The organism is bacterium, from assembly GCA_004299235.1.
In the GTDB taxonomy this organism is placed as follows: Bacteria; Chloroflexota; Dormibacteria; order Dormibacterales; family Dormibacteraceae; genus SCQL01.
The window spans coordinates 226505-284175 of the sequence record SCQL01000028.1; the positions used below are offsets into that span (position 1 = coordinate 226505).

54 protein-coding genes (1 of these 54 cut by a window edge) are annotated in these 57671 nt (G+C 68.4%); 10 read left to right on the forward strand and 44 right to left on the reverse strand.

Features of this window, described 5'->3' with window-relative positions; all coding sequences use genetic code 11:
• The 7 genes from EPN29_09480 to EPN29_09510 all read right to left on the reverse strand — a co-directional run.
• Window positions 1-1479: the 5' portion of a long-chain-fatty-acid--CoA ligase gene (locus EPN29_09480; GenBank protein TAN32388.1), read on the reverse strand. Its footprint begins 99 nt before the window's first position; the window shows 1479 of its 1578 coding nt (coding positions 1-1479); it begins with the start codon at window positions 1477-1479; its stop codon lies beyond the left edge, outside the window.
• Window positions 1480-1495: 16 nt separating this feature from the next.
• Complete coding sequence (locus EPN29_09485) at window positions 1496-1825, reverse strand: hypothetical protein (GenBank protein ID TAN32389.1); 330 nt, start codon at window positions 1823-1825, stop codon at window positions 1496-1498.
• 83 nt (window positions 1826-1908) lie between these two features.
• Window positions 1909-3942, reverse strand: a complete 2034-nt coding sequence (locus tag EPN29_09490) for a sodium-translocating pyrophosphatase (protein TAN32390.1) — start codon at window positions 3940-3942, stop codon at window positions 1909-1911.
• An 80-nt stretch (window positions 3943-4022) separates the two neighbouring features.
• The gene (locus EPN29_09495) at window positions 4023-5387 is read right to left on the reverse strand and encodes a hypothetical protein (protein TAN32391.1); all 1365 of its coding nucleotides are present in this window, start codon (window positions 5385-5387) and stop codon (window positions 4023-4025) included.
• Window positions 5378-6154: a hypothetical protein gene (locus tag EPN29_09500; GenBank protein TAN32392.1), complete on the reverse strand. Its 777-nt coding sequence runs from the start codon at window positions 6152-6154 to the stop codon at window positions 5378-5380. Before EPN29_09500 ends, EPN29_09495 begins: the two co-directional genes overlap by 10 nt.
• Window positions 6151-7092, reverse strand: coding sequence for an ABC transporter ATP-binding protein (locus tag EPN29_09505; GenBank protein TAN32489.1), 942 nt, complete (start codon window positions 7090-7092; stop codon window positions 6151-6153). The genes EPN29_09500 and EPN29_09505 overlap by 4 nt, the downstream gene beginning before the upstream one ends.
• A 59-nt stretch (window positions 7093-7151) precedes the next feature.
• Window positions 7152-7430 (reverse strand): acylphosphatase, encoded by a 279-nt coding sequence (locus EPN29_09510; protein ID TAN32393.1) that lies wholly within the window; start codon window positions 7428-7430, stop codon window positions 7152-7154.
• A gap of 77 nt (window positions 7431-7507) precedes the next feature.
• Between EPN29_09510 and EPN29_09515 the strand changes: the two genes are divergently transcribed.
• On the forward strand, window positions 7508-8269 hold the full coding sequence (locus tag EPN29_09515) for a competence/damage-inducible protein A (protein ID TAN32394.1): 762 nt from the start codon (window positions 7508-7510) through the stop codon (window positions 8267-8269).
• Window position 8270: 1 nt separating this feature from the next.
• Here EPN29_09515 and EPN29_09520 read toward each other — a convergent pair whose 3' ends face one another.
• The 14 genes from EPN29_09520 to EPN29_09585 all read right to left on the reverse strand — a co-directional run bounded on the left by EPN29_09520 (window position 8271) and on the right by EPN29_09585 (window position 21619).
• Window positions 8271-9551, reverse strand: a complete 1281-nt coding sequence (locus tag EPN29_09520) for a sigma-70 family RNA polymerase sigma factor (protein ID TAN32395.1) — start codon at window positions 9549-9551, stop codon at window positions 8271-8273.
• Window positions 9494-9853, reverse strand: coding sequence for a hypothetical protein (locus EPN29_09525; protein ID TAN32396.1), 360 nt, complete (start codon window positions 9851-9853; stop codon window positions 9494-9496). The genes EPN29_09520 and EPN29_09525 overlap by 58 nt, the downstream gene beginning before the upstream one ends.
• An 85-nt stretch (window positions 9854-9938) precedes the next feature.
• Complete coding sequence (locus tag EPN29_09530) at window positions 9939-10739, reverse strand: enoyl-CoA hydratase/isomerase family protein (GenBank protein ID TAN32397.1); 801 nt, start codon at window positions 10737-10739, stop codon at window positions 9939-9941.
• Between the two features lie 4 nt (window positions 10740-10743).
• Window positions 10744-11577, reverse strand: a complete 834-nt coding sequence (locus EPN29_09535; protein ID TAN32398.1) for an SDR family oxidoreductase — start codon at window positions 11575-11577, stop codon at window positions 10744-10746.
• 8 nt (window positions 11578-11585) lie between these two features.
• Window positions 11586-12785, reverse strand: coding sequence for an acyl-CoA dehydrogenase (locus tag EPN29_09540; GenBank protein ID TAN32399.1), 1200 nt, complete (start codon window positions 12783-12785; stop codon window positions 11586-11588).
• Window positions 12782-13216 (reverse strand): dehydratase, encoded by a 435-nt coding sequence (locus EPN29_09545; GenBank protein TAN32400.1) that lies wholly within the window; start codon window positions 13214-13216, stop codon window positions 12782-12784. The genes EPN29_09540 and EPN29_09545 overlap by 4 nt, the downstream gene beginning before the upstream one ends.
• On the reverse strand, window positions 13132-13551 hold the full coding sequence (locus tag EPN29_09550; protein ID TAN32401.1) for a hypothetical protein: 420 nt from the start codon (window positions 13549-13551) through the stop codon (window positions 13132-13134). The genes EPN29_09545 and EPN29_09550 overlap by 85 nt, the downstream gene beginning before the upstream one ends.
• A gap of 10 nt (window positions 13552-13561) precedes the next feature.
• Window positions 13562-15928, reverse strand: a complete 2367-nt coding sequence (locus EPN29_09555; protein TAN32402.1) for a DUF4129 domain-containing protein — start codon at window positions 15926-15928, stop codon at window positions 13562-13564.
• Window positions 15909-17099, reverse strand: coding sequence for a DUF58 domain-containing protein (locus EPN29_09560; GenBank protein TAN32403.1), 1191 nt, complete (start codon window positions 17097-17099; stop codon window positions 15909-15911). The genes EPN29_09555 and EPN29_09560 overlap by 20 nt, the downstream gene beginning before the upstream one ends.
• Before the next feature lie 113 nt (window positions 17100-17212).
• On the reverse strand, window positions 17213-18130 hold the full coding sequence (locus EPN29_09565; GenBank protein ID TAN32490.1) for a MoxR family ATPase: 918 nt from the start codon (window positions 18128-18130) through the stop codon (window positions 17213-17215).
• Window positions 18131-18366: 236 nt separating this feature from the next.
• Window positions 18367-19302 carry an alpha/beta fold hydrolase gene (locus EPN29_09570; protein TAN32404.1) on the reverse strand — a complete coding sequence of 312 codons (936 nt, stop codon included), beginning with the start codon at window positions 19300-19302 and terminating at the stop codon, window positions 18367-18369.
• Window positions 19303-19314: 12 nt separating this feature from the next.
• Window positions 19315-19875 (reverse strand): cob(I)yrinic acid a,c-diamide adenosyltransferase, encoded by a 561-nt coding sequence (locus EPN29_09575; GenBank protein ID TAN32491.1) that lies wholly within the window; start codon window positions 19873-19875, stop codon window positions 19315-19317.
• Window positions 19876-19901: 26 nt separating this feature from the next.
• Window positions 19902-20936 carry a 6-phosphofructokinase gene (locus EPN29_09580; GenBank protein ID TAN32405.1) on the reverse strand — a complete coding sequence of 345 codons (1035 nt, stop codon included), beginning with the start codon at window positions 20934-20936 and terminating at the stop codon, window positions 19902-19904.
• 26 nt (window positions 20937-20962) lie between these two features.
• Entirely contained in the window at window positions 20963-21619 is a 657-nt protein-coding gene (locus EPN29_09585) for an HAD family hydrolase (protein TAN32492.1), read from the reverse strand.
• 88 nt (window positions 21620-21707) lie between these two features.
• Between EPN29_09585 and EPN29_09590 the strand changes: the two genes are divergently transcribed.
• Entirely contained in the window at window positions 21708-23375 is a 1668-nt protein-coding gene (locus EPN29_09590; protein ID TAN32406.1) for a DUF2254 domain-containing protein, read from the forward strand.
• Here the strand turns inward: EPN29_09590 and EPN29_09595 are convergent.
• From EPN29_09595 to EPN29_09610, 4 genes are all read right to left on the reverse strand, one after another.
• Window positions 23353-23739, reverse strand: coding sequence for a globin (locus EPN29_09595; GenBank protein ID TAN32407.1), 387 nt, complete (start codon window positions 23737-23739; stop codon window positions 23353-23355). The two genes, EPN29_09590 and EPN29_09595, sit on opposite strands and share 23 nt — an antisense overlap.
• Before the next feature lie 30 nt (window positions 23740-23769).
• Entirely contained in the window at window positions 23770-24981 is a 1212-nt protein-coding gene (locus tag EPN29_09600) for an MFS transporter (protein TAN32408.1), read from the reverse strand.
• A 106-nt stretch (window positions 24982-25087) separates the two neighbouring features.
• Window positions 25088-26827, reverse strand: a complete 1740-nt coding sequence (locus tag EPN29_09605; GenBank protein ID TAN32409.1) for a sodium:proton exchanger — start codon at window positions 26825-26827, stop codon at window positions 25088-25090.
• Between the two features lie 186 nt (window positions 26828-27013).
• Window positions 27014-27673 (reverse strand): hypothetical protein, encoded by a 660-nt coding sequence (locus EPN29_09610; protein TAN32410.1) that lies wholly within the window; start codon window positions 27671-27673, stop codon window positions 27014-27016.
• Between the two features lie 122 nt (window positions 27674-27795).
• Here EPN29_09610 and EPN29_09615 point away from each other — a divergent pair, with 122 nt between their 5' ends.
• The gene (locus EPN29_09615) at window positions 27796-28296 is read left to right on the forward strand and encodes a hypothetical protein (protein TAN32411.1); all 501 of its coding nucleotides are present in this window, start codon (window positions 27796-27798) and stop codon (window positions 28294-28296) included.
• A 46-nt stretch (window positions 28297-28342) separates the two neighbouring features.
• Here the strand turns inward: EPN29_09615 and EPN29_09620 are convergent, their stop codons facing one another.
• The 10 genes from EPN29_09620 to EPN29_09665 form a co-directional block, all read right to left on the reverse strand.
• Window positions 28343-29092, reverse strand: a complete 750-nt coding sequence (locus EPN29_09620; protein ID TAN32412.1) for a hypothetical protein — start codon at window positions 29090-29092, stop codon at window positions 28343-28345.
• Window positions 29085-29666, reverse strand: a complete 582-nt coding sequence (locus EPN29_09625) for a sigma-70 family RNA polymerase sigma factor (protein ID TAN32413.1) — start codon at window positions 29664-29666, stop codon at window positions 29085-29087. The genes EPN29_09620 and EPN29_09625 overlap by 8 nt, the downstream gene beginning before the upstream one ends.
• Before the next feature lie 660 nt (window positions 29667-30326).
• Entirely contained in the window at window positions 30327-31238 is a 912-nt protein-coding gene (locus EPN29_09630; protein TAN32414.1) for a proline dehydrogenase, read from the reverse strand.
• Window positions 31239-31250: 12 nt separating this feature from the next.
• Window positions 31251-32291: an ABC transporter ATP-binding protein gene (locus EPN29_09635; GenBank protein TAN32415.1), complete on the reverse strand. Its 1041-nt coding sequence runs from the start codon at window positions 32289-32291 to the stop codon at window positions 31251-31253.
• The gene (locus EPN29_09640) at window positions 32281-33282 is read right to left on the reverse strand and encodes an ABC transporter ATP-binding protein (protein ID TAN32416.1); all 1002 of its coding nucleotides are present in this window, start codon (window positions 33280-33282) and stop codon (window positions 32281-32283) included. The genes EPN29_09635 and EPN29_09640 overlap by 11 nt, the downstream gene beginning before the upstream one ends.
• A complete protein-coding gene (locus tag EPN29_09645; protein TAN32417.1) occupies window positions 33279-34199 on the reverse strand; it encodes an ABC transporter permease in 921 nt (306 codons plus the stop codon). The genes EPN29_09640 and EPN29_09645 overlap by 4 nt, the downstream gene beginning before the upstream one ends.
• 3 nt (window positions 34200-34202) lie before the next feature.
• A complete protein-coding gene (locus EPN29_09650) occupies window positions 34203-35186 on the reverse strand; it encodes an ABC transporter permease (protein TAN32418.1) in 984 nt (327 codons plus the stop codon).
• Between the two features lie 84 nt (window positions 35187-35270).
• Window positions 35271-36938 (reverse strand): ABC transporter substrate-binding protein, encoded by a 1668-nt coding sequence (locus EPN29_09655; protein TAN32419.1) that lies wholly within the window; start codon window positions 36936-36938, stop codon window positions 35271-35273.
• A gap of 73 nt (window positions 36939-37011) precedes the next feature.
• Window positions 37012-38274 (reverse strand): ROK family transcriptional regulator, encoded by a 1263-nt coding sequence (locus EPN29_09660; GenBank protein TAN32420.1) that lies wholly within the window; start codon window positions 38272-38274, stop codon window positions 37012-37014.
• 74 nt (window positions 38275-38348) lie between these two features.
• Window positions 38349-39629 carry a 6-phospho-beta-glucosidase gene (locus EPN29_09665; protein TAN32421.1) on the reverse strand — a complete coding sequence of 427 codons (1281 nt, stop codon included), beginning with the start codon at window positions 39627-39629 and terminating at the stop codon, window positions 38349-38351.
• An 8-nt stretch (window positions 39630-39637) separates the two neighbouring features.
• Here EPN29_09665 and EPN29_09670 point away from each other — a divergent pair, with 8 nt between their 5' ends.
• Complete coding sequence (locus EPN29_09670) at window positions 39638-40684, forward strand: ATPase (protein TAN32422.1); 1047 nt, start codon at window positions 39638-39640, stop codon at window positions 40682-40684.
• A 96-nt stretch (window positions 40685-40780) separates the two neighbouring features.
• Window positions 40781-41257, forward strand: coding sequence for a hypothetical protein (locus tag EPN29_09675; GenBank protein ID TAN32423.1), 477 nt, complete (start codon window positions 40781-40783; stop codon window positions 41255-41257).
• 25 nt (window positions 41258-41282) lie between these two features.
• Here EPN29_09675 and EPN29_09680 read toward each other — a convergent pair whose 3' ends face one another.
• Window positions 41283-41945 carry an ACT domain-containing protein gene (locus tag EPN29_09680; protein ID TAN32424.1) on the reverse strand — a complete coding sequence of 221 codons (663 nt, stop codon included), beginning with the start codon at window positions 41943-41945 and terminating at the stop codon, window positions 41283-41285.
• Window positions 41946-42176: 231 nt separating this feature from the next.
• Here EPN29_09680 and EPN29_09685 point away from each other — a divergent pair, with 231 nt between their 5' ends.
• On the forward strand, window positions 42177-43784 hold the full coding sequence (locus EPN29_09685; GenBank protein TAN32425.1) for a citramalate synthase: 1608 nt from the start codon (window positions 42177-42179) through the stop codon (window positions 43782-43784).
• A gap of 6 nt (window positions 43785-43790) precedes the next feature.
• On the opposite strand, the gene EPN29_09690 is transcribed toward EPN29_09685, so the two are convergent.
• The 7 genes from EPN29_09690 to EPN29_09720 form a co-directional block, all read right to left on the reverse strand.
• Window positions 43791-45053, reverse strand: a complete 1263-nt coding sequence (locus EPN29_09690; protein TAN32426.1) for a cyclic nucleotide-binding domain-containing protein — start codon at window positions 45051-45053, stop codon at window positions 43791-43793.
• Complete coding sequence (locus tag EPN29_09695; protein TAN32427.1) at window positions 45050-45442, reverse strand: response regulator; 393 nt, start codon at window positions 45440-45442, stop codon at window positions 45050-45052. Before EPN29_09695 ends, EPN29_09690 begins: the two co-directional genes overlap by 4 nt.
• A gap of 19 nt (window positions 45443-45461) precedes the next feature.
• Window positions 45462-45842: a response regulator gene (locus EPN29_09700; GenBank protein TAN32428.1), complete on the reverse strand. Its 381-nt coding sequence runs from the start codon at window positions 45840-45842 to the stop codon at window positions 45462-45464.
• Complete coding sequence (locus EPN29_09705) at window positions 45839-48703, reverse strand: response regulator (GenBank protein TAN32429.1); 2865 nt, start codon at window positions 48701-48703, stop codon at window positions 45839-45841. Before EPN29_09705 ends, EPN29_09700 begins: the two co-directional genes overlap by 4 nt.
• Window positions 48465-49424 (reverse strand): response regulator, encoded by a 960-nt coding sequence (locus tag EPN29_09710; protein ID TAN32430.1) that lies wholly within the window; start codon window positions 49422-49424, stop codon window positions 48465-48467. The genes EPN29_09705 and EPN29_09710 overlap by 239 nt, the downstream gene beginning before the upstream one ends.
• 141 nt (window positions 49425-49565) lie before the next feature.
• Window positions 49566-50969, reverse strand: coding sequence for a tetratricopeptide repeat protein (locus EPN29_09715; GenBank protein TAN32431.1), 1404 nt, complete (start codon window positions 50967-50969; stop codon window positions 49566-49568).
• A 232-nt stretch (window positions 50970-51201) separates the two neighbouring features.
• Window positions 51202-51534: a hypothetical protein gene (locus tag EPN29_09720; protein ID TAN32432.1), complete on the reverse strand. Its 333-nt coding sequence runs from the start codon at window positions 51532-51534 to the stop codon at window positions 51202-51204.
• Window positions 51535-51714: 180 nt separating this feature from the next.
• Here EPN29_09720 and EPN29_09725 point away from each other — a divergent pair, with 180 nt between their 5' ends.
• From EPN29_09725 to speB, 4 genes are all read left to right on the forward strand, one after another.
• A complete protein-coding gene (locus tag EPN29_09725) occupies window positions 51715-53844 on the forward strand; it encodes a PAS domain-containing sensor histidine kinase (protein ID TAN32433.1) in 2130 nt (709 codons plus the stop codon).
• 2 nt (window positions 53845-53846) lie between these two features.
• Complete coding sequence (locus EPN29_09730) at window positions 53847-54284, forward strand: response regulator (GenBank protein ID TAN32434.1); 438 nt, start codon at window positions 53847-53849, stop codon at window positions 54282-54284.
• Window positions 54285-54442: 158 nt separating this feature from the next.
• On the forward strand, window positions 54443-55816 hold the full coding sequence (locus EPN29_09735) for an aspartate aminotransferase family protein (protein TAN32435.1): 1374 nt from the start codon (window positions 54443-54445) through the stop codon (window positions 55814-55816).
• 34 nt (window positions 55817-55850) lie between these two features.
• Entirely contained in the window at window positions 55851-56837 is a 987-nt protein-coding gene (gene speB, locus EPN29_09740) for an agmatinase (protein TAN32493.1), read from the forward strand.
• Here the strand turns inward: speB and EPN29_09745 are convergent.
• Window positions 56834-57664 carry an LLM class F420-dependent oxidoreductase gene (locus EPN29_09745; GenBank protein TAN32436.1) on the reverse strand — a complete coding sequence of 277 codons (831 nt, stop codon included), beginning with the start codon at window positions 57662-57664 and terminating at the stop codon, window positions 56834-56836. The genes speB and EPN29_09745 overlap by 4 nt on opposite strands.
• Between the last annotated feature and the right edge of the window lie 7 nt (window positions 57665-57671).

Consider the following 57671-nt stretch of genomic DNA (forward strand, 5'->3'; position numbering starts at 1 on the left):
GGGGGCTTTGAAGTGGGCGAGCCGGTCGCGCGTGTAGGCGATCAGCTCAGGCTCCGTTGCGCTCGCGCCCGACTTCAGGACGACGAACGCATGCGGCGCCTCTCCCCACCTCTCGTGCGGCAGGCCGACGATCGCGGCTTCCTGCACCGCCGGGTGACGCAGCAGGACGCCCTCGACCTCCACGGATGAGATGTTCTCGCCGCCGCTGATGATCACGTCCTTGATGCGGTCTCGGATCTCCACGTAGCCATCCGGGTGCATGACCGCCGCATCTCCAGTGTGAAACCACCCGTCCCCCATCACCTTCTCGGTGGCTTCGGGGTCCCGGTAGTAACCCTCCATGATCACGTTGCCGCGGAACACGATCTCGCCGAGAGCCTGGCCGTCAGCCGGGACGTCGTTCGCGCTGCTGTCGACCACGCGCAGCTCCCCCGCGGTGATCAGCTCCACACCCTGGCGTGCCTTGATGACGGCGCGTTCCGAGGCCGGCTTGCTCCGATGCTCCGGGCGAGGCTCGCAGATGGTCAGGAACGGCGACGTCTCCGTGAGCCCGTAGACCTGCGTCACCTCCCAGCCGAACTCTCCTTCCAGCCGTTCGATGGTGGCGGCGGCGGGCGCTGCGCCCGCGGTCACCACCTCGACGCCGGGCGGCACGTCTCCCCGCACGTCCGCCGGTGCGTTGGCGAGCGCGATCAGGATCGTGGGCGCGGCGCACAGCCACCCGACGCGCTCCTTGCGGATCAACTCGAAGACTCGTGGCGGTTCCACTTTCGGCAGGCAGATGTGCGTCCCTCCCACCGCGGTCACGATCCACACGAACGTCCAGCCGTTGGCATGGAACATCGGCAGCGTCCACAGGTAGCGGTCGTCGACGCCCATACGCAGGTGCACCAGGGTGCCGACGACATTGGCCCATGCATTGCGATGCGTGATCATCACGCCCTTTGGCCTGGCCGTCGTGCCGCTCGTGTAGTTGAGCGACAGGAGGTCGCCCTCGTCGATCTCGGGTCGCTCGAATTCCGGCCCCGAGCCGGCGAGGAGGGCGTCGTACCCAAGCCAACCATTGCGCCCGCCCGCCTCGCCCAGGACGACGAACCGCTCCACTCCGCCGAGCTGGTCGCGGACGCCGTCGACCGCCGCCACGTAGTCCGGGTGGACGCAGAGCACCCTGGCGCCCGAGTGCGAGGTGATGTAGACGAAGTCCTCGGCCGTCAGCCGGTAGTTGATCGGGACGACCACCGCGCCGAGCTGCGGCACCGCATAGAAGGACTCGAGCTGCTCATGGGTGTTGGGGGCGATGTACGCGACGCGGTCACCCTTCTTCACCCCCATCCCCTGCAGCGCCGCGGACCACCTGTCGCACCGATCGAAGAACCGCTCGTACGTCAGGCGCAGGTCCCCGTCGACGACCGCCTCGCGATCCCCATAGAGCTTCCTCGAGCGACGCGCGAACTCAAGCGGCGTGAGCGGGGTCTCCATCTGCGCCCTCCCGTGTTCATGAGTTGAGCAGCAGCGCGAAATCCGTGGTCTTGATGCCGCCCACGAACGCGCTGTGCGCCTTGGGTTCCAACTCCACCGATCGCTCGTACACGAACGCGTAGACATTCTCGAGCGTCCAGTCGCCATAGCCCTGGATCCGCAGCCCGTACCTCAGGCCTTCGTCCTTCCACCCCCGCTGGAACAGATCCGTGACGCGAGTGTAGATCGCCTTGAGGATCTCGAGCTGCATCGACAGCTCGGCTATGGTCTTCGGGTCGCCTTCCGCCGCGACCAGATGGTCGACCTGGGCCTCGAGGTCGGCGATCTCCTTCTGGTAGTCGTCCACCCTCACGACGAGTCTACCCCCGGCCACAGGCCTGGCGAGAGCCCTCGACGACGACGTCGTCGAGGGCTTCCTGCCGGGTCTCTCTAATGAATCAGGTAGTGGGTGGCGACCGAGCCGGCGATCAGGATGGCGATGATGTTGACCACCTTGATCATCGGGTTGATGGCGGGCCCGGCCGTGTCCTTGTTGGGGTCGCCGACGGTGTCGCCGGTGACGGCGGCCTTGTGCGCCTCCGAACCCTTGCCCCCCAGATGCCCTTCCTCGATGTACTTCTTGGCGTTGTCCCAGGCCGCGCCGCCGCTCGTCATCTGAAGGGCCAGGAACAGGCCGGTCACGATCGCGCCGAGCAGCATGCCGCCGAGCGCTCGCGGGCCGAGGATGAAGCCGACGGCCAGGGGCGCGACCACCGGGATGATGCCGGGCAGCACCATCTCGCGCTGCGCGGCGGCGGTGACGATGCGCACCGCGGTGCCGTACTCCGGCTTCCCGGTGCCCTCCATGATGCCCTTGATCTCACGGAACTGCCGCCGCACCTCCTCCACCACCAGGCCGCCGGCACGCCCGACGGCGAGCATGGCGAGTGAGCCGAACAGGAACGGCAGGATGCCGCCAAGGAACAGGCCGACGATGACGCGCGGGTCCGACAGCTCGAACGTCTCGGCGTGCCCGGCGCGGGCGAGCTCCTGGGTGTACGAGGCGAACAGGACGAGGGCGGCCAGGCCGGCGGAGCCGATCGCGTAGCCCTTCGTCACCGCCTTGGTCGTGTTGCCGACCGCATCCAGCGGGTCGGTGATGCCGCGGACCTCCTCGGGCAGGTCCGCCATCTCGGCGATGCCGCCCGCGTTGTCGGTGATCGGGCCGTACGAGTCGATGGCGACGATGATCCCAGTCATCGAGAGCATGGCCGTGGCAGCGATCGCGATGCCGTAGAGGCCTCCCAGCTGGTAGCTGATCAGAATGCCGACGCCGATCACCGTCACCGGCAGCGCGGTCGCCATCATGCCGATCGCCTGGCCAGCGATGATGTTGGTCGCGTGCCCGGTCACCGACGCCTTGGCGATGAGGTGGACGGGCCAGTACGCGGTCTCGGTGAAGAACTCCGTGATGGCCACGATCAGGACGGTGATCACGACGCCGATCAGAGCGGCGAAGAACAGGTTGTTGGGGTCGCTCACGCCGCCGCCGGCATGCAGGTACCCGTTCACGCGCATGTACTGCGTCACGAAGTAAAAGCCGGCGATCGCGATCCCGACGGCGACCAGCAGGCCCGCGTACAGCGCACCCATGATCCATCGAGGGTTGTAGATGCGGACAAAGAAGGTGCCGACGATCGACCCGACCACGCTCACCGCGCCAAGCAGCAGCGGGTAGATCACCCACCCGATCTGGTCCTTGAACAGAAGCGAGCCCAGCAGCATGGCCGCGATCATCGTCACCGCGTAGGTCTCGAAGAGGTCGGCCGCCATGCCCGCGCAGTCGCCGACGTTGTCACCGACGTTGTCCGCGATCACAGCCGGGTTTCGCGGATCGTCCTCGGGTATTCCCGCCTCGACCTTGCCCACCAGGTCGGCGCCGACGTCGGCGGCCTTGGTGTAGATGCCACCGCCCAGCCGGGCGAAAACCGAGACCAGGCTCGCGCCGAACGCAAGCCCGACCAGGGCGTCCGGGTTCTTGAACACGAGGTACGCGACGGACACGCCGAGCAGTCCGAGACCGACGACCATGAACCCGGTCACCGCGCCGCCCCGAAACGCGACCTGCAGCGCCTTGTTCAGCCCATTGCGAGCCGCTTCGGCGGTGCGCAGGTTGGACCGCACGGAGATGTTCATGCCGACGTAGCCGGCCGCGGCGGACAGGGCCGCCCCGATCACGTACAGGGCCGCGGTCGTCCAGCCGATCGCGAGCCCGATGACGATGGCGATGACGACACCGATGATCGCGATCACGGTGTACTGGCGGTTGAGATACGCGGACGCGCCTTCCTGGATGGCGGCTGCGATCTCCTGCATGCGCGCGTTGCCCGGCGGCATACGCAGGACCGCGAAGATCAGGATGACGGCGAAGACAACGGCGGCGACGCCACCGGCCGCGGCGAATAGAACGATGTTGGGGTCCATCTAACTGCGCAACCTCTCCCTCTTCACGCGGTCCGAAAGTTTTTGCCGCGGAGCGATAGGTTACCCGAACCGGGGTTTTGCTAGCCGGCCACGCGCCGCCTCCACCACACCATCACGCCGCCCAGAGCCATCAATCCGGGCAGCAGGAGCACGGTGATGAAGATGATCGTGCTCTGGTCCTGCTGAGTCAGCGCAAGGGACAGGGCGCGTCCGGATTTTGGCGGCAGGGAGATGAGCGAATCCTGTCCCGCCAGCCACTGAAAGGAACCCAGCGCCAGCTCGAGATTGGCGTCACTGCTGTTCGGCGGCAGGACCCGATTCTCCGCAAACGCCGTCGTGCCGACGATCACGATTCGCGTCTTCCTGTCGCCGGACGGCCTCTCGAGAGCCTCCATGATGGTGAACGGCCCGGCGGCGTCGCCCGTCTGTTTCTGCAGGGCCTGGCGTGGAGCGGTGATCGCGTACGACCGGCTCGTCGTCGTCCCGATCGCGACCACCGCAGCGGCAGCATCAGGTGTCCCGACGATCGCCGTGGTCTGCGGAAAGAACGACACCACACCCTGGATGTCCCTGGTGATCGGAGAGGTCCCGTACGCGAATACGGCCGGCGTCAACGCGTCGAAGGCGCGTGACGCATCGGGTTCGACGACGAGCGCACCCGAGAAGGCGAGCCCGTAAGGCTTCAAGACATCGCTCAGGGATTGCGTTACCGCCGGCTGTGCCGCCCAGGGGTCGGCGGCGATCAGCAGGCCACCGCCCGCCTCGAGGTAGGCGTCGAGCGCCCCGACCGCCGGCGCCGGCAGCGCGACGGTGGAGCCGACGAGAGCGACCTCGTCGCATTCAGAGGGGATGGACGGCACCTCGGAGAGGAGCACTTCTTTGATCGCGAAGTTGTTCCTGGCCAGGATGTCGGCGACTCCGGAGTAGCCCGAGCTCTGGTTGGTCTCGGTGAGACTGCGGCCACCGGCGCCGATCGCCCAGCAGACCACGGGCACGTGGTTGGACTCGAGCTTGATCAACGCCGACGTGAAGTCCTGCTCCGTCTGCAACGCCGGCGAGAGCAGCTGCGTCCTGCCCCGCAGGTCGAGGACCAGGGTACCGGGCTCCTTGACCGCGTACTTCCTCACGTCGGCGACGTCGGTGTCGTAGTTCTCGGCGCGATAGACCACGTGAGCGCTCTGCGCCTGGTAGAGGCCGACCAGCGACTCCGCCTCGGTCTGGCCGTTGCCGGCGCCCGCTCGGTAAAGACCGATCACCTGGAGGTCCGCGCTCAGCCGCTTCGCGGAGAGCACCGATTGCGGCGAGAGCGTGTTGATCCCGCTGCGAGTCAGGTCCCAGGCCTGCGCCCCGCGTGAGGCGATCACGTTCAGAGCCACCAGCGCGCCCAGGACCGATGCCGTCACCAGCAAGCTCACGAAGCCGGAGCGGATGCGCTTCACCGCCAGCGCCTCGACTCGAGCAGCCGGGTGGTCAGGAACAGCGCGGCGGCGGCCAGGCTCAGGAAGTAGAGCGTGTCCTTCAGCGTCACCGTGCCCAGGCTGAACGACTGATAGCGGTTGTAGCCGCCGGCGTACTCGTACAGCCGGCTGGCCGGCGGTTGGGTGAACAGGCCGAGCAGGGCGCCCGCGTACCAGATCAGGAGCAGGATGCCGAGAGCGACGAAGAAGGCCACGATCTGATTGCGCGTGAGGCTCGAGGCGAGGACGCCGATGGCGATCGCGGCGGCGCCGACCAGCAGCAGCCCGACGTAGGTCGCCGCCATCAGGCCCAGGTCAAGAGCGCCGAGGTGGCCGGGAACGTAGACCGCGAGCACGCCCACGTACAGCAGCGTGGTCGCGATCAGCAGCACGTAGAAGCTGAAGGCGCCGAGCCACTTGCCGGCAGTCAGCTCCCAGTCGCGGACGGGTGAAGTGAGCATCAGCTCGAGGGTTCCCTGGCCGCGCTCCTCCGCGAACACCCGCATCGTGATCAGCGGGATGACGATCAGCATCAAGAAGCTGGTGATGACCCCGAAGACGCCGTCCATCGTCGCCTGCCGGCCGCCAAGCACCGGCGCGATGAAACCGAAGCCCGAGACCAGGAAGGTGAAGACAGCCGCCACCACCCAACCCACGGGCGAGACGAAAAGCGCCATCAGCTCCCGGCGTGCGATCGCGCCGACGTTGAGGATCCCGGTGCGCCACACCAACGCATGGACCGAGTCGGAGGTCATCGCGGCTCTTCGGTCGTGAGGCTGAGGAACACTTCTTCGAGGCTCAGCGTCCGCGCCTGCAGCTCGCGCAGGCCGAATCCGCCCTCCACCGCCGCCCGCGCGAGCTCGTCACGCAGGTCCGCCTTCGCGGCGGCGACCACCACGCGCCACAGGCCCTCTCCCGCCTGGGTGATGCTCAAGCCCTCCACGCCTGGCACGGCACGAAGCCGGATATCGATCTCCGGCCCATCGCCCTGCACCAGCATCTCGACCTCGTGGCCTTGGGCGCCGCCGATCCGTTCCGCCAGCCTGGCGGGCGTGTCATCCGCGACCAGTCGGCCCTGGTTGATGATCAGCACCCGCTCGCAGGTGGCCGCAACCTCGGGCAGGATGTGGCTCGAGAGGATCACCGTGTGCTGCCGGCCGAGCTCGGTGATGAGGTCGCGGGTTTCACGGGTCTGCGCCGGGTCGAGGCCCGCGGTCGGTTCGTCGAGGATCAGCACCTCGGGGTCGTGAACGATCGCCTGGGCCAGGCCGACCCGCTGGCGCAGCCCGCGTGACAGACGCCCGATGACCTCCCGGCGGCGGTCCGCAAGGCCGCAGACGTCCACCGCGTGGTCGACACGCTGCCTGCGCTTCGAGGGCGCCACTCCGCGCAGCCGGCACATCAGGTCGAGGAACCCCGTGACGCGCATCTCCTTGTAGAGAGGAGTCGTCTCCGGCAGGTATCCGATCCGCCGCCTGACCTCCAGCGAGTGGTCGAAGACGTCGAAGCCCGCGATGGTCGCGGTGCCCGAGCTGGCGCCCAGATAGCCGGTCAGGATCCGCATGGTCGTCGACTTGCCCGCCCCGTTCGGTCCGAGAAAGCCGAGGACCTGGCCGCGTGGGACCGAGAAGGTGACGTCCTGGATCGCGGGGCGTTCGGCGTAATACCTGGTCAGCCCCTGGACCTCGATCAAAGCCATTGGAATTGTAGGCACGCGACCGCCACACGCCTCGACGCCGCGGACGCGTCCCCTCAGCCGGTCAGGTCAAAGTCGTCGAGGCCGCCGGCGGCCGGCGACCAGTCGTCATCGACTCGCGCGACGCGCGCCATGGCCGGGCCGTGCTCGGCGGCGCGCCTGAGCTGCTCCAGCTCGGACCGCCGGCCCTCGGCGACGAACTCCACCGTGCCGTCGTCGCGGTTCCTCACCCAGCCGCGCAGGCCGAGCTGGGTGGCCTTGCGCATCAGGAACCAGCGGAAACCGACGCCCTGGACGTCGCCGTGCACGACGCCATGCAGCCGCTCCGCGTCCACCCGTCGAGCGTATTCCTTCGGCGAGACGGCAGGGTGCTCGGCTCAACCCGGCAGAGCGGTTGTTATATGGTCCCGCCATGAGCGTTTCTAGCATCGTTGCCGTCGGCGACGAGCTGGTCGGCGGCTTCACGCTCGACACCAACTCCCACTGGCTTGCCGAGCGCCTGCGCCTGCTGGGCTTCCCGGCCAAGCGGATCACCGCGATCCGCGACCGGCCGCCGGAGATCGTGCGGCAGGTGCGCCTCGAGCTGGACGACTCCGACGTGTCGCACATCTTCTGCTGCGGCGGGCTGGGCCCCACCCCGGACGACCGCACGTTCGCCTCGCTGGCCGAGGCCCTGGGTCGCGAACTCGTGATCTGGGAGGAGACCCGGGCGCGGATCGAGCGCCGGGTGCAGCGGATGCACGAGGCTGGGCTCCTGGATTCGCCGGAGCTGACGGAGGGCAACCTTCGCATGTCCCGCATCCCGGCCGGCCCGGCTTGGGTCTTCAAGAACCGGCGCGGGATGGCCCCGGGCGTCGTCTACGAATCGAACGGCAAACGCATCTTCGTCCTGCCCGGCGTGCCGTTGGAGCTGAAGGGCATCTTCACCGAGGAGCTGGAACCCCAGTTCCTGTCCGACGGGGCCGCGGCGACGGTGCGCGAGCTTCGTTTCAGCTTTGCCGTGGAAGCGCGCTTCTACCCGCTCATGCGGGAGCTCGAGGAGACCTTCCCGGACGTCTCCGTCGGCTCGTATCCCAATTTCGAGACCAAAGAGCTGGTCATCCGGTGCCTCGGCAGCGACGCCAAGCGGGTCGAGGAGGTCCTGGAGGTCGTGCGGCGCCGGGCTCCGAGATGAGTCAGCGCTGAGCCTGGCCGCCGAGCTTGCGCGCCAGCAGCGATCGCTCGGCCGGGTTCGAGCAGAGCTCGAGGGCGCGGCACCGAGCCGCTCGCGCCAGTGCAGGTTCGCCCAGCTGGTCGAGCAGCTCGGCCCGAGCCGAATGGAAGAGGTGGTATTCGCTCAGCGCGATGGCCAGGTCGTTGACCTCTCCGAGCGCGACCTCCGGTCCCGCGATTTGACTCAAGGCGATGGCCCGGTTCAGCCGGATCACCGGGCCGTCCGACGTCCGCAGCAGCGCGTCGTACAGGAGGATGATCTGGCGCCAGTCAGTCTGCTCCCAAGTCGCGGCTTCGGAGTGCAGCGCCGCGATTGCCGCCTGGAGCTGGTACGGGCCCGGTGAATGCATTGAGCCTGCTCGATCGAGGACCGCGATCCCATCCGCGATGGCCGCTTGGTCCCACAGCCGGCGATCCTGGTCCGGCAAGAGCACCAAGTCGCCGGCGGCATCGAAGCGCGCCCCGGCGCGCGCCAGGCTGAGCTGCATCAGGGCGAGCAGTCCGAGCACCTCAGCCTGGTCGGGCATGAGGGTCGCGACCAGGCGGGTGAGCCACAGGGCGTCCTCAGCGAGATCGCGGCGCATGGCCACCGAGGCGCCGCGGCTCAGGTGGCCCTCGTTGAACATCAGGTAGAGGACCGCAAGCACGGCTTCCAGCCGCGCGGCCAGCTCCTCGCCCTGCGGCACGCGGTATGGGATGTTAGCGGCCACGATCTTGCGCTTCGCCCGCACGATTCGCTGCGCCATCGTCACCTCCGAGACGAGAAAGGCGGCGGCGATCTCGGTGGTGGTGAACCCGACGACCGCACGCAGGGTCAGCGCCACCTGCGCCTCGGCCGACAGCGCAGGGTGGCAGCACGTGAAGATCAGGCGCAGGCGATCATCGGCTTCGGCAGGCTCAGCCGGCAAGGTGGAACGCTCCAGCAGGCGGACCTTCTCGGCGTAGCGCTGGTCGCGCCGCAGGATGTCGATGGCGCGCCGTTTCGCCGTGGTCATGAGCCAGGCTCCGGGTTTGGCCGGGATGCCTTGCTCCGGCCATTTCTCCAGCGCCGCCACCAGGCTGTCCTGCACGACCTCTTCGGCGAGGTCGAAATCGCCGATGAGACGCACCAGGGCACCGGTCAGCCGGCCCGCCTCCTCGCGGAAGACGGTCGCGACAGCCGCGGCTGTGCCGGTGGTCCTCGCCGTCAGTGCGCCGGGTGATCCACAACCGGCCGGACCTCGACCGTGCTCCCGCCAGGCCATGACTTGGCGAGAGCCAGGGCTTCGTCGAGATCCTTCACCTCCACGATGGCGAAGCCGCCGATGACCTCCTTGGCCTCGATGAAGGGCCCGTCCGTGACGACCGGTCGGCCGTTCTTGAAGCGCACCGTGGTCGCGGTGCCAGGTCCCTGGAGCTCCTCACCGCCGACGATCTTGCCGGCACGCCCGTGGTCTTCAAACCACTGGCCGACCTTCGCATAGGCGGCCCGCATCTCCTCTCGGGTCTGGCTGTCCCACTGCTCCTGCTCTTCCATCGTCCCGGTGAACATGAGGACGTACTTCATTGCCAACCTCCAACCAGAGCGGTCAATTGCGCCGCTTCACACATACGACGAGCAGCCTGGGCTGGAATCGACACTCTGCGATGTTTCAGGCGCCTGTGAACTCGGGCTCCTGCTTGCTGAGGAACGACATGATCCCGATGGCGGCGTCGGTGCTCAGGGCGGCGCGCGCAAAGTTGCGCGCCTCGATGTCGAGCGCCTCATCCAGCGGCAGGTCGTAGCCCCGATTCACCGCGTCCTTGATCATCGCGATCGCGAACGTCGCCATCCTGGCCAGCCTGGCGGCCAGCTCGTCGACGGCGGCATGGAAGTCGCCGGGCGAGACGGCTTGGTCGACCCACCCCACCGCCTCCGCCTCCCGGGCCGACAGGCGCGTCGACTCGATGAGGTAGGGCATCGCCCTCGCCTTGCCGATCAGGCGGGGCAGTCGCTGAGTCCCGCCCGCGCCGGGGATGATCCCGAGCGAGGACTCGGTCTGGCCGATCCGCGAGCGGCCGTCTTCGACCATGACCCTGTAGTCACAACACAGGGCGAGCTCGCTGCCGCCCCCCTGGGCGTGGCCGTTGATGGCGGCGATGACGGGCTTGGGGCAGCGCTCGATCGCGGCGTAGTGCTGGTTGATCCGCTTCATGAAGTTCGTGATCTGGTCGACCGCATCGGGCGCCGCCCTGTCGAACGTGGCGAGCGAGGTGAGGTCCGCGCCCACGCTGAAGTACCTGTCGTACTCGGAGGCGAGCACGACGACCCGGACCGCGGGATCCTCGCCGAGCTCGGCGAACGCGGCTCCCAGCTCCAGCATCAGGTCCTCGGCAATGGCGTTGATGCCCTTGCGGTGCATGACGACGCGAGCCGTCGCGCCCTCTCGCCTGACGTCGACGAGCTCACCCACGGTACTAGTAGACGAACAGCGGGATGCCGCCCGCGACCTCGATGGCGGTGCCCGTGATGTAGCCGGCTTCCTCGGTGCAGAGGAAGGCGATGGCGTGTGAGATGTCCACCGGCTCACCCGGCCGCTTGAAGATCGTCCGCGCCATCTCTCGCTCCTGGTACTTGGGGTCGAGGAACTGAAAGCCCTCGGTCTTGATGATCCCGGGGACGATCGCGTTCGACGTGATGTTGTGGCGGCCCCCCTCCAGTGCACAGCTCTTCGCCAACCCGATGCACCCGGCCTTGCTCGCCGAGTAGCTCGCCTGGCCGTAGACCCCCATGGTGCCGGCCACCGACGCCATGAAGATGACCCGGCCCCACCTCTGCTCGACCATGTACGGCCACGCTTCCTTGGTGCAGTTGAACGCGCCCGAGAGATTGACCGCGATGTCCCGGTCCCAGAGCCGGTAGTCCATGTTCTCGATCCGGGCCACGTTGTCGAGGGTGGCCGCGTTGTTGATCAGGATGTCGATGCGGCCGAACTCGTCCTTGACCTTTTTCATCACCTCGCGAATCTGCTCGCGGTTGGTCACATCCATCTTGATGGCGAGCGACTTGCGGCCCATCTTGCGAATCGCCTCGGCCGTCTGATTGGAGTGGACCCAGCCCTGCGACAGAGCGAGCTGCGCCAGCGGGCTGTTGGCCGCGTCGGCGGTCTGCTGGAGCTCCGGGTCGTCCTCGACCAGGATGTCGGTGATGACCACGTCCGCGCCGGCTTGCGCGAGCGTGAGGGCATCCTGGCGGCCGAGGCCGCGCGACGCGCCGGTGATGACGGCCACCTTGCCTGAGAGATCGAACACTTGTGCAACTACCCCCTGAATTTGATGGTGCCGCGCGAGCCCGAGATCGCTCGGGAGATGACCAGACGCTGGATCTCCGCGGTGCCCTCCCAGATCTGATAGATCTTGGCGTCTCTGAACCACTTCTCGACCGGATATTCCTTGATGTACCCGTAGCCGCCCAGGACCTGGATGGCGTCGGTGGTGACGTCCATCGCCACATCCGCGGCAAAGCACTTGGCCATCGAACCTTCGGCGCGCTCGAACGGCTTGCCCTGCGTCGCCATCCAACCCGCGCGCCAGATGAGCAACCGGGCGGCGTCGATCCGCATCGCCATGTCGGCGAGCTTGAATCCGATCGCCTCGTGCTGCCACAGCGGCTTGCCGAACTGCTTGCGGTCCTGCGCGTAATCGAGCGCGAACTCGTAAGCCGCCCGGGCGATTCCGAGGGCGCCGGCGGCCACGCCCGGCCGCGTCGCCTCCAGGGTCATCAGCGCGCCCAGCGCACCAGGGCCCGCGTTGGCCGCATCCGGCTCGCCGCCAAGCCGGTGATCGAATGGGAGGTGACAGTCCTCGAGGACGACCTGAGCGGTGTGACTCGCTCGCACCCCCAGCTTCTGTTCCTTGCGCCCCATGCGCAGGCCGGGAGTCCCTTTGGGGACGAGGAACGAGGCGATGCCCGCCGGTCCCTTCGATGGGTCGGTGTTGGCGTAGATGACGTGGTAGTCGGCGATGCCCCCGTTGGTGCAGAACTGCTTGGTGCCGTTGAGGACGTAGCCGTCGCTGACCCGGGTCGCCCGGGTCTTCATGGCGAGCGCGTCCGAGCCCGAGTCGGGCTCGGTCAGGCCGAGGCCGCCCAGGACCAGCCGGTCCGGGTTGGTGAACTCGGGCAGCCAGCGCTGCTTCTGCTCTTCGGTGCCGCTGGCTCTGATGCCCGCCATGGCGAGAGCCATCGACTGGATGCAGACGGCGATGCCGGCGCAGCCCCAGTGCAGCTCCTCGTTGAGGATCAGCTCGGTGAGGAAGTCCAGGTTCTGGCCTCCATACTCCTCCGGCAGAAACGCCGCCGGCGTCAGGCCCAGCTTGTGCGCCTTTTTGACGACCTCGTACGGAAATTCCTCGGTTTCGTCGTGATGGGCGGCGACGGGGCGGATTTCGTTGACGGCGAATTCGTGCGCGAGGTCGCGTATGGCCTCCTGTTCGGGGGTCAACGAGAAATCCAGCGTCATCGACCGAACTCCGCCGAGGCCTTGGTGAGGACCGGCTCGCCGCGCTGGTTGACCGCGCGCAGATCGAGCCTGCCCGGCCCGGATGGCCCGGCGCTGAAGCTCACGCGGTCGCCCGGTTCGACCATGCCGGCGAACCGGCAGAGGAGCCGGCGAAGGTTGGCCGGGCCGCCGGCCGCCTCGGCCGCGACCACTCCCATGATGCCCATCTGGAGCATGCCGTGGGCGATGATGCCCGGAAGTCCGACCGACCGCGCGAAGTCCCCGTCCAGATGGATGGGGTTGCGGTCGCCGGAAGCCTCCGCGTAGGCGGCGATCTGTTCTCTGGTGAAGGTGACGGAGAGCTCACTCACGACCGGATCACGAACAGAGCGCGCGAGCGGCAGATGCGGGCGCCCTGCGCGTCGACGGTTTCGGTCTCGAAGGTGACGAATCTCATCCCCCGGCGGCTGAGGTCGGAGGCCACCCGGCCGGTGGAGGTGACCGTCTCGCCCGGCTGCGGGTGCCGCTCCCAGGCAAACTCCTGCTCCGCGTGGAGCAGTTGGGCGAAATCGATGGCCGCGTCAGCGTCGCCGAAGAGCTGCGGCGCGGTCACGCCGAGCGAATAGACGGCGGCAAAGGTGGGCGGCACGCCGGCGGCCGGGTCCGCCCCGATGGCCCGCGCGAAAGCCTCGACGCGCGCGCGCACGATCTCCACCGAGACCGGGGGGTACGTCCGCCCAGCGACCCCAGCCGACACGCTGGCGCCCACCTCGCCGCCCCCTGACACGCGCTACAGGTTAGTGCCTGTAGGGGCGGATGCGCGCGAAGATCCGGCGTAAGAGCAACGGCCGGAGCGCGCCCCACGCCTCCATCACCGACGACCGGGCGGAAGCGGCCACGTCCGGCGGGGCATAGGCCGCGACGACAAAGCCTGCCGTGAGCGAACCGACGGGCTCCGCGGCTTCCGGAAACCTTTGCTGCAAGCGCCGGCTGAGCTCCAGCGGAGTCTCACCCGGCCGGCGTTCAGCGCCGGCCAGCCTGGTCAGGGCCAGGGTGCGCGCCCAGACCGCCATCACGGTGCGCGGCCGCAGGTATCGCGCGGCGGCGGCGAAAAGAATGAGCAGGACCGCGAGCGCCAGCCCGACGATGCGGGTCAGCGTGCCGGCGTCGGGCGCCCGCAAGACAAAGCCTGCGCCGCCGCCTGGCAAGCTGCCCGGGTCGACGTTGCCACCGCTCCGGCCGGTCGACGGCGGCAAGCCGACCCCACCGGGGGTGGCGGAACCGGGCAGGTCGCAGTTGAGGTCGCGAAGGCACAGGTTCTGGCCCTGAGCACCGCGGGGCAGGGGAAAGTAGACGCCGTCAGGAGTCGGCTCGAAGCCGATCCATCCATAACCCGGGAAGTAGGACTCGACCCAGGTGTGCGCGTCCTCGCCGCGCACCACGTAGCTGCTGATCGCGGTGTCGTACTGGCCCGGACCGAAGCCGTTGACCAGGCGCGTCGGAATCCCAAGCGAGCGCAGCATGTCCCCCATCGCCGTGGCGAAGAACTCGCAGTAGCCCTGCTTCGATTCGAAGAGGAAGTAATCGAGAGGATCCTCGCCCACGGGGGTCGGCGGCGGCGTGAGGGTGTAGGTGTAGTTGTTGCGAAGGTACGTCTCGATCGCCGTCGCCTGGTCGTATGGGGTCACCGCGTTGGCGGCGGTCACGATCCGCAGGGCCAGCTGATGGACCCGGTTGATCACGTCCGGGCTGCGGTAGCCGGCCTCCGGTAGCGCCATGGCAGGCTGCAGCCACTTCGGATAATCCGTGCCCGCCGCCTGCAGCTCAGCTTCGGTGGCGGTGGAGTATTCGACCGTGACCTTGTAGGCCCCAGCGGAAGTCGCCGGCTGCAGGCTCGAGAGGCGATCGATGGCGGTCAGAAGGCCGCGGTCGAGGCTGGGCGGCAGCGCGACCTGCGCGGCCAAGCTCACTCGATCGATGCGATACAGCTGCCCTGGGTAGAACAGGATGTCCGCGTTCCCGATCGGAGGACGGAGCATCTTGACCAGGACGCCGGCCACCGCCAGCAGCTGGTAGTCCTCGCCATAGAACGGGACCTGGTTCTTTGGAATCGTTTGTCGAAGACCGTTGGTGGTGCTTGGATACCTCCACTCCCCGTTGGCGGTCTGCGTCTCATCGACGCCGCGGAAGTAACGCGCGCCCGCGTAATCGCCGACGACGGTGTAGGTGAACACGATGTCGCGGGTGCGCTGCAGGGCACCGCCCAGCGGGACGTCGGTCGAAAAGCCGGTCGTCCCGCTCCCGCCAGACCCGAACCCGAACACCCCGGGATGGCTGAGCCGCTGCTGGAGCTGGGCCCACCTCGAAAATGCGGTCGACTCGATGTCCACCGTGCGGTCCACGGTGGAGAGCGGGGGCAGCATGATCGCCAGCACGATCAGGGCCGCCATCGCGACCAGGCCGCTCTCCCAGAAATCCCATCGGGCGTCGCCGCTCAGCTTGACTCGCGCCCGCGTCGCGCTGGCGATCGACCCGATGTAGTTCGTCCACAACAATAGAGCCAGCGTGAGCGTCAACACGGCAAGCGTGTAGCCGTTCTGATCGGTCGGGAAGTTGAGCAGGTTGGTCGCGAACGCTGCCGCTCCCGGGACCAGCCCGAGCAGCGGCCGGCGCCAGCGCAGCACGCACCAGCTCAGCCACCCGCCCGTGACCCACATCAGCCAGCAGATGAGGAAGAGGTAGAAAGAGGCGTCGGAAGCGGCCGAGCCGTCCGTGACTCGCGTCCACCAGACGGTCAGCGGCCGCAGCGAGATCCCGTCCCCGGTGACCCACGATGGGTCGAGAGGATGGGCCGCGTGGAGCGCCGGCGCGGACGCGATCGCGGCCACCGCGAGGCCCAGGATCATGCCCGCCGCCAGGCCGATCGGCCAGGGCACCGGGAGCACCGCGAGCAGGGCCAGGACGATGGCGGCGGCGAGCGCGATCGCGGTGATGACGTCGATGCCGCTCACCCAGTTCGCGGTGGCGGTCGAGCGGGCAATGCTGTAGGTGAGCAGCAGGACCATGAGCGCCGACCACTGGACCCCCCCGCCCATCGACTCGCGCGTGCGTTCCCAGATGCGGCCGGGGGCGAGCAGCCGCGGGCTAGGCGATGCGGATTGCATCCCTCGTCCTCACCAGCCGCGCGAAGTCGTCACCGCGGCGAACCACGTACAGGTCGACGTCCTGACCGAGGTCGAAGCTTGGGTTCCGGTCGGGGCCGCCGAAGCTCGCCGCGTCGAGGTAGAAAACGATCATCGTCGAGCGGCGCCCCCGCACGGCCTTCAGCAAGCGCACCCATGCCGGGTCGGCGCTGGGGGTGACGACCGCGATCGCGCGGCGCGGCAGCCTCCGAATGCGGTCCCAGGCCAGCGTCTGTGTCAGCGGCGTCCGGCCGTCGGCCTGCGCGACCGCGAGGTAGTCGAGGATGAGCCGGTCCTGCCGCACCGCGCGGTGCGGCTCGAGGATGGTGCCTCGGGCATCGTTGGCGATCAGGCCCACCTGGCGCCCGCGGCTGTGGACCTGTGACGCCATGGAAGCCGCCAGGCTGACGGCGTACTCGACCGTGGAATCCTCCCCCTCTCCGAAGTGCACGTTCCGGTCGAGGTCCAGAAGGATCCAGAGGTCCGTCGTCAGGGGCTGCTCGAAGGTCTTGGACATCAGCCGGCCGTGCCTGGTCGACAACGGCCAGTGGATGCGGCCGAAGCTGTCGCCGGTGGTGTAGTCGCGCACCCCGCCGGTCTCGGGCGGGTAGTCGGCCCACGCGCCGAAGCTCGGCGAGTTGCCGACCTGCTGAGCGCTTGGCGCGAGCAGGTCGGGGATCGGCCGGACACGCGGATAGACCAGCACGGACGTGCGCTCGCTCAGCTTCAGCTCGCGATCGAACAGGCCGAAAGGCTCGCGCACACGCAGCGAGGTCGGCCCGAAGGCCATCCAACCGCGCCGCCGGTAGACGCCACGCGCCCTCCACCTGACCCCCTCGCCGCCGACCGAGACCACCCGGCCCGGCTGGTAGTCGGGGATCTGGCTGAGGTCGCGGACCTCAACCCACGGCGCCGGCACCCAGCCGCGGCGGCGCACCTCGATCGCCTCTTCGTAAGCCTCGCCGACGGCGGGAGTGCCGGGGTCGAGGCGCCGCGAGACGCTCATGCCGCGGATCGCCAGGCGCGGCCAGGCCCAGGTGACCAGGAACAGGAGGCAGAGCGCGTACGCAAACGCGTAGGCCGGCCGGATGGCCGTGAGGTAGGTGAAGAACAGGAGCAGGCCGAGCGCCGCGGCGAGGGCGACCTTACCCATGAGAGGGTCCGCATCGCCGGTGGGCCGGTTGCGCCGGCCGCCCCCCGCGCTCCACCTCCCAGCGCCGCCATGCGTCGCCACGAGCGCCCCTGGGAGGCTCTACGAACCCAGGCTCATCCGTCGTAAGCCATCTGCGGCACATGCTCCCGCTCCAACAACCCGGCGACGAGCTTGCCGGCGCTCTGGCCCTGCATCTCCGCGTTGGGCCGCAGGATGATCCGGTGGGCGAGCACCGGCTCCGCCAGCGCCTTGATGTCGTCAGGCAGGACGTAGCTGCGACCCTGCACCGCGGCTAGCGCCTGGCTCGCGTGGAACAGGTTGAGCGTGCCGCGCGTGCTGGCCCCCAAGGCCACCTCCGGGTTGCCGCGGGTGCGCCCGACCAGACGGGCGATGTACTCGCGCAGCTCGGGCTTGACGAACACTTCGCGCACGGCGCTCTGGGCCGCCTTGAGCTCGTTGGGTGAGACCACCGGCTGCAGCTCGACCATGGGCGACTCGACCTTGTGCTGGCCGAGCAGGCGAGCCTCTTCCTTCTCTGAGAGGTAGCCGAGCCTGACCTTCATCAGGAAGCGGTCGAGCTGGGCCTCGGGCAGCGGAAACGTGCCCGAGTATTCGACCGGATTCTGCGTCGCCATGACCATGAAGGGCTTGGGCAGCGGGTGCGTCTCGCCGTCGATCGTGACCTGGCGCTCCTCCATGGCCTCGAGCAGGGCCGCCTGGGTCTTCGGACTCGCCCGGTTGATCTCGTCGGCGAGTAGGATCTGCGCGAAGACCGGCCCGGGCCGGAACTCGAAGTCGCTGAGCTTCTGGTTGAAGGCCCGGACGCCGGTGACGTCCGAGGGCAAGAGGTCGGGTGTGAACTGGATGCGTCGGAACGTGCAGTCGAGGGAGCGCGCCAGCGACTTGGCGAGCATCGTCTTGCCGACGCCGGGAACGTCCTCGATCAGGAGGTGCCCTTCGCAGAGGAGCGTCACCAGGCAGAGCCGAATCTCCTCTTCTTTGTCGACGATCGCGCGACCGACGTTGGACATGAAGGCGTCGGCGACGTGGTTGACCACCTGGGTTGCCCCCACTGCCGCGATTATAGGTTCGCCATCCCGCCCTTCCCCGGGCAAGTGCGCACTCCGCGCGCCCGGCTCCATCGCAGTTCAATACGTTGATCGGGTGCGTTTGGTTCCGGTGCCCGCCGGCAGGTCAAAGAGCGGGCCGCCGGCCAAGGTGACGGTCTCGAGCGCCATCGCCAGGCACGCGCACCGCGCGCTGCCGGCTACGAGACCTCCTCTTCTTCGACCAGGCGCAGGTGGCTGCTGACGTCGAGGCCGAGGTGGCGGGCGAAGAAGCCCGCCACCCGCTCCACATAGAGGGGACGGTCGGCGAAGTAGCCGCCGGTGTGCGGGGCGCCCTGCACGATCCAGATCTCGCGCGGGCCGCGATACGCGTCATAGAGGCGGCGGCTGTGGTTGACGGAGGTGACCTCGTCCGCGCCGCCGTGGATGAAGAAGAGCGGCCTCGGTTCCAGCGAGCTGAGGACCTCCTGGGGGCTGCATTCCGACAGCCGGCAGCGCGTGCGGAGCCACAGCATCAGGCCCGCGAGCCAGACCAAGGGCCTGCCGGGCAGCTTGGAGGCCCGGCGGACGTTCTCGATCAAAAGCGTGCGCAGGTCGCTGAATGGGCTGTCAAGGACGAGCGCCTGGACGCCGGGCTCACCCGCCGCGCCCAGCAGCGACACCACCGCGCCCATCGAGTAGCCGAGGAGGCCGATCCTGGCGTTGGCGATCCGTTTGCGCGCGAAGGCGACGACGGCCTGGAGCTCGAGCACCTCCTTGATGCCGAACGTGATGGGCGCGCGGTCGCTGCCCGGCATGCCGCGATACGAATAGAGGATGACGTTGAAGCCCTTGCGCCACAGCGCCGCCGCGATCCCGAGCGAGCCCTGGCGCTGTCCCTTGTGGCCGCCGGAAACGATCACCGTCTGCGGAGATCCGGGTTGGCGGAAGTGCCACGCGCCAAAGCTGATGCCGTCCGCGGTCACCAGTTCGACCTCCTCGTAGTCGGCCTGGAACTCGAATGGCGTGAACGAGAAGTCGTCGAGGAAAACCGGTTTGTTGGGCACGAACGCGCTGCGGTACACGCGGTAGGACAGCGCGATGTAGAGCAGCAGGAGAACGGCGCCCAACAGAACGAAGTCGGCCATCGGAGCCACCTGGTTCGAAGCTTAGCCGGAACGCACTCGCCCCGGCTTGGCGGGTTTAGCGCTCCGGCCGGCGAGGTCCTCCTCGTACCGGCCGAGGACGAAAAGGAGCAGGCTGAGGCGGTTCAGCCACCGCCTCACCTGCTGGTTTTCGAAGCCACCCGTACGCTCGAAGGCCAGGCAGCGGCGCTCGGCCCGGCGCGTGACGGCCCGGGCGAGGTCGAGCGCTCCCGAGGCCGGCGTCGAGCCGGGCAGGATGAAGCCGTCAGGCATCGTGACCGCCTTCTCGAGCTCCGTCATGAGCTCCTCGAGCCGATCGACGTCGGCCGCCGTCGTGGTCGCGAACGATGTCTTGGACCGTGGGTTGGTCGCCAGCTCGGCGCCGACCGAGTAGAGGCCGCGCTGCAGCTCCTCACAGATGGCGCGCACCCGTGCGTGAGGCGTGAGCGATTTGGCGAGTCCCAGCGCGCTCGAGGCTTCGTCCACGGTCCCATACGCCTCGATCCGCGGATCGTCCTTGCCCAGCCGCCCGCCGCCGAGCAGCCCGGTCGAGCCGTCGTCGCCCGTGCCCGCGAGCTCGAGCATCTTGCGCTTGCGGGCCATCGGGCGGGCTAGCCGAAGACCCGGTTCAGGTCGTAGAGCTCCTTCGGCACGCGCCGGGTCTCCTTGACCACCTCGGCCAGCGTGACCACCTCGACGTCGCCGTTGCGCCGGATCGGAATCACGCCGCTCCTGCCGGCGGCGACCAGCTCCACCGCCACGACACCGAGACGGGTCGCCCAGATCCTGTCCGTCGGCGACGGTGAGCCCCCGCGCTGCAGGTGGCCCAGCACCGTGACCCGAGTCTCGAACCCCGTGTCGCGCTCCACCCTCCCGGCCAGGACGTCACCGATGCCGCGCTTGGCGAGGCGCACGTGACCGAAGGCGTCCTTCTCGGCCTGGCCGCCGGCCTCGATCTCCAGCTCCGGAATGCGAGCGCCCTCCGCGACGACGATGATGCTGAACAGCTTGCCCTCGCCGCGGCGCCGGTAAAGGTGGGCGACCACGTCGGCAAGGCTCTGCTCGAACTCGGGGATGATGATCAGGTCCGCGCCGCCGGCCACGCCGCCGATGAGCGCCACCCAGCCGGTGTCGCGGCCCATCACCTCGACGACCATGACACGGTGATGCGCCGACGCCGTGGTGTGCAGGCGGTCCAGGGCCTCGGTCACGACTCCGACCGCGGTGTCAAAGCCGATGCAGAACTCGGTCACCGACAGGTCGTTGTCGATCGTCTTCGGCACGCCGACGGTGGGAAAGCCGGCTTCGTGGAGGGCCGCCGCGACGCTCAACGTGTCGTCGCCACCGATGGGCACCAGGCCGTCGATGCCGTTGTGCCGCAGCGCTCGAACCACGCGGGCGATGCCGTCCTGCTCCTTGAGCGGGTTGGTGCGCGACGTGCCGAGGATCGTTCCTCCCATCGGCAGGATGCCCCGGACATCGGCCGGGGTGAGCTCGGCGATCATGCCCTCCTCCAGGCAGCCCGCCCACCCGTTTTGCACCCCGCTGATCTGGTGGCCCAGCTGGAACCCACGCCTGGCCACAGCCCTGATCGCAGCGTTCAGGCCGGGCGCGTCGCCGCCGCCGGTCAAGACTCCAATCCGCACGTCGATAGGTTAGAACGTCGCCCGGCTCAGGCCGGCTCGAGCTTCTCCAGCAGCTCGTCCAGGCTCACCTCGGCCAGCGAGCCCAGCACGAGGTCGGCGTGGCTGAGGTCCAGGCGAGCCGTGATCGAGTTCGGGATGGCGACGCAGAGCAGGCCGGCACGCTTGGCGGCGGTGACGCCGTGGGGCGAGTCCTCGATCGCGATCGCCTCGGCTGGTCCGACGCCCAGGCATTCGAGCACCGCGAGGTAGAGATCCGGCTCGGGCTTGGCGCGGGCGACGTCGTCCCTGGTGCGAATGCAATCGAACCGATCCAGGATGGCCAGCCGCGCCAGGTGACCGCTCACCCAACCCCCCGTCGAGCTCGAAGCCACCCCGAGCTTCAGCCCGAGGGCGCGAGCCTCATCGACTCGCTGGGCGATCCCCGGCCGGAGCTGCTGGGCGAGGATCATCTCCGTCCGGCGCCCGATGCGCCGCTCGATGATCTCCGGCGGCAGGGGACGGCCCAGGCGTTCTTCGAGGTGGTGCTGCGGATGGAAGACGGCGTTGGTCGAGCCGACGATCTGCACCCACCGTTCGAACGGCAGCTCCTCGCCGTGGGCCTCGTAGACCTCGAGCCACGAGCGGTAGATGGGCTCCTCGGTGTCGAGAATCAGCCCGTCGAAGTCGAAGACGAGGGCACGGATCACGGCCACAAGCTAACCACGGCGTGCCAATCGCTTAGGATCGCCGTGGCCGTGTGCTGGGTTTCGTTCGGTGGCTGACGGAGCGGGGATGCCGCGCTCGCGTCAGGCGGACCAGAGCCGCGCCCGCGGCTGGCTCAGGGCCGCTCTGCCCGGCCTTGCGCTCGTCGCCTTCGCCGTCATGCTCGTCGTCCTTTTCGGCTTCCTGGACGCCATCCATTACCACTCGATCAAGGACTTCTTCTACCCGGATCCCACGGCCGCGGCCGGAACGCTCGGACTGGTCGGCAGCGCCGAGGGTGTGACCCTCTCCATCGTCATCGTCTCGGTCGTCTTCGGCATCCAGACCACCTCCTCGCGGTATTCGCCGCGCATCATCGGCATCTTCATCCGCAACCCGCTGAACGCCCTGGTGCTCAGCTTCGCGCTGGCCTCGATCCTCTACACGTTCCTCGTTCGCTCAGAGGTCAAGGTCGACTACGTGCCCCTGTGGAGCGTCGCCGCCGCCGAGGTCTTCGCCCTCGTCAACTTCGCCATCCTGCTGCCCTACGTCGGCTACGTCTTCGAGGTGATGCGCGCCGAGACCCTGGTGAGCAGCATCATGAGGCGCGCCCGTCGCAAGCTGCGAGGTTCGGTCAACAGCCCGCACAGCCGCCGTCGCCGCACCGAGCTGATGACGTCCATCGCCCAGGTGACGGACATCGCCTTCGGCTCGATCCAGCTCGGTGACATGCCGGTCTGCGTGCTGAGCATCGAGGTGCTCGGCAAGTTCCTCGCCGAGGACTACCTCACCGTCAAGAAGGACTTTCCGGCGGACTGGTTCCAGGTGGGCCATGCGGAGCTGCCCGGATCGTCCGACCAGATCCTGGCCGAGGTGAACCGCGCCGGGACCTGGTTCGCCTACACGGTGATGTCCAGCTTCGTCGACATGGTCGGGCTGACACCCGTGCATCGCAAGGAGGCCGTGCACGCCATCGCCGTCGCCACCCGCAGCGCCGGCCTGGCCGCCATTCGGGCCGGCGATGCAGAAACGGCGGAGCTCTGCATGCGCTTCTTCAACACCTACCTGCGCGCGGCGATCAACCAGTCGGCGCCCCGGTTCGCCTCGACGATCATGAACGAGTACCGCAGGTTCGCCATCGGCGCGCTCGAAGCGCGCCCGGACCTGGCCGTCGAAGCCGCGGCCCATCTGCTCCGCTACGGCCGGCACTTCGACGAGGCTGGGATGCCGGCCACGTTCGGAGCCGCGGCCGAGGATGTCGCCGACCTGGCCATCGAGGCCAGGGCGCGCGACCCCGAGGTCTCTCATCGCCTGGCCCTCCTGCTCGTCAGGAATCTCCTGGAGCTGATCCCAAACGCGCGCCCGATCGGCCTCAACGGGCTGTTCAAGGGTGTCGCCAAGCTCACCTTCTGGGCCATGGCCGCCGAGCAAAAGGACATCGCGCGCATCCTGATCGAGGGCATCGCGGCCGCACCGCCCGACTTCGTCGACGCGGCGTTGGACCGCATGGAGTCGATGCGGAACGGGCTCTTCTGGGAGGTCAACGAGCGCGTGATCTCATTCGACTGGGTGGAGGAGCCGCTTCGCGTCGAGATCCCCCGGCTGCGTGCGGCGCTGCGCCGGGCCAAGGCTTCCGGGCACGGCCTGGCGATCGAGCTGGAGGCGGAGCCCGCGGTTCCCCAGGACCTGGTCAAGCCGGGGCCGCGCGGCGTCCCGACGCCCACCGCGGCGCCGGCTAGCGCCGAGCCGGCTGGTTGATCATCGCCGTCGAAGCCTTCTCGAAGTAGTCGACCAACGCCTTGCGCAACGCGGGCGCCAGGTCCATTGACTCGACCGCCGCCACCATGTGACCGAGCCAAGCATCACGCTCCGCACGGCCGATGATGAAGGGCTGGTGCCGCAGCCGCAGACGCGGATGGCCGCGACGCTCCTCGTAGGTGCGCGGCCCTCCCCAGAACTGAATCAGGAAAAGAGCCAGACGCTCGGTCGCCCCCGCGAGGTCCTCCTCGGGGTACATCGGCCGCAGCAGCGGATCGCTCGCGACGCGGGCGTAGAACCGCTCCACGAGCAGCCAGAAGGCCGGCTCGCCGCCCGCGAGCTCATAGAGGCTGCGGTTCAGCATGGTTGCCGCCAGGGAACGCTCACGTGCGGATCACCGGCTCGCGGGCCTGGCGGCCAGGCCGACCTGCCCCTCCTGTTGCACCGCGTGGCGCTCCATCTCCGCTTCGGTCGGCAGGAACCAGGCGATCGCGATGGTGGCAATGACCAGGATGACGTGCGTCATCAGCGACCTCTGCAGCCCGATCGCGTCGGCGATCGCGCCGTTGATCGGTACGCCGATCGCCCCGGTCACGAAACCCAGACCCATCACCAGTCCTGAGGCGAGTCCGGCGCGCGCCACCATGAGCTGCTGCGCCATCAGGAGCATCAGCGGCGCGGTGGATGCGGCCAGCACCCCGATGAGGATCGCACTCGCGAACGCCCACGGTCCCGGATACGCGGTGTAGAGGAGGATCGCGGGCACGCTCAGCACCAGGGTGACCAGGATCACGGTGCGACGGCCGTAGCGATCGGCGAGAGTGCCGCAGCCGACGGTGCCGATCGCGCTCGCCAGCACCAGCGTCGTCGCGAGTGGACCGTAGAACTCCGGGCCGTATCCGAGCTGCTTGTACCAGGTGGGGGTGAAGGCCTGGAAGACGAAGACGGTCCAGCTGCGCGACATCATCACGCCGATCACCATGGCCAGGGCGAAGACGGGCACCGCCCGCGCCGAGGCCGCCTCCAATTTCACCGTGTTGGCGGCGGCATGCACATGACCGCGCATGCGCCACAGGAGATAGCCGCCGGTGGCGATGCCGGGGATGACCAGCAGGCCCGTGCCGCGCATGCCGAGGGCGCCAAAGGCGAGGATGCCGATCAGCGGGCCGACGGCCACACCAACCGTCCCGGCCGTGACGTACACGGACATGCCGAAGCTGCGCCGCCAAGCCGGCAGGAGGTCGCGGACGTCGAGCGCGCCGAGCGGGTGAAAGGCGCCGGACCCCAGACCCGAGGCCATCGCCAGAGCGACCAGAAGAGGGAAGCTCGTGACGAATCCGACGGTCGCGAATGTGAGCGCGGTCCAGATCAGCGCGAGCCCGGTCAGGCGAGTCCCGAAGCGATCGGCAAGCACGCCGAAAAGCGGCTGGGAGATCGCGGCCATCCCGCTGTAGGCGAGGCTGACCAGCCCGACGGTCGCGAGGCTCAGATTGAACCTCCCGATCAGCACCGGGTAGAGCACGGGGATGACGCCCACGTAGGTGTCCACCGTCAGGTGGCCGAGCATCAATGTCAGCAGCCTGCCGTGACGCAGAAAGTCCCTCACCGCGCGCCCCCCATCTCCCTGCTAAGGGTAGTGGCGCGCCCGGCGAGGCTTCGACTGTTCGGGAGCGGAGGCGAAGGCGAAGGGCCGGCGTGTCTGCGTACCGCCGTCAGGCGAGGACCTCGCGCCTGGCCGACAGGCGCTCGATCTCCTCGGCACGGTCGCGGTCGAAGCCTTCGTCCAGGCCGAGCCTCAGGAGGCGCGCGATCTGGAGCGCGGAATGCAGCCGCGGGACGTAAACGAAATCCGCACCAGCCTCGTAGAACTGCAGGGCCTGCGGTATGTGCTCGGTCGTGAGCATGACCCGCGCCTTCGGACAGTTGGCGCGAATGTTGCGCAGCAACCTCAAGTTGCTGGTGCCGCGGAGGATGTCGTCGGTGATGCTCGAGACGACCAGCCGCGCCTCTTCGATGCCGGCGTGGCGCAGGGTGTCGGCGTGGGCCACATCGCCATAGATGCAGCTGATTCCACGCTGGCGAAGCTCACGCATCACCTTCGGATTGAAGTCGACGACCAGGACCTTGCTGAGGAATTCAGCGGCCGCGCCCGGCTCGCCGTCGTGCTCGAACTCGTGCAGGATCGAGCTTGCATCGCGGAAGAAGCCGAGGAATACGACCGTCTCGTGCCGTGCCTCGCTCTTTTCGGGGGCGGTGGCGGCCGCGTCGAGGTCCTTGACGCGCAGCAGCTTCAACAAGCGGCTCACCGTCCTCTGCACGGTGTGGCTCGCATTGATCATGTAGGTCGAGGCGACGGAGGTGATGGCGAACGTGATGATCACGATGGTCACCACATCGGGGCCGATCTGGTGCCGGGCGAGGCCCAGCGATGCGATCACGATCGAGAACTCACTGACCTGGGCGAGGTTGATCGCCGGGAGCAGGCTCGTCCTGTGACCGAGGCGCAGGGCGTAGAGGATGGGGACGACCGCAAGGCGGCTGACGATCACGAAGCCGGAGGCGGCCAGGGCGATGGCCACGACCTCCAGGCTCGGCACCGTGATCTGCATGCCCAGCGCGACGAAGAACAGCGTGACGAAGAAGTCCCTGATGCTGACGGCCTTGGCCATGACATCGAGGTTGTAGGGGAACGTCGAGAGGCTGATGCCGGCGATCAGAGCGCCCATCTCACGCGACAGGCCGATGAAGCTCGCGACGCCGGCGAGGAAGAAGCACCACGCCAGGGCGCTGACGAGCACCAGCTCCGGCGCTTTCGCGACCGCGCGGAAGAGGTGCGGCAGCACGTATTTCGAGAGGGCCAATCCCCCGACGACGAGCAGGGCGCCTTTCCACAACGAGAACGCCAGCGGCAGCAGGTTGGGGTTCTCGATGTTCGGCTGCACGGCGATCATGGCGACCGCCCACAGGTCCTGGATGACGAGGACCCCCAGGGTGATCCGGCCGGGCAGCGTGTCCAGCTCGAACTTGTCGTACAGCAGCTTGACCACGACCAGCGTGCTGGACAGGCTCATGCACGCCGCCAGGTACAGCAGGGCATAGTTCCCCTGCGTGACGCGCTCGCCGAGAACGGCGAAGAAACCCAGCCCCAGCGCGATGCAGATCGGGACCTGCAGGGCGCCCGTCAGCAGGACGGCCGGACCGGCGGAGGCGAGCTTCTTGAGGTCGATCTCCAGGCCGATGATGAAGAGCAGCAAGATCAGTCCGATCTCGGCCACGGTGGCGATGCTGGCCTGGTTGGTGACGAAGTTCAGGCCGACCGGGCCGATGACCACTCCCGTCAGGAGATAGGCGAGGATCAGCGGCTGGCGCAGCCGCCAGCCGACGAGGGCCAGCAGCGCGGCAGCGCCGACGCAGATCCCGATGCTCGACAGCAGGTCGGTCGGCGCTGTCAACGTCTTGGCGAGGCCGCGCCGGACTGGGTCAACCCGTGGGCGACGGCTCGGCCGATTCCGCCGCCGCCGACGACAACCGCCACCCTTCGCGTAAAGGCGCCGCACGGGGGTTGCTCGATAGCGGCGCTCATGGTGGACACCGGCCGCATTCTATTCATCGGGACCGCCGGCTGAGGCGGCGAGGGTTCAGCTGCCGGGGGCTGCGATGGACGGCCGCCCGCCGGATGTGACCTCGAGGTCCGCCCACATCCCGCTCGCTTCACTGCCGCCGACCAGCGACGCGATGCGGTAGCTGCCCCTGGAGGGCTCGAACACGAAGCTCGCCGACTGTCCGGGATCAAGGCCCCGCGTGGGATCGGGCGTCGACCAGGACGGCTGGAGCGGTTTGAGGTCGTGCTCGCCGGCGACGACCGCGCAGGAGTTGGGAACGGTGCCGCGATTCTCGCACTGGACGGTGAGCTGCCAGCCGGCCGGGATGGTGATCACCAGGCCGCCATAGCTGTAGCCGTTGTAGTTGAACTGCGAGTCGGTGGCCGGGTGGCCCGCGATCAGCGTGACGATGGCCGTGCGCGCCGCCGGGTCGGACTGAAAGTACTTGGCCGGGTCGGGCGGGGTGCCCGGACCGGTTCCCAACACCGGGTCGCAGGCGGCGATGCCTAGGAGGATGGCTCCGAGCGCCACGATGCATGCCGCGCGGCGCCGGATATGATCCCGGGAGATGCCACCTGGCGGCGACCCGACGTCCGAACGGCGCCCACCTCGGTTGGTGACCTGGTGGGAAAGCCTGGAGACGTGGCTGCAGCTCTCAATCTCGTTCCCGGTCTTTGCCGTGCTCACATTCCTCATCAACGTCGGACCCTTCAACCAACCGATTCTCCGCTCGATCCTCTACGGGCTCTTCGAGGGAGCCGTGCTCAGCGGATTGATGGCGGTCGCCACGGCGACCGAGCGCGCCCGCCGTAAGTAGATTGCGCTCGATCCGAGTCTGGCTGCAGGCCCCGATCGCGCTCGTCCCGGCGGTGGTGGCGCTGGGCGCGAGCTGCGCCTTCGGGACGCCGGCGACTTTCAGCCTGAGCAATGTCTCGGTTGACTCCACCTACGCCTGCCCGCCCGGGGCGAACAACGCCGCCTACGACCTTCACGCCACGATCGATGCCCACAACGGAACGTCCAACCTGGTGACGATCGAGTCGGTGGGCGCGGTCATGATCCTGGCCGCGGTCAAGGGCGCATGGCTAGAGCACGTCGGAGACAGGTACGACGCCGGCCGTGTCGCGTTCACGCCGAGCACGGTCGGCGCCGGCACGGACGGCCAACTGAAAGTGACGGTGCCGAGCGCGTGCACCAACCAGGCGCGGGCCACGCGGGCGTCCGATTACGGCGAATACTCCGTCGAGTTCACCGTGACGACGTCCGCCGGCAAGTTCATGGTCCAGAGCCGGAACCGCCACCGCATCGCCGCCGCCTGAGCCCCAGCCGTCATCGAGGCGGGTCCTGCAGCCAGGCCTGTCGATTTCAGGCCAGGTTTCCGTACAGCTGAGGTTGCTGCGTCGGCGCCGTCGAGCCGTCCGGACCCGCCTCGCTGGTGATCGCCATCTCCGTGTAGCCCGCGAGCGCGCGATTGACCACGACCACCTTCGCGCCATTGGCGTCAGGCACGAACACGGCCGCGGCCTCCGCTCGTCCGCCCGCCGCGATCAGCCACACCTCATAGACGCGGCCGGCGGGCAGCGCGGGCAGGCCGCTGAAATCGACCAGCGCGATCCCGTCGCTCTTCAGGTCGATGACCGTGGCCCTGGCGCCCGCCAGCCCCTGGTGTCCGACCAGGGTGAAGCGCGCCACCTGGTTGGCGGCCGGCGGGGGCGAGCCGCGGCCGGCCAGCTCGCCCCCGACCAGGCCGGCCAGGAGCGCGATCAGAACCGCGGCCGCGGCCGCATACGCCGGCACCCGATCGCGGATGCGCATCTCCAACGGCCGCGACGGCCGCGACACCGGCCGGACCTTGCTCCACGTTCGGCTCGGTGCGGTGGTCGCCCCACGCGAAGCCGCCGCGGCGGCCAGCACCCGCTCGCGCAGGCGGTCCGGCGGAGCGACCTCCTCGACGACCAGCGGCAGAGCGCCCACCGTCCGCCGCAGGCGGCCGGCGGTCTCGCGGCAGCTCGAGCACCCCTCGAGGTGAATCCGCACGTCCTCGGCGTCCGGCTGTTCGAGGGCGCCGAGCACCCACGCCGCGACCGAGCTTTCGAGCGCTTCGTGTTCAGACATCGACCAGGCCCCTACCCTTCAGGTACGAGCTCAGCTTCTCGAGCCCCAGTCGCATGCGGCCCTTGACCGTGCCGAGCGGCACCCGCGTCATCTCCGCGATCTCGCGCTGGGAGTAACCGCCGAAGTACGCCAGCTCGACCGCCTGCCGCTGCTCGGACGGAAGGTTGGCGAGCGCCTCACGAACGGCGCTGCGCTCGAGCGCCAGGGAAACCTCACGCCATGGGTCCGAGCGCGCACCCGCGGCGGCCATGGCCGGCTGCAGCTCCAGCTCCCGGCGCTCGTGCGCGCCGCGCCCGCGCAGGTAGTCGATCGAGCGGTTTCGCACCGCGGTGAGCAGCCATGCGCGCAGGGAGCCACGTTGAGGGTCGAAGCTCCCGGCACCGTTCCAGACGTTCAAGAACGCCTCTTGCACCGCATCCTCGGCCCGGCCCGGGTCGCCAAGGATCCGCATCGCGATCCCATAGGCGAGGCGCGAATACCGGTCGTACAGGGCCGCCAGCGCGTCCTGGCTCCCCGCCGCCAGTGCGGTGATGAGCTCGTGGTCAGCCACTCCATCGGCGGGCCCGGTTCCCATCTACCCGGTGCGTCGAGGGGGCGCCGCCATGCGATCACCCGCCCTGGAGGACATGGGAAGCACCCTGCGGGTCTAAAAGCTCCTCCTCGCCCTGCTCGTCGTCGAAGAGGTACATCGCCAGCGCGTCGACCTCCTCCTGCGTCTTCACACCCTTGCCGACGGGGACCCACGCGCGCTCGAGCACCCAGCGATCGACCCGTTGGGCTTTCTCGTTGCCGGTGAGCCACTCCTTGGCCGAGTTGTAGTAAAAAGCGTAATGACGGCGTTCGTCTTTGATGATCCGGCCAGCAGGTCCTTCAACACCGGGTGGCCGGACTTGCGGGTCAGGGCTGCATACCGGGTGTCCAGCTTCCTGGACTCCTCCTTGTAGAACTGGAGGCTGAAGCTCATCTCTCCCTCCTTCTTCCCGCCGCGGTTGCGGTCTTCAGCTCATACGGAAGGCCCGGCGCACCGGATCATTCTGCCCCCCGATCCCGGCAGGTTCACAGCCTCCTCACGCGCCCCGCTGAGGCTTGGGCGGCAGCGTCGTGGCCACGCTCGAGACGGGCGAATCCAATCGCGGAGGAGACGAGATGAACGGTGCACGGAGGCCGGAAGCGGCCGGGCTCGATGTTGGTGAGAGGGGTCGCCGGCGCCTGCCGCGCTGCCCCCGCCGCGGGCTCATCCGAAAAGCTGCCTCGCCACGAACAGCACGTTCGCGGGTCGCTCCGCGAGCCTGCGCAGGTACCACGCATACCAGGTCTCGCCGTACGCGATGAGGTCTTTGACCGTGTAGCCCTCAGAACCCAGCCGCAAGAGCTCGCTGGTGCGGATGCCATAGAGCATGTTGACCTCGATCTGGGCGCGCTCGAGGCCGAGGGCGTCGCCGAACCGCGTCACTCGGCCGACCAGCTCCACGTCGTGCGTGCCGAGCACGAGTCGCAACCGGTCGTGCTTGACCTCCGGCAGCATGAGCGAGCAGAGGGCCAGGTAGTTGGCGTCGACGTCGCGCTTGGCCGCAAACGCCCGGTCGGGCGGCTCGGCATATGCCCCCTTGACGAGCCTGATCGCCGGCTTCAGCGGTAGCAGCCTCGCCACGTCCGCCGCGGTGCGGTACAGGTAGGCCTGCAGGCAGATGCCGGTTCGGGGATGGTCGCGGCGCAGGCGGGCGTAGAGATCGACGGTCGGGCCGGTGTAGGCGCTCCCCTCCATGTCGATCCACAGGAAGCTCTTCGCCCTCTCGGCCGCTCTCGCCAACCGCTGCAGGTTGGCGAGGGCCGCGGCGGCGTCGATGTCCAGGCCCAGCTGGGTCGGCTTGACGGAGATCTCGGCCGCGACGCCGGCGGAGGCGGCGAGGACGGTCTCGTAGTGCTCGACCACCGCCGCCGCCTCCTCCAGGCCGCGCACGTTCTCACCCAGACGGGTGAAGAGCGAGCCGATCCCCAGGGCCTTGAACTCGATCGCCGCCCGCAACGCGCTGTCGAAACCCTCACCGGGCATGAAGCGCCTGACCGCTCGGCGCGCGAATCCCCAGCGAGGGACGTGCGACGACAGCCATGGGTTCTGGGCGCACCACAAGAGAAAGCGCCTCATCGACCGGGACGGCTACTCGCCGGCTGCTTTGATGCGGACCGGTCGCTCACCTGCCGCCACCATCCCGTGAAGGTCGGCGGCGGCAACGTGACAGGCGGCGGTGTGCTCCGGGCGCAGCAGCCGCAGTTGTGGCGTGACGAGACGGCACTCTTCGATGGCGTAGGGGCAACGCGATCGGAAACGGCATCCTTCACCTGGGTCCACCACGCGCGGTGGCTCCGCGACGTCCGACGACGCCGGCAATGATATGGGGGCGCGCGGATCGGGGACCGCCGAGAGCAGCAGCTGCGTGTAGGGATGCTTGGGGTGGGCGAGCACGTCCTCGACCGGGCCGCTCTCGGCGATCTGGCCCGCGTACATGACGATGAGGCGATCGGCCACGTACCTCGCGCTGGCGATGTCGTGGGTGATGTAGAGGAACGAGATGCCCTCCGTCCGCCGGAGCGAGGACATCAGGTTGAGCACCCCGATGCGCACGGAAACGTCGAGCATCGAGACGGGCTCGTCGGCGAGGATCAGCTCGGGACGGCAGGCCAACGCCTGCGCGAAGCCGACCCGCTGGCGCTGCCCGCCGCTCAGCTCGTAGGGGTACTTGCTCAGGAACTCCGAGCCGGGCGCGAGACCGACCGATTCGAACAGGCGCGCGGCCACCTCCTCTCGAGCGGCCTTCCCCAGGTCAGGACGGTGCAGCAGCAGAGCACGCATCAGCCCGTGCGACACGCGGTACACGGGACTCAGTGACCCGTACGGGTCCTGAAACACCATCGGGACGCGCCCGCGGTAGGCGAGGACCTCCGAGCGCGAGCGCAGCTCGCTCAGGCGGCGGCCGTGGAAGTAGACGTCGCCTCGCGTCGGCCTGTAGACGCGAGCCAGGAGCCGGGCGACCGTGCTCTTGCCGCTGCCGCTCTCGCCCACGAGGGCGACGATCTCGTTGGCGCCGACGGTCAGGTTGATGTCATCGACACCATGGAGGAACCGGCGCGAGAACATCCCACCCAGCCGGAAGTGCTTGGTGAGGCCGGCCGTCTCCAGGAGCGGTGTGTCAGGGGTCATCGGCGTACAGGTGGCAGCGGACAAGGTCGTGCTCACGGACGTAGAAGGGCGGCTCGTCGGAGAGGCATCGGGGCATCACCGATGGGCATCGCGTGTGGAAGCGGCAACCTGAAGGCGGATGTGAGAGCTCCGGCGGGCTGCCGGCGATGCCCACCAGCCGCTGCTTCGGCCCGCTGATCGAGGGAAAGGATTGCATCAGGCCTTGCGTGTACGGATGCTTCGGGTCGGCGAAAACGGCCCGAGTGTCCCCGATCTCGACGACCTGGCCGGCGTACATGACGGCGAGCCGATCGGAGAAATGGCTCACCAGCGACATGTCGTGGGTGACGAACACCGCCGCAAACCCGATCCGTCGCTGCAGGTCTTTGATCTGCAGCATCAGCGATCGCTGCGCGACGACGTCGAGCGCCGAGGTCGGCTCGTCCATGATCACGAGCTCGGGCGTGAAGACCAGGGCCATCGCGATCATGGCTCTCTGGCGCATGCCGCCGCTGAGCTGGTGCGGATAGCTGCCCAGGTGCATGGGATCGATCCCCACGAGCCGCATCACCTGCTCAGATCGCTCGCTGATCGTCTTCGCGGGCAACCGTTCGTGCGCTTCGATGGCGTCCCGCAGCTGCGCCCCGATCGTCATCACGGGGTTGAGGGCGTTCATCGCGCTCTGCATCACGACGGAGTAGTCGCGCCAGCGGAGGTGTCGCAGCTCGGATTCACTGAGCGAGACCATGTCCCGGCCGGCAAACCGGACGGTTCCCGCGGTGATCATCGCCGGCGGGCTCAACAGGCGCGCGATGGCGAACAGCAGGGTTGATTTGCCGCATCCCGACTCACCGACGATGCCCAGGAACTCGCCCCGATCGAGGTCGAGGGACACGCTGTCCACGGCGCGAACCGGGCCCTTGTCACTGAGGTAGTCGACGCTCAGGTCCCGGACCTCGAGCACGGTGGTGGACGGGGCGCCTCGCGCTCGCCCGGCTGCCGTCGCGATCATCGCCTCCTCCTGACCGGCCGCAGCGCTGGGTTGCTGATCTCGTCAAACGCGTAGTTGAGGAGCGCGAACGCCGCCCCGAGGCAGGCGATGCAGACGCCCGGCGCCAGCACCCACAGCGGAGAGCCCGCCAGGAGCGCGCCGTTGTTCTCCGCCCAGTGCAGCATGGTGCCCCAGCTGAGGTCGTAGGTGTCGCCGAGGCCGATGAACTGGAGCCCGGCGGCCGCCAGCACCGCGTAGAGGGCGGCGCCCAGGAAGATCGCGACGATCAGCGAAGTCATCGTCGGCAGGACTTCGAAGACGATGATGTAGAGACTGCGCTCACCTCGGACCCGCGCCGCCTCCAGGAATTCGCGATTGCGTAGAGACAACGCCTGCGACCTCAGCTGCCGCGCGCCGTACGACCAGCCGGTGACGACGATCACCGCGATCAGCACCGCCACCCCGCCGCTTTTCGCATAGGCGGCGACCACGATCATCAAGGGCAGCGTCGGGATGACCAGGAAGACGTCGGTGAACAGGTTCAGCGCGTGGTCCCACAGCCCGCCCAGGTAAGCGGCCGACACACCGACGAGGACTGAGATCAAAGTCGCCATGACGCCCGCGGCGACGGCAAGGAAGAGCGACTGCCTGGTTCCCCAGACGAGCTGCGAGAAGATGTCCTCACCGTTACCCGTGGTGCCGAGCAGGTGCTCGCGCGAGGGACCGAGTATCTGCCCGAAAGCAAGGGAGTGCGGGTCATATGGGGCGATGGAGCCGGCGAAGATCGCCACCAGCGCGAAGCCCGCGAGCAGGATCGCGCCGGTCATCGCCTTGCGGTTCGACAGCAGCGCGCGGGCCAGGCCGGCCAGAACCCGGGAGCGGCTCGGGCCGATCGGCGATCGGGCCGGGGTCTGGCCGGCGATCATGCGGACGCTCATCGGCTACGCCGCCTCGCGGGTCCGCGGGTCGAGCCAGGCGGTCAGCATGTCAGCGGCGAGCACGGCCACGAGCACGGCCACGGTGATGAGCAGGAACAGGGCCTGCATCAGCGCGAAGTCCTCGTTGTTGACCGCCTGGAGGAGCATGAAGCCCAGGCCGGGATAGTTGAAGACGATCTCGACCAGGATGGCGCCGCTGATGACGAAGCCCAGCGACATGGCGAAGCCTGTCAGGTTGGGCAGGATGGCGTTCCGCCCGGCGTACATCAGCATGATGCGAATCGGCGACAGCCCCTTCGCCCGCGCCATCTTCACGTAGTCCTCGGCGAGCGTCGTGATCATCGTGTTGCGCATGGTCAGGATCCAACCCCCGATGGAGGTGACCACGATCGTCAGCGCGGGCAGGAAGGCGTGCCAGATGACGTCGCCGGCGAATGCCCACGACAGGTTGATCGACGAGTCCACCTGGTAGCCGAAGCCCAGGGGGAACCACGGCCACGTGATGGAGAAGAGCAGCAGGCAGAGCATGCCGATCCAGAAATAGGGAAAGGCGGAGATGACGATGAAAACCGGCGGGAGGATGGCGTCGAGAAAACCGCCCCGCCGCCAGGCGCTGAGCATGCCGACGAGGGTCCCGAGGACGAAAGCGATGACCGTCGCCGTGCCGACCAGGCCGACGGTCCAGGGCAGGCCCAGCATGATCACCTTGCCCACCGACGACGGGAAGAACGTGAGCGAGGTGCCGAAGTTGCCCTGGAGCGTGTTGCCGAGGTACTGCAGGTACTGCTGCAAAGCGTTCTGATCGGTGTGGATGCCGAATGCGATCTCCATGGTCTTGACCGCCTGAGGGTTCGCACGGCCGTGGAATCGGACCAGCATCGCCTCGGCTGGGTTGCCGGGCATGAATCGCGGGAGGAGGAAGTTGATCGTGAGCGCGGCCCACAGCGTGATGACGAAAAACTCGAGCCGCCGCACGAGGTAGCTCATGCTCGGACCCAGCCTACCGGCTGGGCAAGGACGGCGGACCTCCGGCGCGCGCCGAACGTCTCGCCGCCCTTGCCATGGCTCTGCCTAGCTCGTCTTGTAGAGATGGAGGAGGACGACCTCCCAGTCAGGTAGGTTCCACGGCGCCGGAGCCGCGTACTGGTCCGACGGGGTGGGCCACCCCGCGAAACCCTTGGTCGTCCATTCGTACCAGGCCACGCCCTCGGTGACCGGGATGACCGGCACGTCTTCGAGCATGATCCCTTCGACCTGGTTCATCAGCTTGTGCTGCTGCGCCGGATCGGTGGTCGCCCCGAACTGGTCGAGGAGCGAGTCGAGGGCGGGATTCTTGTACCGCCCGTAGTCACCCGCCGCGGTCTGGCCGATGTCCGCCGTGGTCGCGCTGTGCAATGTGTTGCGGAGCTCGTAGTAGGGCGACGGCCCCGGCGGGGTCGCCAGCGAACCGTAAGCGAGCTGGAAATTGCCGTTGAACAGGTTGTTGAAGTAATCGTTGCTGGACTGATCCACGACCTTGAGGTCAATCCCCACCTGCTTGAAGTTGGACTTGACCACCTCCAGCGACGCATCCCAGTCGGTGTAGCCGGCGATGCTGATGACCGTGAAGGACAGCGCCTTCCCCGAGCTGTCGGCGAAGATCCCGGAGCTGTTCTTGGCGTAGCCCGCCCCCTGGAGGAGGGACGCCGCCTTGGTGGGATCGAACTTGTAGCTGTATTTCGAGAGCTGGCCGCTGTCGAGCCAGCTGGTGAAGGTCGGGGTCAGAACCCCGGTCTGGTTGCCGGCCGGCTCGTACCCGTACTCGCCCTTCTGCGAAACGCTGCCCCGGTCGATGCTGAAGGCCAGCGCCTGCCGGACCGCCTTGTTGTTCAGCGGCGGCGCCGTCTGGTTCAGCCACAGATCGATGTTGTCGATGGGCGGGAACCAGTAGTGGTTGTGCGCCTTGTCCTTGGCGACGTAGTAGGTGTCGATGTTGGGGATGAACTGGCCGCCCCACTGCGCCTGGCCGGCGGCCAGGAACTGGTTCGCGGGATCGTTGTCGGTGAACGCGGGGTAGTTGACCGTCTGGAGGTACGGCAGCCCTTTCTGCCAGTAGGTGGGGTTGCGGCTGTAGCTGATGTTCTGCGGCGTGCACTGGCCGACCGTGAACGGGCCGGTGCCGATCGGGCTGGGATCGTTCTCTCCGACGGGGTCCTTGATGGTCGACCAGATGTGCTGCGGCACGATGGGGACCTGGTCGGCGATCTGGTAGAGGTACGGCACCGCGGACTGGGCGAAGGTCATGAGGACCTTGTCGGACCCCTCCTGCGTCACGCTCGAGAGCACCGACCACACCGACTGCAGGTCGAGGGCGGAGTTCTGCTTGATGAGGTTGAAGGTGTAGACGACGTCGGCCGCGGAGAACGGCTGGCCGTCACTCCACTGGACGCCAGACCGGATCGTGAACGTCAGCGACTTGCTGTCCGAGCTCCACTGGTAGGCGCTGGCGAGCATGGGTGTCTTCTTGTCGCTGAGCAGGTTGTCGTAGACGAGCGGCTCGTAGACGATGCCGAAGCTGAGTCCGTTAACCGAAGCGTTGAACGGGTTGAAGCCGCAGGCCCAGAGCCCACCGCTTTCGTTGTCGATCGTGAGCACGCCGCCGGTCGCCGGCTTGACGCCGCCTGAGCTCCCGGAGCCGCCGCACGCGGCGACGATCAGGCACGCCAGCAACCCAAAGACCAGATACCGATGCTTTGTCATCCCCGATACCTCCTCAGGCTCGTGTTGCCCGTGACGCGACCTGGTCCGAGTCGAAGCTGCGGAGCCGGTCGGCTCATCCCGCGACCTCCTGCACCTGCCGCCCTGGGGCACGTGAAAAAACCCTCTCCCGGGCCACCTCCAGGGCGATCGCCACCGCCCCGCGGAGGACGGCGTCCTCGCCCAGAGCAGACACCGCCACCCGCGGCCGGAACGGGAGCAGCTGGCGGAGCTCGCGCTCGATCGGCTCGAGCAGCAGGTCTCCATTGCGGCCGATCCCGCCTCCCAGGATCACCAGCTCCGGGTCGAGCACGGGCGCCACGGTCGCGATGGCCAGCGCCAGCCGCGACGCCTCGGCCTCCACCACCCGTGACGCGACCGCGTGCCCACGGCGGGCAGCGGTGAAGATGCGTTCGGGACTGAGCGGCATTCGCATGCCGTACTGGCGGGCGATGCGCACCACCCCCGCCGCCGCCGCCGCCTCCTCGAAGGCGCCTCGGCGCCGGTTGGCGGGGTCGCGAGGGTCGCCCATCCCCAACGGCATGTACGCGACCTCCCCGGCCGCGCCGTGCGCACCGCGATAGAGCTGGCCGTCGATCACCAGCGCCATGCCGATACCGGTGCCGACGGACAGGAGCACGAAGTTGTCGACGTTGCGACCGTGGCCGTGAGCTCGCTCGGCCAGGGCCGCGAGGTTGACGTCGTTCTCGAAGTTGACGTTGGTGCCGAGCTCTTCGCGCACGGCCTCGACCAGGCCGTGACGGCCCCAACCGGGGAGGTTTGGGGCCATCGCGACGTGGCCGTGCGTGGGATCGAAGACCCCCGGGCTGCCGAGCACCGCGTGAGTCACCTGCGACCATTGCACGCCGGCCTCGCCCGCCAGTCGCCGCGCGATCCCGCCAACCTGTCCGATGAGGGCCTTGGCGCTGCCGACCTTCGCTCGCTCATCGCGGCGGGCCACGATGTTGCCGGCGATGTCTGCGATCGCCGCTCGCACCCAGACGCGCCCGACGTCGAGGCCGACCACCCAGCCCGCGGCGGGGTTCAGCTCGTACAGCAGGGCGCTCGGGCCGCGCTCGCCTCGCGAGCGGCCGACCTCCCGCACGAGCCCGGCATCCAGCAGGCCCGTCAAGGCCAGCGACACGGTGGGCTTGGAAAGGCCGCACACGCGTGCCACCTGGGCCCGTGAGAGCGGGCCCTGCCGGTGGATCACGTCGAGGACGGTGCGCTCATTGATCGCCCGCAACAGGCTCGGCGTGCCGACCGTGATGCTCCGGTCTCGAAGCAGGCGACCCTCCTGAAGCGTCTCGTTGTTGCGGACCCTTGACAGCAGATCCATAGTTAGGAAGAATTCCTTACGGAACCGTAGACCAACCGGGCGCGGCCGTCAAGAGTCTTGTTGGCCGGCGACCACTAACTTCTGGGGAAGAAACGGGCCAGATGTCCCCGGTTCGCCTCGAGCAGAGCATCCAGCAGGGCGGTCGCCACGCTGTAGCGGCCGACGAGCGGGTTCGCGAGCAGCGCCTTGAGGGCGGCCTGGCGATCGCCGTTGATGGCGGCTTGAACAGTCAACCTTTCGTACGCCTTCACCTGCTGGACCAGCCCGAGCATCTCCGGCGGAAGGGGATCGAGCCGGCGCGGGTGCGCGCCGTCGGCCTCGATGCGCGCCGGGATCTCGACGACGGCATCGGCGGGCAGGTCCGGGAGGGCTCCCTCGTTGCGGATGTCGACCACCTGTTGGTCTCCCGTTCCGGCCTGGAGGGAGGCGATGAGCTGCGCCGCCGCCTCGCTGTAGTACGCCCCCCCACGCTGCTCCAGAAGCTTGGGCTTTGCCGTGAGCGCGGGATCGCGGTACAGCTCCAGCAGCCGCCGCTCGATCGCCATGACCTCCTCCGCCCTCGACCGCTTCGAGCCCGAGAGCTGCTCTTTCAGGACCTCATCGGTCGAGTAGTAGTACTTCAGGTAGTAAGAGGGGATCGCCCGCAGCAGCTGGACCATGCCGGCGGGGATCCCGATCTCGCGGGCGATGGCGTCGGCCGACCGGTCGATCAGCTCGGGCAGGCGGTCGACGCCGTCGACCAGGGCCGCCCGCTCCCAGGTCAGATGATTGAGGCCGACATGCTCGAGCAGCACGCGTTCCGGCGTCACGTCCAGGAAACGGGCGATCTGGCGCTGGAAGCCCATGGCGGAGTTGCACAGGCCGATCGCGCGGTGTCCCTGGTCGAGTAGCGCCTGCATGACGATGCCCACCGGGTTGGTGAAATCGACGAGCCACGCGTCCTTGGCACCGCGCCGAGCGGTCTCCTCCGCGATCTCGAGGACGACCGGGACCGTGCGGAGCGCTTTCGCGAAGCCCCCCGGCCCCGTGGTCTCCTGTCCGACGCAGCCGAATTCCAGGGGGAGCGTTTCGTCGAGCAATCGCGCCGCCTGGCCTCCGACCCGGAGCTGAACGATGACGAAGCTGGCTCCATCGAGCGCGCGAACGCGGTCAGGGGTCAGGACGAGGCGGCCCGGCCATTCATGCTTGTCGAGGATGCGCTGGGCGAGCCCGCCGACGACGGACAGACGTTCCGCGTCTATGTCGAAGAGGACGAGCTCGTCGACGGGCAGACGCTCACGATGAGAGTGGAAGCCTTCGATGAGCTCCGGCGTGTACGTGCTGCCGCCACCGACGACGGCGATCTTTACGCCCACGACCGCGCATGGTACGCGAAAATAGGTCGGAATTGTTAAGGAAGTTGCCTGATAGCAGCCTGATCCTCGCCGTCGACGGAGGGGCCTCGAAGACCGACGTGGCGCTGATCGACGCCGGGGGCAACATCGTCGGCGCGGCGCGCCGCGCGGGTTCGACCAACTTCGGCCTCGGCAGCAACGGTTCACTCGAGGCGCTCGAGAAGGCCGTGGCCGTGGCGAGCCGGAACGGCGGCCTCGACGCCTCCCGAAAGCCCATCGCCGGCATCGGCGTTTACTGCCTGGCCGGCGCCGACATCCCGGCCGACTACCGCCGGATCGCGGCGGAGCTAGAGGGCCGGGGTTGGACGCGGAAGACACTCGTTCGCAACGACACCCTCGCCGTGCTCCGGGCAGGCACCGACCGCGGATGGGGTGTCGCCGTCGTCTTCGGGACGGGCATGAACTGCGCCGGCATCGGCCCTGGCGGCAGGTCCGTGCGGTTCCCCGCCTTCGGCGAACTTTCCGGCGACAGGGCTCACGGCGGCGGCTGGCTGGGCCGCGCCGCGTTGGGGTCGGCCATCCGCGCCCGCGACGGACGCGGCCCGCGCACGATGCTGGAGCGCCTGGTGCCCGAGCACTTCAGCATGTCGCGCCCCACGACGGTGATGGAGGCGGTGTACGTCGGCCGCCTCGATGCCGGGCGGCTGAGCGAGCTTTCGCCGGTCGTGTTCAGCGCTGCGGCTCAGGGCGATCAGGTCTCGCAAAGGCTGATCGATGAGATGGCCGATGAGGTCGTGGCCACCGCGGGTGCGGCGATCCGCCGCCTCCATGTCGCCTCGCGCGACGTCCATGTGGTGCTCGGCGGAGGCGTCTTTCGGAGCCGGGACAAGCGGTTGCTGACGCGTGTCCGGACCGGGATCGAAGCGATCGCCCCGAAGGCGGACCTCCGCCTGCTCGAGGCTCCACCCGTTCTGGGCGCGGCCCTGATCGGCCTGGACGAGGTCGGGGCCGGGCCGCTCGCACGAGAGCGCCTCCGGGTGGTGCTGACCCACAAACGCCTGCTGGCGAAGGGCTGAGACCGCCCGGAAGTGAGAATGGCGCCCGCTCGCGCGGGCGCCTTGGAGTCTCGCTGGTCTCCTGAAGCCATAAGGCCTATCCTGTCCGGACCATTGGTGATCCGCAGCCACCTGGCCGCCTTCTCGAGCGGTGAAGCGCGCCGAGCGCTGGAGGGCCTGCCCCGCGCCGGCGACTACGAGGTCGAGATCAGGCCGCTGCGGTATCGATGGGCACCGCACCTGGCCGCCCGCTGCGAATTCGAGGAGCGGCGCATCGTGCTGCAGGTGCCGATTCCGTTCCGGCCGTTCAAGGAGCCGGTGGTGTTCGCCGCCCGGCGCAAGCGGGGCCAAGGGCTGCGGTTTGCCTGGGCATCGGAGACGGTCCTGTTTCGTGGGCGCCGGGACGTGCTTCGGTTTCTGTACTGCCACGAGTGGATGCACTGGTACCTGCGCGAGGTCCTGGGCAGGCGCTCGGCCGCCGAGACCGCGTGCGACCGGTTCGCATTGCGGAACTTCAGGCGGCGCGCCGTGTCGACTGAAGACGCGGACGCCGCGATCAAGCGGCCGCGCTCGAAGGCGCACGCGTCGGGCTGAGGACCGCCGTCCTCACCCCCGCCGGCTAGAAGCGGCGACCGCGGACGTGCTCGATCGAAAAGCTCGCCGTGTCGGCGATCAGCATCACCGCCATGACCCCCGCCTCGACCGGGTCGGTGACGACGAGATCGGCAGCGTCTGGCACCGAGCCGGCCATGTTGGTGCAGACGACGATGATCCCCGCCTCCCTGATCTCACGCACCGCGTTGCTGATGTCGCCACCCATCAGCGCGCCGGCGAGCACCAGAGCGCGAGCGCGGTGCAGCCGGGCCACCGCCCGGACGGCGTCGGCCAGCTGCTCCTCCCCCACCAAGGGGATGGTGTCGACTGAGATGCGCTCCCCGCGGATGTTGTGGCGGTCGGCCTCGGACACGGCGCCCTGCGCCACCATTCCGACCTGCGCCCCGCCGCCGATCACGATCACGCGCTTGCCGTAAATGGTCTGGAACGTCGGCACGATGCCGACCTTCGTAACGCCTTCGACGGCCTCGAGGTCAGCCACGAGTCGAGCGCCGTCCGGAGCGCCCGTGACCTCCAGGTGGAGCTCCGCCACCGCCTCTTTATGCGCGCCGCCTGCCACGTAGGTGATATTCGCCCCATGCCGGAAGATCGTCTCGGCCACGCGGTAGAGAACGCCGGGCTGGTCGCGAGATTCGACGAGAAGACCCAGGATCTCGGGCGCGGCCATATGGGGAGGATACCCGCTCGCGAAGAGGCTCTGTCTGCACGCCACTAACCCGCGCGCTGCTTTTTGGCATCGGCATCCATACCCGCCGCCGGCCTGATGCCCTAGGCTTTTTCCGTAATGCCCAACAGGCGCTCAATCGCGATCGAGATTAGCTGGGGAGGTCCCCCGACTTAGCGCACGCCGCTGATGTCGTCGGACCTCCCGGCCAGGAAAGGGTCGGGAGGTTTTTTTATGTCCAGCCAAGCCACAGCCAGAAGAAGCTCGGAAGCAAGACGGCGGATCGTCGTGTACGACACGACCCTGCGCGACGGTGCGCAGGGTCCGGCCGTGTCTTTCTCAGCCGGCGACAAGTTGCGGATCGCCCGCACGCTCGACCAGCTCGGGTTCGACTACGTCGAGGGCGGCTTCCCCGGCTCCAACCCTAAGGATGAGGAGCTGTTCGCCGGCCTGGCGGCCCGTCCCCTGAAGCGCGCCCGCCTGGCCGCCTTCGGCGCCACCCGGCGGGCCGGCGGCCGCTGCGAGGACGACGCCAATCTCGGCGCGCTCGTCCGCAGCGGCGCCCCGGTCTGGACGCTCGTCGGCAAGAGCGATGCCTGGCAGGTGAGCACCGTGCTCCAGACGACGACGAGCGAGAACCTGGCGATGGTCGAGGAGTCGGTGGCCTATGGGGCCGGCCTCGGCCGTGAGCTGATCTTTGACGCCGAGCACTTCTTCGACGGATTCGCCCGGGACGCCGAGTACGCCATCGAGGTCTGCCTGGCGGCCGCCCGCGCCGGCGCGGCGTGGGTGGTCCTCTGCGATACCAACGGCGGCAGCCTGCCGGCCGAGATCGGGCGTGGCGTCGAGGCGGTGGTCGATGCCCTTCGCCGGCTCGACCGGCCCGTGCGGGTGGGCATCCACTGCCACAACGACTGCGAGCTCGCGGTCGCCAACACGCTGGAGGGTGTCAAGGCCGGAGCGGACATGGTCCAGGGCACGATCAACGGCTACGGTGAACGCTGCGGCAACGCCAACCTGGTTTCCGTGGTCGCCAACCTCGTCCTCAAGCTCGGGCTGGAGGCCCTGCCGCCGCAGTCGCTGAGCAAGTTCAGCGACCTGTCCCGGACGGTGGCGGAGATAGCCAACCTTGCGCTGCCACTCCAGCAGCCCTTCGTCGGGCACGGCGCTTTCGCCCACAAGGGAGGGCAGCACGTGGCGGCGGTGCTGCGCCATCAGGACTCCTACCAGCACATCGCACCGGGCGCGGTGGGCAACGAGCCGCGAGTCCTGGTGTCCGAGCTGTCCGGTCGGGGCAACGTCCTCGCCAAGGCACGCGAGTTCGGGTTGGAGCTCGACCGCGACGACCCCCAGACCCGGTCGCTCGTCCAGCATCTGAAGGAGCTGGAGCACCGCGGTTACTCGTACGAGGCGGCGGATGCATCGTTTGAGATGCTCGTGCGGCGACTGCAGCCTGGCTACACGGCGCCCTGGACCGTGGCCGACTTCACGACGCAGGTGCGCAAGAACGGCGGGTCCGTGAATGCCGAGGCGACGGTCAAGGTGGAGGTCGACGGCACGGTTTACCACACGGCCGCGTCCGGCAACGGTCCGGTCAACGCGCTGGACGCCGCCCTCCGAAAGGCTCTCAGCCCGCGGTTTCCAGGCCTGCGCGCGGTGAGCCTGCATGACTACAAGGTCCGCATCCTCGACGGCGACACGGGGACGGCGGCGACGACGCGAGTGCTGGTCGAGTCAGGCAAAGGGCTCAAGCGCTGGACCACGGTCGGGTGTTCGAGCAACATCATCGAGGCTTCGCTGCTCGCCCTGATCGACTCGCTGGAGTATGCGCAGTACGCCTGAACGGGCTCAGCCCGCTTTCGCGTGCGCCTTGTATTCCTGGGCGACGTGGCCTGCCAGCCGCTGCAGCGCTTTCGCGGGCGGGCTCGAGGGAGCGCCGGCGACCAGGACCTCGCCCGTGACCGCGGCTCGATCAAACCGGGCGCCGTCGTGGACGATCTCATGCTCCATCGGCCGCCCGATCACCCGCTCCGCGTCGGCACGCGTGACCACGGGCCGCGGGCGGGGGTGATTGAGAACGAGGCTCACGTTGCCGGCCGAGATCTTCAGCACCTTCTCGAACACCTCGAGCAGCTCGGTGGTGTCCTTCAGGGCGGGCAGCTCAGGCGTCACCACCAGCAGGACACGGCTGGCCCGTTCAAGGACGCCGAGCGTCACCTCAGTGAGCGCGACGCCGAGGTCGACGACGACGTAGGAGAACGTTTTCTCGAGCACGTCCAGGGTCCGCTGCACCACCTCGGGCGTGACGAGCTCGGACTGCTCGACCTTGAGCGTGCCGGGCAGGACCACCGCGCCGGACGGATGGTGGAGGCAGGCGCTGAGGAGTGATTCTTCGAAGCGATCCCCCTCCCCCGTTCTCTGACTGAGCGCCACGCAGCCTGTCGGAACGAGGTTGGCGACCAGCGCCGCATGGTTGTACGGCAATCCCAGATCCAGGAGGACGCACTCACCGCGGTGCTTCATGCCGAGCGACACGGCCAGGTTCACGGCAATGCTCGTCTTGCCGGAGCCGCCCTTGACCGAGTAGATCGCCACCACCATCCCATGGTGCTCAGGCGAGACGGCCTGCGCCCGCGCCACCAGCTGCGAGATACCCTGCCGCCGCTGTTCGACCAGGCGCACGAGCTCCAACCGCGCCGGAGAGCCGGCGGCCAGCACGGCATCGACCGCGGCGCGATCAAGCTCGAGCAGCTCGCAATCCTCTGTGGCCGTGACCGAGGCTGCCTGGGCCAGGGCCTGGTCCGTGGTCAACGCGCTGACGCCAAAGAAATCGCCGCTCGACAGCATCGCGACGGTCACGCTGTGACCGGGCGCCCACTGCGCGCGGACTTCGCACCGACCGCTCTGGAGGATGAAGATGCGGTTGGAGAGCTCACCCTGACGCAGGATCAGCGTGCGCGCTCCGGCTCGCCGCGGACGCAGCTTGCGCGCCAGGCGGCGCAGGTCGGCGTCGGGCAGAGTGAAGAAGATCGAGATGCCCTGGAGGAGCTGGAGCCGCTGTTCGACGACCGTGCCTTCGCTGGCCGGCTCGGAGCGCTCGTCGGTCTTCACTTTCCGGCCCGCCCCGGTCGCCGGATCCGCTTCCGGACCTCGGCGCGCAGCACGGCGGGACTGACAGGTTTGGCGATGAACGCCTCGCAGCCCGCGGCGAGGGCCGCCCGTTCGTGCAGCGGCATCGTGTGCGCGGTGAGCGCCACGACTGGGATCGCGGCCGTGGCCGGGTCGGATTTGAGCTCCCTCGTGAGCTCGAGTCCGCCCATCCCGGGAAGCTCGATGTCCATGAGGATCAGATCCGGTGGGCGGCGGCCGATCAGCCTGAGCCCCTCTTCGGCTGATACCGCTCCGATGACGGCGAAACCCTCACGTTCCAGGGTCGCGGTGGCCAGCAGCCGGCTTGCCTCGTCGTCTTCGACGATCAGGATCAGCTGCTTACGGGTCATGCGCGGCCGCCCGGGAGCACTAGGGCGGAGTCGGCAGGAACTTACGAACCTCGCTGGCGAATGTTCTGGTGTCGATCGGCTTTGAGATGTAGCCCGAGCAGCCTGCCGCCAGCGTCCGCTCCCGGTCGCCGGACATCGCCAGGGCGGTGAGGGCGACGATGGGGATGTGCGCCGTGGCCGGGTCGGACCTCAGCTGTCGCGTGAACGAGAGGCCGTCCTGTCCGGGCAGCTGCACGTCCATCAGGATGAGGTCGGGGGCGCAGTCGTTGAGCAGCACCCTGGCCTCCTCCGACGAGGCGGCCACGTCGACCCGATAGCCCTCCCGTTCGAGCACCGAGGACGCGAGCAGCTGGTTGGCTTCGTTGTCCTCGACCAAAAGGATCAGGGTGTCCTTGCTCATCGCCGGTTGCCGTTCGTGATGACCACTTGCCTGAGCAATTCCAACAGATCTGACGCGCCGGTGGAGCCGCGCCGGAGGATCGTCGAAACATGGCCGTTCAGCTGCCGGATGTCGGCGTCGGTCAGGTTCTTCGCCGTCAGGACCATGATCGGAATGGCCCGCGTGGATTCATCCGCACGCAGCGCCTCAACCACATCGAAGCCCGTCACCTCCGGCATCATAAGGTCGAGCAAAACGAGGTCCGGCCCCAACGTCTTCGCCAGCTCGATGGCCTCCTTGCCGCCGGCGGCGACCACGACGTCGAACCCGGCCGGCACGAGGACCCGCCGCAGCCAGTCGCGGTTGGCCTCCTCATCGTCGACGACCAGGACTGTGAGCTTCTCGCCGCCCTTTTGCTTCAGGTTGAACCTCGCCAGCCGGCTCATGAGCTCTGCGGCCTGGACCGGTTTGACGAAATAGTCCAGCGCCCCCAGGGCGACCCCCAGCTCGGGGTTGTCGACGACGCTGACCACGATGACCGGAATGTCCATCGTCGCCTCATCGCGCTTCAACCTCGTCAGGACCTCCCACCCGTCGAGGTCTGGCAGGAGGATGTCGAGGGTGATGGCGGCCGGCCGGTCGTCGTGCGCTTTGATCAGTGCCTCGGTGCCGGTGCGGGCGACCTCGGTCTTGAATCCCGACCGTTCGATCTGCCGCGTGAGCAGCTCGGCCGCGCCCGGGTCGTCCTCGACGACCAGGACGAGCGGCCGGTGGTCGCCCGCGCTCACCCGGCCCGCGGGCGCCGGCGGCGCGGGCGCTGGCGCCATCGCGCGGCGAGGCTCGGTGGGCAGGGTGAGGGTGAAGACGCTCCCCTTGCCCAGCTCGCTGACGAGCCGGACGTCGCCGCCGTGCAGGTTGGCGAAGCGCCGGGTCAGCGTCAGCCCGAGCCCGGTGCCCGGCTGCTGCCGGCCGACCCCGGAATCGACCTGCTGGAACTCGTTGAACACGCGCTCCTGGTCCTCGCCGGCGATGCCGATCCCGTTGTCGGCGACGGCGACCTCGACCGCATCGGCCAGACGTTGCGCCTGGATGGTCACGACGCCGCCCTCCGGCGTGAACTTGACCGCGTTGGAGAGCAGGTTGAGCAGCATCTGCTTGAACTTCCCCGGGTCCACCGTGATCTCGCCGGCGTCGACCTCCCCGGGCTTGATCTGGATCTGCTTCTGTGCCGCCAGCGGCTCGACCGTGCTGAGCACCTGCTGCACGACCTCGGCGACCGACACGGTTTGCAGTCGAAGCTCCATCTGACCGGCCTCGATCTTCGAGAGGTCGAGGATGTCGTTGATCAGGCCGAGCAGGTGCTTCCCACTGGAATGGATCTGCTCGAGGAACCGCTTCCGGGTGGCGGGTGGGTACTGACCGTTGTTGGCGTCGATCAGCAGCTCGGAAAAGCCCAGGATCGCGTTGAGCGGAGTTCGAAGCTCGTGGCTCATGCTGGCCAGAAACACGCTCTTGTGGCGGTTGGCATCCTGGAGGCGGGCGTTGCTCTCCTTGAGCTGGGCGACGAGGTGCATCCGGTCCAGGGCGGTGACGAAAGCGCTCATCAGCTGCTGCACGCGGCTCATCTCGTCTCCGCCGAAGCTCGGGCTGAACGGACCCGCGAGAACGACCAGGGTCCCCGAGCCGGAAAGCCCGGCGATGGGCAGCGTGAGGACGGTGGCCTCCGCACCGGCGATCGCGACGCGACTCACACCGTAGTGGAGCTCGGGAAGCCGAGCCTTCAACTCGCCGATCTGATCCTCTTCGAGGCCGCGCGTCGCGCGCAGGGTGCCGTCGTCAGCAAAGCTCGCCGCCGCCCCGCCGCCCACGATCCGCATGGCCCATTCGAGAGCCCGGTTGGCGAGCGCGTCTCGATCGTCGCTGAGCAGGAACTGCTCCATGAACGCCCGCAATCCCTCTTCTTCGGAGGCGCGCCACTGGCGCCGCAGCCAGGCTGGGGGGGAAAAACTGACGTACAGCAGCGGGACGATGGCGATGACCAGCACCTGGATCACGACCTGCGCCACGGGGTTGTTGGCGACCTCTCCGGCCAGGACCGCGAACAAAAGGATCGCCACGATCCCGGCGAAGCCGATGCTCAGGGAGCGCAACCGCCATGCCTGGACCGCCGGCACACCGCGCGCGACGAGCCAGAAGCGCACGGTCGGTTCGACCACCAGAGCCGCCCAGACCAGGACGAGCGCGATGGCGGCCCCGGTCTCGACGTCGAGATGGGCAATTCCCGCGGCGACCAGGACCTGGGCCGCCAAAAACACCGCGACCGCGGCCACCGTGGCCACGAGCGCGACGATGTGCCACGTCCGGGTCAGCGGGATCAGGGAGCCCCGATATCGAAGCAGGGCGTAGCCCGAGCCGACGAAAGCGAAGAGGCTGACCTGCGTCAGCGCAGGTGAGGTGAGATGCAGGAGTGAGGTGATCCGGCCGAACGACGAGACCAGGGCGAGCAGGACGATCGCCAGCGCGAGGAACCCCACCGAGGGGTCTCGGCGGCGCACCCAGGTCACGGCGGTGAGGACACCCAGGAGCAGGAACGCCAGGGCGCTGATGTTCTGCAGGTAGGGCAGGAGGTCTTTCATCGATACCTCAGGCGGCGCCGAGGCGCTGAAGGGCGGGTATCTCGCTGGCGAACAGGTCGACCATCTCGGGATCCCACTGCGTCCCGGCGCCGTCGACCAGCACCGCGACCGCCTCCTCGACCGAGCGGCGGGCGCGATACGGACGGTCGTTGACCAGCGCGTCGTACGCGTCGCAAACCGAGACGATCCGGGCCAGGCGCGGAATCTCTTGACCCCGAAGGCCGTCGGGATACCCACGCCCGTCATATCGCTCGTGGTGGTGGCGGATGATCGGCAGGAGGCTGGACCCGGAATGCAGCGGCCGCACGATGCTTTCGCCGATGGCCGGGTGGGCCTGCATGCGCGCCGTTTCGAGGCCGTCGAGCGGGCCGGGCTTGAGCAGGATGGCGTCGGGCACGCCGATCTTGCCGATGTCGTGGATGATCCCGCCGCGGTACAGGGCGTCGAGCGCGACCTCGGGCAGTCCGAGCCGCCTGCCCACGTGCCGGGCCGACTCGCCCACGCGCTGGGTGTGCCGCTCGGTGAAGGCGTCCTTGGCCTCGACCGCGGCGGCGAGGGCGAAGATCACCTGCTCCGCGCTGTCGAGCGTGTTGTACAGCGCCTTGAGCCGCAGGGCGGATCTGACCCGTGCCACCAGTTCGACCCGCTCGACCGGTTTGGTCATGAAGTCGTCGGCGCCCGACTCGAGTGCGGTCACCCGATCGTCGGTCTGGTATGAAGCCGTGATCATGACCACCGGCAGCAGACGGCCCCGAGGCATGGCCTTGATGCGGCGGCAGACCTCATAGCCGTCCAGCCCCGGCATCTGGACGTCCAGGAGGACGAGGTCGGGCGGTTCGGTCTCGATCAGGTCGAGGGCGGCGGCGCCGTCCTCGGCCAGCAGCACCTCGCAGTCGATCTCATCCAGGTAGGCGTTGATCAGTTCGCGGTTGGCCGCTCCGTCGTCAACCACCAGGACGACCGGCATGCCCCCTCAAAGCCTCCCTCTGCCCATTGTTAAGTCAAACCCCCGACTTCGGATTGTAGTGTTAATCGATCGGATCCGACCCGGCTTAGGGCTTGGGTCAGCTCCAGGGCGCACCGGGGCGGGCGCGAGCGGCACCCGCGCTCAGGCGATGTCGGCTCGAGACTCCGCGGCCCTGGGGCCGCTCAGTGCCGGGCGCCACGCGGCGATGGCCTGCTTCAGCTGGGCGTTGCCGCCCACCAGGTCGCCCCGACTCTCCAGGATCTCGGCGTAGGCGACGTGGGCCCGGCTCAAGCGCTCACGCGCGCCGCACTTTTCCAGGATCTCAAAGGCCGTCTGAAACTCGGCGCCGGCCCGGACGTCGTCGCCGCCGGCGGCCGCCACGCGACCGATCCAGGTGTGCGCGGTGCCGGCGGTGGCCAGCTCCGCCACTTTTTCGGCGACTTCCAGCCCTTCCGCAGCGAGCCGGCCGGCTCGCGCATGCTCCCCACGCGCAAAGCACAGCTCGCACAGGCTCAAGAGGACCTCTGCCTTCCCGGTATCGACTCCCGAATCCTCGAACAACCGAAGCGAGCGGGTCAGGTGCCGCTGGGCCTCAGGAAACTCGCCGCGCCGGAAGAGGACCAATCCGAGGTTGTTTTCGGATCGAGCGAGGGAGATGCGATCGTCCAGCGTCTCGTGAATCGCGAGTGCGCGATGGGCGTAGTTGGCTGCCTGGTTGAGCTGGCCCACCTCCTGGTAGGCGAAGCTGAGACCGCTGTACATGATCGAAAGCCGCCGCAGGTCCTGGACCACATCACCCGCCGCGATCGCCTGCTCGTAGCTGTCGATGGCCGCCGGCCAGTCCTGGTTGGTGGCGTAGACGCCGCCCAGGATGGCGAGCAGCCGGGCCTCGGTGATCCGCGGCACCGGGACGAGCGAGCGGCACAGCCGCAGGGCGTCTTCGGCGAGCGAAAGCGCGCTGGGATCCTGCATGAGGTAGGCCGCCGACGCTTCGCTGCCCATGCACTCCGCCGTCATCAGGGAATCGCCGACCTCCTCGAAATGTCTCCTGGCGGCCGAGGCGAGGCGCCGTGCAGCCGCCGGCTGCGCCAGGCGCAGGTGCGCGCTCGCCATCAGGTGCTTGAGGCGCGCGTCGGCCTCCGCATCGTGCTTCTGGCTGAGCGCAGCCTCGCCCGCGGCCAGCGCCCCCGCCGCATCGCCAACGGCGATCAGGCGCTCCAGCTCCGCCGTCCCGGCTGAGGATCGAGGCTCCATGGTGCTCGGCCGAGCCAGGAAGTAGTCGAGGGGCCGCCCCGTGCGCTCGGCGATGAGCTTGAGCGTCTCCATCGACGGCTTCGCCTTCCCGGTCTCGACGAAGTAGATGGCCGTCCGGCTGATCGCATCGCCCGCCACCTGGCCGAGGCTCAGCCCGGCCTCCATCCTTGCCTGTTTGACCGAGCCCGGCTTGATCTCGACCCCGCGCCGGCGCCCCCGGCGACCCGAGGCGATCTTCCCATCCCGTCTCGGAGCGTCGGTTCCGGAAGGGTGCGTGAGCACCTCTGACATTGATATCAGCTTATCTGAGATTGCCTCACTTCACAAAGATGAATTGACGACAGTGGTAAAGGGGATTAGGGGCAGCAGGGCACGGAGCCGCCGGCGCCGGCGCTAACCGCCAGCGTCAAGACCATCGTCGCCGCCAGGATCGCGGCGTACAGAAACTTTCGCATTCATCTCACCTCCTTTTCGGCACAGACCAGTGCCAGGGTCCGGGGTTCCGAAATCGCCGAACGGAGGATCAAGCGACGTTGGCGGCGGCGACGCTGGCCGGGAACCTGGCCCACAAGCGGCCGGCGAGGCCCCAAGCCATCGCCGCCAGCTTCACCCCAGCCAAAACCGCAGCCACCACGCCGAGTCGCAGGACGAGATCGTCAGCTGGCGAGGGGAACGTGCCCAGCGCGATCGCCGATGGCAGCGCCGCCAGCGCCATCGCGGCGGCGGCGACGAGGAGGATGGCGCATGCAAGCCCAGGCCTGGGCTCGGCGAGCCCGGCAGCATCCTCGTCGACGAGGGCTGGCTCGTCCCAGCGGCAGTCGCCGTATGTGCCTTCGATGAGCAGTCTCTCCCACACATAGCCGTCTCCAGCACCCCTCGCGGCCCTGCTACAAGTTACTGCCCGCCTATGTTAACTGAGAATTGCATGAATTAACATAGGCTGTGAGGAGAAGTGGCCAGGAATACTTCTCCCGTGCATGCCTCCTCGGGTCGCCACAGCCGGCCGGCCGGACGAACCTCCACGCCGTCGCCGGGTTTGAGTCTGACCATGACCGGCGCCGGCTTCCGTCGCTGGCGAGCGTTCACGGCCGGGGCGACGATCGCCGCCTGCCTGGCCGCGGCGTTCGTCGCCTGGACGGCGCTGCGGATCGGCGGCGACCGGGCCACGATCGCTGTCGACGACGTCGGCGAGGCGGTGGCGGCGCTGATCGCGGCCGCCAGCTGCGCCCTCGCCGCCGGCCGCGCCTCGGACCGGATCCGCCTCGCGTGGTCGCTGTTCGCGATCTCGGCCGCCACTTGGGGGATCGGCGAGGTCGTCTGGTCGGTGTACGAGGTCGGCCTGGGGGTCAGCGTCCCCTTCCCGTCATGGGCTGACGCTGGGTACCTATCAGCCATCCCGTTGGCCATCGGCGGGGTCTTCGCCTTCACCCCGGCTCCAAGCCGGTTGACCAGCCGTGGAGAGGCACTCCTGGCCGGGGCGATAGTCGCCCTCTCGCTGCTGTTCGTCGCCTGGTCGCTCGGCCTCGCCCGGGTCTACCTGATTTCGCCCGCCTCGCCCGCGGCCCAGCTGATCGGACTGGCGTACCCGCTCGGCGACATCATCACGATCACCGTCCTGACGCTTGCGCTGCGGCGCGGAGCGGCCAGCGCGAACCTCGGCCGCATGCTGCTGCTGCTTGGCGGCCTGGCCGCCAACGCAAGTGCCGACAGCGCTTTCGCCTACCTCACCGCCAACGGCTCGTACGGGGCCCTCGGCGACCTGCTCGATGCGGGTTGGGTGATCGGTTACCTGATGATCGCGCTGGCCCCGCTGTGGCCGGCGGCGGACCATCGCCGCGCCGCGGTCGAAGGGCCGATCGAGCTCTGGCAGCTGGCGCTGCCGTGGGTCGCGTTGCTCATGGCGGCCGTCACGGCCATATGGCTGGCGGCGACCGACCAGCTCCTGGATCGCTTCTCGACCGTACTCGCGGGAGGCATCGGAATCCTGCTCGTGGGCAATCAGCTGCTCTCTCACCGCGACTCGCTCGACCTGCTTCGCCAGAGTCAGCGGACCGAAGCCCGCCTGCAGCGCCGGACCACGCTCCTCAATGAGATCATCGCCCGCGCGCCGCTGGGCATCGCCCGCGTGACTCCGGACATGAACATCGTCGACGCGAACCCTCGCCTGGGATCGCTACTGCACACCGAACCCGTGGAAATGATCGGCACGCCGGTTGCGAGTTACCTGCACCCGGACGAGTTCACGCGCGTCTTCGCCCTGTTCCAACCGCTCTGGAATGGTGCCGTGGACACCATCGAATCGGACAGCAAGGCGATCCGCAAGGACGGCACCACCGTCTGGCTGCACTGGAGCGCGACGAGCGTGAGGAACGCGGCCGGCAAGGTCGCGTACTTCCTGGCGATGTACGAAGACGCCGACGCCGAGCACGCCGCCAACGAGGCGGCGATGGCCCACCTCGCGGGGCTCGAGCGGTTGAATGAGCTGAAGAGCGAGTTCGTCGCCCTGGTCAGCCACGAGTTTCGCACTGCCCTGGTCGGCATCCAGGGCTTCAGCGAGATGATCCGCGACGAAGACCTCCTGATGGAAGAGATCAAGGGATTCGCCGGCGACATCAACAAGGACGCGGAGCGGCTCAACCGGATGATCAACGACATGCTCGACCTCGACCGCATCGAGGCCGGCCGTCTGGTCATGCGCATCGCGCCCTTGAATCTCAACCTGGTGGTCGAGGAGGCGGTCGAGCGAGCCCGCGCCATCAGCTCACGGCACGACATCACGACCCGCCTTGATCACGCTCAGCCGATCGTGCAAGGCGACTCGGATCGCCTCACCCAGGTGCTCTCCAACCTGCTGAGCAACGCGATCAAGTACTCGCCTGACGGCGGCGAGATCACGGTCACGAGCCAGGTCAGTGACGGTCACGTCGAAATCGGCGTGCGAGACCACGGGATCGGAATCACGCCCGACTTCCAGAAGCGCCTTTTCGGGCGCTATGAGCGATATGAGAAGACGAGCAGCAAGATCATCGGCACCGGGCTCGGCCTGGCGATCACCCGTCAGATCGTCGAGATGCACGGAGGGCGCATCTGGGTGGACAGCTGTGCCGGCTCAGGCACCGAGTTCCACTTCACGCTGCCGCTGGGGCACGCACGGGGAGCCGGATAGCGATGAGCGGGCGCGTGCTGATCGTGGACGACGAGCCGGCGAACCTGTTGCTTCTGGAGAGCTACCTGGCCGGCACCGTGGACGTGATCCGTGTGCTGAGCGACTCACGCCAGGTCGAGCAGGTCTTCGCCGAATTCGAACCCGACCTGCTCCTGCTCGACCTGCACATGCCCGACCCCGACGGGCTGGAGGTGCTGCGCCGCCTCCGCAGCGCGCGGTTGAGCCTCGGCTTCCTCCCCGTCATCGTGCTCACCGGGGACACCGGGCATGTGGCGCGAAACAGCGCCCTCATCCTGGGCGCGGACGAATTCCTGATCAAGCCTCTCGACCGGCAGGAGGTCGTCCTGCGCGTCCGCAACCTGCTTCAGACCCGCCAGCTTTACGTCGATCTGGCCAGAGCCAACGCGGCGTTGCAGGACCAGGCCCAACCGCCCAAATAGGCCGAGTCACACCCGGTTCATGACGGGAGACTCAAATTCGCGACAATTGCAGTTCCGCGGCCGATCGCTGTCAAGGCAGCCGAAGGTCCCGGGGCGCGCGAGAGCGGCGCTCGGGCCGGGCGAGCCCTGGGCGCGCATTCACGGGGAGGGCGGATTTTATGGCGACAACGACCACCAAAGAGGTGCCGGCCGCGCGCGTCGCGGAACTCATCCAGGGTGAGGAGGAACGCTTCCGCCAGGCGCGGCCGCGCTCCCATCAGCTGTGGACGGAGGCTCGTGGCGTGCTGCCGCGCGGCGTCCCCTCGTCGTTCCAAGACGCCTCCCCGCAGCCGATATTCATGGCCCGCGGGCGCGGTAGCCGGGCGTGGGACGTGGACGGGAACGAGTACGTCGACTTCCACAACGGCTTCGGCGTCATGGTGGTCGGCCACGCGCATCCCAAGATCGTCGACGCGGTCAGCCGCCAGATCGCCCAGGGCTCGCACTTCGCGCAGCCGGTCGAGGATGGCGTGGTCGTGGCGCGCGAGCTGGCCCGCCGATTCGGTCAACCGAAGTGGCGGTTCACCAACTCGGGGACCGAATCGACACTAGACGCGGTCCGGATCGCCCGCGGCTTCACCGGCCGCGAGCGGCTGATCAAGATCGAGGCCTCCTACCACGGCCACCATGACGCGCTCATGGTCTCGGTCGAGCCACCGCCCGCCCTGATGGGCGCGGCCGACGCCCCGGCCTCGGTCCCGCAGAGCGAGGGCATCCCCGCCGCCATCGTCGCGCTGACGACGGTCGTGCCCTTCAACGACCCGGCCGCCCTGGAGAAGGCGTTCGCGCGGCACCGCGATGAAGTGGCCGCGGTGATCGTCGAGCCCGCGATGATGAACGTCGGCATCGTGCTGCCCGACCGCGGCTATCTCGACGCGATCAAGGAGATCGCCCACCGCCACGGCGCGCTGTTGATCTTTGACGAGGTCAAGACCGGCGTGACGATCGCGCCCGGCGGCGCCACCGAGCGCTTCGGCACCACCCCCGACCTGGTGGCGCTGGCCAAGGCCATCGGGGGTGGGCTTCCGTGCGGCGCAGTGGGCGGGCGCGAGGACGTGATGGCGGTGATCGAGGACAAGCGCGTCGCCCAGATGGGCACGTTCAACGGCAACCCCCTGACCATGGCCGCCTCCAGGGTGACGCTGCTGGAGATCCTGGACCCGGCCGCGTACGCGCATTTCGACGCCCTGGCCGAGTCGCTGCAGGGCGGGTTGGACGCGATCATCGCCGAACACGAGCTGCCTTTTCACGTCACCACGCTGGCTGCGCGCGGCGGCATGACCTATCGCGCCCGCCGGGTTCGCAACTACCGCGACTACCTCGAGATCGACAGGTCGCTCGCCTACCTGAGCTGGCTGTACCAGTGCAACCGCGGCGTGCTCATGGCGCCCGGCGCCGAGGAGAACTGGACCCTGTCAGTCCAGCACTCGGTCGACGACGTTCAGCGATACGTCGACAACTTCGCCGAGATGGCCAAAGACCTGCGTTCCTGATCGGGTGGGCAACGCTCGGCCGCGCACCGGAGGCATGTTCGGACCTGACGTGACCTTCCTCGGCGTGGAGCGGTGCGACCTCGACCAACCCTCCACTTTCGAAGGTGCGGAGGTCGTGATCATCGGCGCGCCCTATGACGCCGGCGCCTCGTATCGCGCCGGGGCGCGCTTCGGGCCCAAGATGATCCGGACCACCGACTACCTGCCCCACGACTCGTCGCGACCGCACCTGGCGCTTCGCGTCGACCCGCTCCGGCAGCTGCGTGTGGTGGATGCCGGCGACATCGAGATGCCCGGTGTCGAGGCCAGGGTGCCGCTGGACGCCCTCGAGAACGCGGTGCGGATGGCGACCGAAGCCGGGGCGATCCCGTTGATCCTGGGCGGCGATCACACGATCACCTGGCCGAACGTGACGGGCGTCGCGCGCGCCAAGGGCTGGGGCCGCGTGTCGGTGATCCATTTCGACGCGCACGCAGACGCCGGCTCGATCCAATTCGGCAGCCTGATCGGCCACGGGCTGCCCATGCGCCGGCTCATCGAGTCCGGCGCGTGCCGCGGCGACCGCTTTCTCCAGATCGGCCTGCGCGGCTACTGGCCGGAGCCGGAAACCCTGCGGTGGATGGCCGAGCAGCGCATGCGGTCGTTCGAGATGCACGAGGTGGTGCGGCGCGGCCTCGACGCGGTGCTCGAGGAGGCGTTCGCCATCGCCGTCGACGACTGCGATGGCGTTTTCGTCTCCGTCGACCTGGATGTGGTCGACCCCGGCATGGCGCCGGGGACCGGCACGCCCGAACCCGGCGGGCTGACGGGCCGCCAGCTGCTGGACGCCGTGCGACGCATCGCGATCGAGCTGCCGGTGGTCGGGATCGACGTGGTCGAGGTGTCACCGCCCTACGACGCGGCCGAGATCACCGCCTTCCTCGCCAATCGGGTCGTGCTGGAGATGCTTTCCGGGATCGCGTTTCGCCGGCAGGGCGGCACCTGGGCCTCGATCCCCGGCACCCTCCTGGAGGGCCGTTAGCCCAAGAACGGCTGGATCAGCCGGCCGAGCTCCTCGAGCTTGGTGAGCGCCAGGTCCCTGCCGTCAGGCGGGACGTAAAAGATGCACCGTTCGACCCCCGCTTCAGCGACTCGCTCGATGTCGGCGGCCGTGGCTTTCGGGTAGTACGAGACCGGTATGTGGCCGCGGCCCGCCGCCTCCGCCAGCTCGCGGAGCTCGGGGATCCGCTCGATGACGTCGCCGCGATTCGGCATCCAGCCGTCGGCGTAGCGCACCACACGCTCCAGGATCTTCGGGCCGCTGCCTCCCAGGACGACGGGCGGGTGCGGCCTCTGGACCGGCTTCGGCCAGCTCCACAGGGGGCCGAAGTCGACCATGTCGCCGTGGTACTCGGCTTCCTCCCAGGTCCAGATGGCCTTCATCGCCTCGACGCGCTCACGCATGAGCTGCCATCGCCGGCGGAAGTCCGTGCCGTGGTCGGCCATCTCTTCGCGATTCCAGCCGCCACCGATACCGAAGATGAACCGGCCGTTGGAGATGCGGTCCACGCTGGCGACCTCCTTGGCGGTGTGGATCGGATCGCGCTGGGACACCAAGCAGATGCCGGTGGCCAGCAGCAGCGTCCTCGAAGCCAGCGCCGCCGCGGTCAGCGCGATGAACGGGTCGAGCGTGTGCCAGTAGTGCTTGGGGAGCTCCGCGCCGCCCGGCCACGGAGTCTGCCGGTTCGCCGGGATGTGCGAATGCTCGGCGACCCACAGCGACTCGAATCCCAGCTGCTCGGCGGCCGGCGCCAGCTCCGACATCGAGATCGCGTAGTCGGTGGGAAAGATGGCGACGCCGAACTTCATTCTTTAA

What these genes read in the sequence shown, in the direction of transcription:
- EPN29_09490 (TAN32390.1), bottom strand. Translation starts at nt 3,942, where the DNA reads ATGGACCCCAACATCGTTCTATTCGCCGCGGCCGGTGGCGTCGCCGCC.
- EPN29_09500 (TAN32392.1), bottom strand. Translation starts at nt 6,154, where the DNA reads ATGACCTCCGACTCGGTCCATGCGTTGGTGTGGCGCACCGGGATCCTC.
- EPN29_09515 (TAN32394.1), top strand. Translation starts at nt 7,508, where the DNA reads ATGAGCGTTTCTAGCATCGTTGCCGTCGGCGACGAGCTGGTCGGCGGC.
- EPN29_09520 (TAN32395.1), bottom strand. Translation starts at nt 9,551, where the DNA reads ATGGCCTGGCGGGAGCACGGTCGAGGTCCGGCCGGTTGTGGATCACCC.
- EPN29_09525 (TAN32396.1), bottom strand. Translation starts at nt 9,853, where the DNA reads ATGAAGTACGTCCTCATGTTCACCGGGACGATGGAAGAGCAGGAGCAG.
- EPN29_09540 (TAN32399.1), bottom strand. Translation starts at nt 12,785, where the DNA reads ATGACGCTGGATTTCTCGTTGACCCCCGAACAGGAGGCCATACGCGAC.
- EPN29_09555 (TAN32402.1), bottom strand. Translation starts at nt 15,928, where the DNA reads ATGCAATCCGCATCGCCTAGCCCGCGGCTGCTCGCCCCCGGCCGCATC.
- EPN29_09560 (TAN32403.1), bottom strand. Translation starts at nt 17,099, where the DNA reads ATGGGTAAGGTCGCCCTCGCCGCGGCGCTCGGCCTGCTCCTGTTCTTC.
- EPN29_09565 (TAN32490.1), bottom strand. Translation starts at nt 18,130, where the DNA reads ATGTCCAACGTCGGTCGCGCGATCGTCGACAAAGAAGAGGAGATTCGG.
- EPN29_09575 (TAN32491.1), bottom strand. Translation starts at nt 19,875, where the DNA reads ATGCTCGAGCTCGCGGGCACGGGCGACGACGGCTCGACCGGGCTGCTC.
- EPN29_09590 (TAN32406.1), top strand. Translation starts at nt 21,708, where the DNA reads ATGCCGCGCTCGCGTCAGGCGGACCAGAGCCGCGCCCGCGGCTGGCTC.
- EPN29_09595 (TAN32407.1), bottom strand. Translation starts at nt 23,739, where the DNA reads ATGCTGAACCGCAGCCTCTATGAGCTCGCGGGCGGCGAGCCGGCCTTC.
- EPN29_09610 (TAN32410.1), bottom strand. Translation starts at nt 27,673, where the DNA reads ATGAGGAATGTGAGCACGGCAAAGACCGGGAACGAGATTGAGAGCTGC.
- EPN29_09620 (TAN32412.1), bottom strand. Translation starts at nt 29,092, where the DNA reads ATGTCTGAACACGAAGCGCTCGAAAGCTCGGTCGCGGCGTGGGTGCTC.
- EPN29_09625 (TAN32413.1), bottom strand. Translation starts at nt 29,666, where the DNA reads ATGGGAACCGGGCCCGCCGATGGAGTGGCTGACCACGAGCTCATCACC.
- EPN29_09630 (TAN32414.1), bottom strand. Translation starts at nt 31,238, where the DNA reads ATGAGGCGCTTTCTCTTGTGGTGCGCCCAGAACCCATGGCTGTCGTCG.
- EPN29_09635 (TAN32415.1), bottom strand. Translation starts at nt 32,291, where the DNA reads ATGACCCCTGACACACCGCTCCTGGAGACGGCCGGCCTCACCAAGCAC.
- EPN29_09640 (TAN32416.1), bottom strand. Translation starts at nt 33,282, where the DNA reads ATGATCGCGACGGCAGCCGGGCGAGCGCGAGGCGCCCCGTCCACCACC.
- EPN29_09645 (TAN32417.1), bottom strand. Translation starts at nt 34,199, where the DNA reads ATGAGCGTCCGCATGATCGCCGGCCAGACCCCGGCCCGATCGCCGATC.
- EPN29_09650 (TAN32418.1), bottom strand. Translation starts at nt 35,186, where the DNA reads ATGAGCTACCTCGTGCGGCGGCTCGAGTTTTTCGTCATCACGCTGTGG.
- EPN29_09655 (TAN32419.1), bottom strand. Translation starts at nt 36,938, where the DNA reads ATGACAAAGCATCGGTATCTGGTCTTTGGGTTGCTGGCGTGCCTGATC.
- EPN29_09660 (TAN32420.1), bottom strand. Translation starts at nt 38,274, where the DNA reads ATGGATCTGCTGTCAAGGGTCCGCAACAACGAGACGCTTCAGGAGGGT.
- EPN29_09670 (TAN32422.1), top strand. Translation starts at nt 39,638, where the DNA reads ATGGTACGCGAAAATAGGTCGGAATTGTTAAGGAAGTTGCCTGATAGC.
- EPN29_09680 (TAN32424.1), bottom strand. Translation starts at nt 41,945, where the DNA reads ATGGCCGCGCCCGAGATCCTGGGTCTTCTCGTCGAATCTCGCGACCAG.
- EPN29_09685 (TAN32425.1), top strand. Translation starts at nt 42,177, where the DNA reads ATGTCCAGCCAAGCCACAGCCAGAAGAAGCTCGGAAGCAAGACGGCGG.
- EPN29_09695 (TAN32427.1), bottom strand. Translation starts at nt 45,442, where the DNA reads ATGACCCGTAAGCAGCTGATCCTGATCGTCGAAGACGACGAGGCAAGC.
- EPN29_09700 (TAN32428.1), bottom strand. Translation starts at nt 45,842, where the DNA reads ATGAGCAAGGACACCCTGATCCTTTTGGTCGAGGACAACGAAGCCAAC.
- EPN29_09705 (TAN32429.1), bottom strand. Translation starts at nt 48,703, where the DNA reads ATGACGGGCGTGGGTATCCCGACGGCCTTCGGGGTCAAGAGATTCCGC.
- EPN29_09710 (TAN32430.1), bottom strand. Translation starts at nt 49,424, where the DNA reads ATGCCGGTCGTCCTGGTGGTTGACGACGGAGCGGCCAACCGCGAACTG.
- EPN29_09715 (TAN32431.1), bottom strand. Translation starts at nt 50,969, where the DNA reads ATGTCAGAGGTGCTCACGCACCCTTCCGGAACCGACGCTCCGAGACGG.
- EPN29_09730 (TAN32434.1), top strand. Translation starts at nt 53,847, where the DNA reads ATGAGCGGGCGCGTGCTGATCGTGGACGACGAGCCGGCGAACCTGTTG.
- EPN29_09735 (TAN32435.1), top strand. Translation starts at nt 54,443, where the DNA reads ATGGCGACAACGACCACCAAAGAGGTGCCGGCCGCGCGCGTCGCGGAA.
- speB (TAN32493.1), top strand. Translation starts at nt 55,851, where the DNA reads ATGTTCGGACCTGACGTGACCTTCCTCGGCGTGGAGCGGTGCGACCTC.
- EPN29_09745 (TAN32436.1), bottom strand. Translation starts at nt 57,664, where the DNA reads ATGAAGTTCGGCGTCGCCATCTTTCCCACCGACTACGCGATCTCGATG.